The 56,951-nt window shown below is 67.2% G+C and carries 54 protein-coding genes (2 of these 54 cut by a window edge); 20 read left to right on the top strand and 34 right to left on the bottom strand.

All coding sequences use genetic code 11. The annotated features are described in order from the left end of the window. The 5 genes in view from NY1_RS25125 to glf are tightly spaced (at most 26 nt apart) and all read right to left on the bottom strand, a layout consistent with a single transcriptional unit that may run on beyond the window. Nucleotides 1-1,148, bottom strand: partial view of an arabinofuranosyltransferase AftB family protein gene (locus NY1_RS25125; protein ID WP_439956036.1) — the 5' portion only. The gene continues 817 nt to the left of window position 1, outside the view; only the first 1,148 of its 1,965 coding nucleotides appear in the window; its start codon is at nt 1,146-1,148; its stop codon lies beyond the left edge, outside the window. A 1-nt stretch (nt 1,149) separates the two neighbouring features. Beyond that, a complete protein-coding gene (locus tag NY1_RS25120) occupies nt 1,150-2,097 on the bottom strand; it encodes a decaprenyl-phosphate phosphoribosyltransferase (RefSeq protein WP_067718150.1) in 948 nt (315 codons plus the stop codon). Between the two features lie 26 nt (nt 2,098-2,123). Then, entirely contained in the window at nt 2,124-2,708 is a 585-nt protein-coding gene (locus NY1_RS25115) for a phosphatase PAP2 family protein (RefSeq protein WP_084535309.1), read from the bottom strand. Continuing rightward, a complete protein-coding gene (locus tag NY1_RS25110; protein ID WP_067718147.1) occupies nt 2,705-4,660 on the bottom strand; it encodes a glycosyltransferase in 1,956 nt (651 codons plus the stop codon). The genes NY1_RS25115 and NY1_RS25110 overlap by 4 nt, the downstream gene beginning before the upstream one ends. Continuing rightward, on the bottom strand, nt 4,657-5,853 hold the full coding sequence (gene glf, locus NY1_RS25105) for a UDP-galactopyranose mutase (RefSeq protein WP_233035266.1): 1,197 nt from the start codon (nt 5,851-5,853) through the stop codon (nt 4,657-4,659). The genes NY1_RS25110 and glf overlap by 4 nt, the downstream gene beginning before the upstream one ends. Nucleotides 5,854-6,116: 263 nt before the next feature. Between glf and NY1_RS25100 the strand changes: the two genes are divergently transcribed. After that, complete coding sequence (locus NY1_RS25100; RefSeq protein ID WP_067718141.1) at nt 6,117-7,337, top strand: hypothetical protein; 1,221 nt, start codon at nt 6,117-6,119, stop codon at nt 7,335-7,337. Nucleotides 7,338-7,343: 6 nt separating this feature from the next. Here NY1_RS25100 and NY1_RS25095 read toward each other — a convergent pair whose 3' ends face one another. Both NY1_RS25095 and NY1_RS25090 read right to left on the bottom strand, forming a co-directional pair. Continuing rightward, entirely contained in the window at nt 7,344-7,625 is a 282-nt protein-coding gene (locus NY1_RS25095; protein ID WP_067718138.1) for a hypothetical protein, read from the bottom strand. A 44-nt stretch (nt 7,626-7,669) separates the two neighbouring features. After that, nucleotides 7,670-8,425 carry a MerR family transcriptional regulator gene (locus NY1_RS25090; protein ID WP_067718135.1) on the bottom strand — a complete coding sequence of 252 codons (756 nt, stop codon included), beginning with the start codon at nt 8,423-8,425 and terminating at the stop codon, nt 7,670-7,672. A 296-nt stretch (nt 8,426-8,721) separates the two neighbouring features. Here NY1_RS25090 and NY1_RS25085 point away from each other — a divergent pair, with 296 nt between their 5' ends. After that, nucleotides 8,722-9,402 carry a S1 family peptidase gene (locus tag NY1_RS25085; protein WP_084535308.1) on the top strand — a complete coding sequence of 227 codons (681 nt, stop codon included), beginning with the start codon at nt 8,722-8,724 and terminating at the stop codon, nt 9,400-9,402. A gap of 57 nt (nt 9,403-9,459) precedes the next feature. Here NY1_RS25085 and NY1_RS25080 read toward each other — a convergent pair whose 3' ends face one another. Together NY1_RS25080 and NY1_RS25075 are read right to left on the bottom strand one after the other, a co-directional pair. Beyond that, a complete protein-coding gene (locus NY1_RS25080; RefSeq protein WP_067718131.1) occupies nt 9,460-10,113 on the bottom strand; it encodes an NAD(P)-dependent oxidoreductase in 654 nt (217 codons plus the stop codon). A gap of 47 nt (nt 10,114-10,160) precedes the next feature. Beyond that, nucleotides 10,161-11,102, bottom strand: coding sequence for an EamA family transporter (locus tag NY1_RS25075; RefSeq protein ID WP_067718128.1), 942 nt, complete (start codon nt 11,100-11,102; stop codon nt 10,161-10,163). Between the two features lie 103 nt (nt 11,103-11,205). Between NY1_RS25075 and NY1_RS25070 the strand changes: the two genes are divergently transcribed. Continuing rightward, nucleotides 11,206-11,706 carry a MarR family winged helix-turn-helix transcriptional regulator gene (locus NY1_RS25070; protein ID WP_067718125.1) on the top strand — a complete coding sequence of 167 codons (501 nt, stop codon included), beginning with the start codon at nt 11,206-11,208 and terminating at the stop codon, nt 11,704-11,706. Here NY1_RS25070 and NY1_RS25065 read toward each other — a convergent pair. Beyond that, nucleotides 11,614-12,216, bottom strand: coding sequence for a VanZ family protein (locus NY1_RS25065; RefSeq protein WP_067718122.1), 603 nt, complete (start codon nt 12,214-12,216; stop codon nt 11,614-11,616). The two genes, NY1_RS25070 and NY1_RS25065, sit on opposite strands and share 93 nt — an antisense overlap. A 22-nt stretch (nt 12,217-12,238) precedes the next feature. After that, entirely contained in the window at nt 12,239-12,616 is a 378-nt protein-coding gene (locus NY1_RS25060) for a winged helix-turn-helix transcriptional regulator (protein WP_067718120.1), read from the bottom strand. 99 nt (nt 12,617-12,715) lie between these two features. Here NY1_RS25060 and NY1_RS25055 point away from each other — a divergent pair, with 99 nt between their 5' ends. Together NY1_RS25055 and NY1_RS25050 are read left to right on the top strand one after the other, a co-directional pair. Next, entirely contained in the window at nt 12,716-13,555 is an 840-nt protein-coding gene (locus tag NY1_RS25055) for an MBL fold metallo-hydrolase (protein WP_067718117.1), read from the top strand. A 40-nt stretch (nt 13,556-13,595) separates the two neighbouring features. After that, complete coding sequence (locus NY1_RS25050; RefSeq protein ID WP_157762470.1) at nt 13,596-14,180, top strand: DUF7691 family protein; 585 nt, start codon at nt 13,596-13,598, stop codon at nt 14,178-14,180. Here the strand turns inward: NY1_RS25050 and NY1_RS25045 are convergent. Both NY1_RS25045 and NY1_RS25040 read right to left on the bottom strand, forming a co-directional pair. Next, a complete protein-coding gene (locus NY1_RS25045) occupies nt 14,177-15,076 on the bottom strand; it encodes a DUF6301 family protein (protein WP_067718112.1) in 900 nt (299 codons plus the stop codon). The two genes, NY1_RS25050 and NY1_RS25045, sit on opposite strands and share 4 nt — an antisense overlap. A gap of 244 nt (nt 15,077-15,320) precedes the next feature. Then, nucleotides 15,321-15,959 carry a DUF4097 family beta strand repeat-containing protein gene (locus NY1_RS25040; protein ID WP_067718109.1) on the bottom strand — a complete coding sequence of 213 codons (639 nt, stop codon included), beginning with the start codon at nt 15,957-15,959 and terminating at the stop codon, nt 15,321-15,323. Nucleotides 15,960-16,109: 150 nt separating this feature from the next. Between NY1_RS25040 and NY1_RS25035 the strand changes: the two genes are divergently transcribed. Then, nucleotides 16,110-16,319, top strand: coding sequence for a hypothetical protein (locus NY1_RS25035; protein ID WP_067718107.1), 210 nt, complete (start codon nt 16,110-16,112; stop codon nt 16,317-16,319). 82 nt (nt 16,320-16,401) lie between these two features. Here NY1_RS25035 and NY1_RS25030 read toward each other — a convergent pair whose 3' ends face one another. Together NY1_RS25030 and NY1_RS45160 are read right to left on the bottom strand one after the other, a co-directional pair. Next, a complete protein-coding gene (locus NY1_RS25030) occupies nt 16,402-17,931 on the bottom strand; it encodes a DUF4185 domain-containing protein (protein ID WP_067718104.1) in 1,530 nt (509 codons plus the stop codon). 180 nt (nt 17,932-18,111) lie between these two features. After that, complete coding sequence (locus NY1_RS45160) at nt 18,112-19,524, bottom strand: SpoIID/LytB domain-containing protein (protein ID WP_067718102.1); 1,413 nt, start codon at nt 19,522-19,524, stop codon at nt 18,112-18,114. A 166-nt stretch (nt 19,525-19,690) separates the two neighbouring features. Between NY1_RS45160 and NY1_RS25020 the strand changes: the two genes are divergently transcribed. Beyond that, on the top strand, nt 19,691-21,811 hold the full coding sequence (locus NY1_RS25020) for an N-acetylmuramoyl-L-alanine amidase (protein ID WP_084535307.1): 2,121 nt from the start codon (nt 19,691-19,693) through the stop codon (nt 21,809-21,811). Between the two features lie 3 nt (nt 21,812-21,814). Here the strand turns inward: NY1_RS25020 and NY1_RS25015 are convergent, their stop codons facing one another. After that, complete coding sequence (locus tag NY1_RS25015) at nt 21,815-22,615, bottom strand: Cof-type HAD-IIB family hydrolase (protein ID WP_067718371.1); 801 nt, start codon at nt 22,613-22,615, stop codon at nt 21,815-21,817. 170 nt (nt 22,616-22,785) lie between these two features. On the opposite strand from NY1_RS25015, the gene NY1_RS25010 reads away from it, so the two are divergent. The 6 genes from NY1_RS25010 (at nt 22,786) to NY1_RS24985 (ending at nt 29,696) form a co-directional block, all read left to right on the top strand. Beyond that, on the top strand, nt 22,786-23,448 hold the full coding sequence (locus tag NY1_RS25010; RefSeq protein WP_067718099.1) for a hypothetical protein: 663 nt from the start codon (nt 22,786-22,788) through the stop codon (nt 23,446-23,448). Nucleotides 23,449-23,481: 33 nt separating this feature from the next. Further along, on the top strand, nt 23,482-24,462 hold the full coding sequence (locus NY1_RS25005) for an ABC transporter permease (protein ID WP_067718369.1): 981 nt from the start codon (nt 23,482-23,484) through the stop codon (nt 24,460-24,462). Next, nucleotides 24,459-25,415 (top strand): ABC transporter permease, encoded by a 957-nt coding sequence (locus tag NY1_RS25000; protein ID WP_067718096.1) that lies wholly within the window; start codon nt 24,459-24,461, stop codon nt 25,413-25,415. The genes NY1_RS25005 and NY1_RS25000 overlap by 4 nt, the downstream gene beginning before the upstream one ends. Beyond that, entirely contained in the window at nt 25,412-27,286 is a 1,875-nt protein-coding gene (locus NY1_RS24995; protein ID WP_067718094.1) for an ABC transporter ATP-binding protein, read from the top strand. The genes NY1_RS25000 and NY1_RS24995 overlap by 4 nt, the downstream gene beginning before the upstream one ends. A 68-nt stretch (nt 27,287-27,354) precedes the next feature. Next, nucleotides 27,355-29,034, top strand: coding sequence for an ABC transporter family substrate-binding protein (locus NY1_RS24990; protein ID WP_067718091.1), 1,680 nt, complete (start codon nt 27,355-27,357; stop codon nt 29,032-29,034). 8 nt (nt 29,035-29,042) lie between these two features. Then, nucleotides 29,043-29,696 carry a hypothetical protein gene (locus NY1_RS24985; protein WP_157762469.1) on the top strand — a complete coding sequence of 218 codons (654 nt, stop codon included), beginning with the start codon at nt 29,043-29,045 and terminating at the stop codon, nt 29,694-29,696. A 28-nt stretch (nt 29,697-29,724) separates the two neighbouring features. On the opposite strand, the gene NY1_RS24980 is transcribed toward NY1_RS24985, so the two are convergent. Continuing rightward, on the bottom strand, nt 29,725-30,150 hold the full coding sequence (locus NY1_RS24980; protein ID WP_067718088.1) for a PIN domain-containing protein: 426 nt from the start codon (nt 30,148-30,150) through the stop codon (nt 29,725-29,727). Further along, the gene (locus tag NY1_RS24975) at nt 30,147-30,371 is read right to left on the bottom strand and encodes a type II toxin-antitoxin system VapB family antitoxin (protein WP_067718086.1); all 225 of its coding nucleotides are present in this window, start codon (nt 30,369-30,371) and stop codon (nt 30,147-30,149) included. The genes NY1_RS24980 and NY1_RS24975 overlap by 4 nt, the downstream gene beginning before the upstream one ends. Nucleotides 30,372-30,488: 117 nt before the next feature. On the opposite strand from NY1_RS24975, the gene NY1_RS24970 reads away from it, so the two are divergent. After that, nucleotides 30,489-31,118, top strand: coding sequence for a helix-turn-helix domain-containing protein (locus NY1_RS24970; protein ID WP_067718084.1), 630 nt, complete (start codon nt 30,489-30,491; stop codon nt 31,116-31,118). Here the strand turns inward: NY1_RS24970 and NY1_RS24965 are convergent. The 6 genes from NY1_RS24965 to NY1_RS24940 form a co-directional block, all read right to left on the bottom strand. Next, a complete protein-coding gene (locus NY1_RS24965) occupies nt 31,103-32,365 on the bottom strand; it encodes an allantoate amidohydrolase (RefSeq protein ID WP_067718081.1) in 1,263 nt (420 codons plus the stop codon). The genes NY1_RS24970 and NY1_RS24965 overlap by 16 nt on opposite strands. Then, nucleotides 32,362-33,681, bottom strand: a complete 1,320-nt coding sequence (locus NY1_RS24960) for an FMN-binding glutamate synthase family protein (protein WP_067718079.1) — start codon at nt 33,679-33,681, stop codon at nt 32,362-32,364. Before NY1_RS24960 ends, NY1_RS24965 begins: the two co-directional genes overlap by 4 nt. 2 nt (nt 33,682-33,683) lie before the next feature. Further along, nucleotides 33,684-34,373 carry a GltB/FmdC/FwdC-like GXGXG domain-containing protein gene (locus NY1_RS24955; RefSeq protein ID WP_067718076.1) on the bottom strand — a complete coding sequence of 230 codons (690 nt, stop codon included), beginning with the start codon at nt 34,371-34,373 and terminating at the stop codon, nt 33,684-33,686. Continuing rightward, nucleotides 34,358-35,281, bottom strand: coding sequence for a class II glutamine amidotransferase (locus tag NY1_RS24950; protein ID WP_067718073.1), 924 nt, complete (start codon nt 35,279-35,281; stop codon nt 34,358-34,360). Before NY1_RS24950 ends, NY1_RS24955 begins: the two co-directional genes overlap by 16 nt. 74 nt (nt 35,282-35,355) lie before the next feature. Continuing rightward, the gene (gene glnT, locus NY1_RS24945; protein WP_067718070.1) at nt 35,356-36,696 is read right to left on the bottom strand and encodes a type III glutamate--ammonia ligase; all 1,341 of its coding nucleotides are present in this window, start codon (nt 36,694-36,696) and stop codon (nt 35,356-35,358) included. 31 nt (nt 36,697-36,727) lie between these two features. Next, on the bottom strand, nt 36,728-37,915 hold the full coding sequence (locus NY1_RS24940; RefSeq protein ID WP_067718067.1) for an NAD(P)/FAD-dependent oxidoreductase: 1,188 nt from the start codon (nt 37,913-37,915) through the stop codon (nt 36,728-36,730). Between the two features lie 273 nt (nt 37,916-38,188). Here NY1_RS24940 and NY1_RS24935 point away from each other — a divergent pair, with 273 nt between their 5' ends. Further along, nucleotides 38,189-39,538, top strand: coding sequence for an ammonium transporter (locus tag NY1_RS24935; RefSeq protein ID WP_067718064.1), 1,350 nt, complete (start codon nt 38,189-38,191; stop codon nt 39,536-39,538). A 188-nt stretch (nt 39,539-39,726) separates the two neighbouring features. On the opposite strand, the gene NY1_RS24930 is transcribed toward NY1_RS24935, so the two are convergent. After that, nucleotides 39,727-40,476 (bottom strand): lysophospholipid acyltransferase family protein, encoded by a 750-nt coding sequence (locus NY1_RS24930; RefSeq protein WP_067718063.1) that lies wholly within the window; start codon nt 40,474-40,476, stop codon nt 39,727-39,729. Nucleotides 40,477-40,584: 108 nt separating this feature from the next. On the opposite strand from NY1_RS24930, the gene NY1_RS24925 reads away from it, so the two are divergent. Further along, nucleotides 40,585-41,427: a hypothetical protein gene (locus NY1_RS24925; RefSeq protein WP_157762468.1), complete on the top strand. Its 843-nt coding sequence runs from the start codon at nt 40,585-40,587 to the stop codon at nt 41,425-41,427. A 44-nt stretch (nt 41,428-41,471) separates the two neighbouring features. After that, entirely contained in the window at nt 41,472-43,013 is a 1,542-nt protein-coding gene (locus NY1_RS24920) for a Rieske 2Fe-2S domain-containing protein (protein WP_067718057.1), read from the top strand. Nucleotides 43,014-43,070: 57 nt separating this feature from the next. On the opposite strand, the gene NY1_RS24915 is transcribed toward NY1_RS24920, so the two are convergent. Genes NY1_RS24915 through NY1_RS24890 form a run of 6 tightly spaced genes read right to left on the bottom strand, consistent with a single transcriptional unit; the run spans nt 43,071 to nt 48,476 of the window. Then, nucleotides 43,071-44,093 (bottom strand): DMT family transporter, encoded by a 1,023-nt coding sequence (locus NY1_RS24915; RefSeq protein ID WP_067718054.1) that lies wholly within the window; start codon nt 44,091-44,093, stop codon nt 43,071-43,073. 29 nt (nt 44,094-44,122) lie between these two features. After that, nucleotides 44,123-45,373 (bottom strand): ABC transporter substrate-binding protein, encoded by a 1,251-nt coding sequence (locus NY1_RS24910; protein ID WP_067718052.1) that lies wholly within the window; start codon nt 45,371-45,373, stop codon nt 44,123-44,125. Further along, on the bottom strand, nt 45,363-46,091 hold the full coding sequence (locus NY1_RS24905) for a branched-chain amino acid ABC transporter permease (RefSeq protein ID WP_067718049.1): 729 nt from the start codon (nt 46,089-46,091) through the stop codon (nt 45,363-45,365). The genes NY1_RS24910 and NY1_RS24905 overlap by 11 nt, the downstream gene beginning before the upstream one ends. Nucleotides 46,092-46,111: 20 nt before the next feature. Then, entirely contained in the window at nt 46,112-46,993 is an 882-nt protein-coding gene (locus NY1_RS24900) for a branched-chain amino acid ABC transporter permease (RefSeq protein WP_067718046.1), read from the bottom strand. Nucleotides 46,994-46,995: 2 nt separating this feature from the next. Further along, a complete protein-coding gene (locus NY1_RS24895; protein ID WP_067718043.1) occupies nt 46,996-47,721 on the bottom strand; it encodes an ABC transporter ATP-binding protein in 726 nt (241 codons plus the stop codon). Next, nucleotides 47,718-48,476 carry an ABC transporter ATP-binding protein gene (locus NY1_RS24890; RefSeq protein WP_067718040.1) on the bottom strand — a complete coding sequence of 253 codons (759 nt, stop codon included), beginning with the start codon at nt 48,474-48,476 and terminating at the stop codon, nt 47,718-47,720. Before NY1_RS24890 ends, NY1_RS24895 begins: the two co-directional genes overlap by 4 nt. 129 nt (nt 48,477-48,605) lie before the next feature. Between NY1_RS24890 and NY1_RS24885 the strand changes: the two genes are divergently transcribed. Then, the gene (locus NY1_RS24885; protein ID WP_067718037.1) at nt 48,606-49,874 is read left to right on the top strand and encodes a PucR family transcriptional regulator; all 1,269 of its coding nucleotides are present in this window, start codon (nt 48,606-48,608) and stop codon (nt 49,872-49,874) included. Nucleotides 49,875-49,911: 37 nt separating this feature from the next. Then, nucleotides 49,912-50,619 carry a hypothetical protein gene (locus NY1_RS24880; RefSeq protein ID WP_157762467.1) on the top strand — a complete coding sequence of 236 codons (708 nt, stop codon included), beginning with the start codon at nt 49,912-49,914 and terminating at the stop codon, nt 50,617-50,619. On the opposite strand, the gene NY1_RS24875 is transcribed toward NY1_RS24880, so the two are convergent. The 3 genes from NY1_RS24875 to serS form a co-directional block, all read right to left on the bottom strand. Then, entirely contained in the window at nt 50,551-51,993 is a 1,443-nt protein-coding gene (locus NY1_RS24875) for an MFS transporter (protein WP_084535305.1), read from the bottom strand. The genes NY1_RS24880 and NY1_RS24875 overlap by 69 nt on opposite strands. Before the next feature lie 104 nt (nt 51,994-52,097). Next, nucleotides 52,098-53,948 (bottom strand): putative bifunctional diguanylate cyclase/phosphodiesterase, encoded by a 1,851-nt coding sequence (locus NY1_RS24870; RefSeq protein ID WP_233035297.1) that lies wholly within the window; start codon nt 53,946-53,948, stop codon nt 52,098-52,100. Nucleotides 53,949-54,013: 65 nt separating this feature from the next. Further along, on the bottom strand, nt 54,014-55,273 hold the full coding sequence (gene serS / locus NY1_RS24865; RefSeq protein ID WP_067718029.1) for a serine--tRNA ligase: 1,260 nt from the start codon (nt 55,271-55,273) through the stop codon (nt 54,014-54,016). Between the two features lie 243 nt (nt 55,274-55,516). Here serS and NY1_RS24860 point away from each other — a divergent pair, with 243 nt between their 5' ends. Continuing rightward, nucleotides 55,517-56,951, top strand: partial view of a GMC family oxidoreductase gene (locus NY1_RS24860; RefSeq protein WP_067718026.1) — the 5' portion only. 155 nt of this gene lie beyond the right edge of the window; 1,435 of the gene's 1,590 nt are visible here — the first part of the coding sequence; it begins with the start codon at nt 55,517-55,519; its stop codon lies off the right edge, out of view.

The raw sequence follows: 56,951 nt of genomic DNA, 5'->3' as shown, positions 1-56,951 counted from the left end.
ATGCGGCCGTGCATGAAGTCGCCGCCGACGCGGATCTCGTAGACGGTGAGCAGCAGACCGCTGCCGACCATCAGCGCCACCACGGCGGTGGGCGTGCGCAGCCAGAGGCTGAAACGGTGAATCCGGGTGCGCAGGTCCGGCTTTCCGCCGTCCGCGGTCCCGGCCGTGTCCAGTGCGTGCCGCCCGCCGCGCGGGGTCGAGCGCCGGGTCCAGGCCAGCGCGCCCGCGGTCACCGCGAGCAGCGCCAACGGCACCAGCAGCCAGTACGGGCCGACCAGGTTCCAGAAATAGACCAGGCCCTGCGACCATTTGGCCCCGCCCGCGTCCTTGGCGACCGCGGTGTTCGGGTAGGGCAGGCCGTAGTAGCCCATCCGCCAGATCTGGTACGCCACCGGCACGAGGCCCGCGACCGCCACGATCAGCGCGCGGAACACCCAGGGCCGCAACCGGGTCTCGGGCACCGGCGCCAGGAAGATCATCATCAGCGCCAGCGCGCCGACCAGCGTCATCTCCGGCCGGATCAGCGGCGACAGGCCGGCCCAGAAGACCAGCGCGAAAAAGCCTGGCAGGCGCACCTTCTCGGCCTGCGACCAGCGCACCAGCGCCCACCACAGCACCGCCAGCCAGAAGATGACCAGGCTCGATTCCAGCCCGGAGCTGGCGTAGTCGCGCGAAGGCGGCAGCGCGATGTAGACGAGCACGCCCGCTGGCAGCAGGAACTGCGAGGACGAACCGCCCCACAGCCGCGCCGCGCCCATCATGGCGAACACGACCGCCAGCACCGACAGCGTGAGCGCGATGCCGAGCACCACGTACTCGAGCCGGATCCGGGTGAGCCAGCTGAAGAACCAGACGATGTAGGTCCAGGCGGTGCTGGTGTTCGCCTCGACGCGCTCCCCGGCGTTGAAGACGGGACCGTTGCCCGCCAGCAGGTTTCGCACCGTGCGCAGCACGATGAGACCGTCGTCGGCGATCCAGCGGCGCTGCCAGCCACCGGCCGCGAAAAGGACCGCTGTCAGCACGATCCCACCGACGAAGGTAGCGCGGGATAGTCGAGACAGCCGTGCGTCGTTCGCACGGCGACGGGCGCGACCGACCGGCAACTGTGCCGTCGGCGCGCCCTCTACTCGCTCTTCTCCCTCTACCACGTCAGGTGAGATAGACAGCGACACCTACCGCTCCGATCCAGGCGATTGCGAGGAACTGGAGGATCCGGTCCCCCAGGGCGATCTCTTCCGGTTCACCGGCTTCGCCGCCATCGACATCGACGGCGTACCGGAGGATGGCGATGGTGAACGGGATCATCGACACCGCGAACCAGGTGTTGTTGGCGTGATCCGGTTCGAACGCCCACAGACCGTAGAACACCACCACGGCGGTGGCCGACAGGGTCCACACGAACCGCAGGTAGGTCGGCGTGTAGTACTCCAGCGACTTGCGGATCTTGGCGCCGGTGTCGAGCGCGATCTTCAACTCGGCGTAGCGCTTTCCGGCCGCCATGAACAGCGAGCCGAACGCCATGATCAGCAGGAACCACTTGGACAGCTTGATGTCGGCGGCCGCGCCACCGGCGACCGCGCGCAGCAGGAAGCCCGAGGACACGATGGCGATATCGAGCACGGCCTGATGCTTGAGGCCGAAGCAGTAGGCCAGCTGGATGGCGATGTACACGCCCATCACCACGGCCAGATGCCAGCTCGCGGTGAACGACAACAGGATCGAGCCCGCGAGCAGGACGAACGACAGCCCATAGGCCAGGTTCACCGGCACCACGCCGGCCGCGATGGGCCGGAAGCGCTTGGTCGGATGCGCCCGGTCGGCCTCCACGTCGAGGGCGTCGTTGACCAGGTAGATACCGGACGCGGCCAGGCAGAACACCAGGAACGCGATGGCCACGTGCCCGATGACGGTCCAGTTCGCGATGATGAAATCGCCGGTCGCGAGGTTCTTGCCGGCCACCATGGGCGCGGCCAGCACCAGCACGTTCTTGACCCACTGCCGCGGCCGCATGGCCTTGACGAGACCACCGGCGAGCGTCTTCGGCGGTCCCTTGATGACCGCCTCGTCTAGGTCGGTGCTGGTCGGCTCTTCGCTCATGTCAACAAGGGCTCTTTCCTGGGCGGTCAATTCGCGAGTCTCTTTTCGGCGGCAAGCACAGCGGCGGCTGATGCGGCACCCAGCGCCGAGCCGGCGAGCACGTCGGAGGGGTAGTGCACTCCGAGGACGAGCCGGGAGAGCAGCATCGGCGGGACGAGCACCGCAGGCAAGGGTAGCCCGGTGAGCCTGCCGAGCAACACAGCCGCCGCCGTGGTGGAGGTGGCGTGCGAGGACGGGAAGCTGAGCTTCGACGGCGTCGACACGTTGACCTGCACCGACGGGTGATGCGGGCGCTTGCGGCGGACGATCCGCTTGATCACCACGGACGCGGCGTGCGCGCCGAACGCGCCGACGGCGACGCCGGCCCACTCGCGGCGGCGCGGCTTGTCGACGAGCGCGCCGACCGCGGCGATGCCGATCCAGCCGAGCGAATGCTCACCGAAATGGGACATCCCGCGCGCGACCTTGGTCGCGCCGGGCTGCTGCCCGATGGTGCCCTGCACCAGATTGAGGATCTTGACCTCGCCGGTTGCGGGCGGCACGGTCTCGGGAGTCTCCGGGACGACGTGCAGCCCGCGGTCCGCGTTCGTCGCGGACTCTGCAGCGGTCATTTGCGCTCTTCTCCTGAAGTGGATTCGGTCGAGTCGATTCCGAAGACGTTCTCCCACGCCGACTTGCTCGTGAGATGCGCGTGCGCGCGACGATACTGCTCGCGCACTTCGGGGAAACGCTCGGCCAGCTCCCGGCGCAGGCGCATGGCCTCCTTGAACAGCTCGGCGGCCTTGCGCGGATCGCGCTTGCGGTAGACCACGCCCCGGCCGTCGGCGGTGGTGACGGTGACGCCGTCCACCTGCGACAGCAGGAACCAGCGGGCGTCCAGGGTGGGGACGTTCAGCTGCGGGGTCTCGTGGTGCGCGGGATCGGCCTTGCGGAAGTTGTGCAGCACGCCCTTACCCAGGCGCACCACCTTGGCGAGCGGATTGCCCGGTTCACCGACCGCGCCGACCGCGGCCCGGGAGGCCATGGGCAGTTCGGTGGAGGACGGGACGACCACGGCGTCCGGGTACTCCTTGCGCATGGCGTGGATCTTGCCGAGCGCGGTGGGGAGCAGGCCGAACAGCTGGTCCGGGCCGGCCAGGTAGTCGCGGATGGCCTCGTTCTGGATGGCCACCGTCGAATACTCCAGGCACAGCAGGTGTTTCAGCGTGGCCTTGACGGTGTTGACGACCATGGGGCGGCCGTCGTTGGGCAGGTGCAGGGAGGCGACGACCAGGCGGTTGCGCAGGTGGAAGTACGCCTGCCAGTCGATGGCGTCGTCCTTGTCGCTCCACGCCATGTGCCAGACCGCCGCGCCGGGGAGGGTGACGGTCGGATAGCCGGCGGCGCGGGCGCGCAGGCCGTATTCGACATCGTCCCACTTGAGGAACAGCGGCAGCGGCTGACCGATCTCCTCGGCCACCTGACGCGGGATGACGCAGGTCCACCAGCCGTTGAAGTCGACATCGATGCGGCGGTGCAGCAGCTTCGAATTGTCGCGGTCGCGCAGCGGATTCTTCGAGAAGTCGTGGTCGTATTCGACGTTCGGGGCCGCGGTCCACATGAAGATGGAGCGGTCCACGACCTCGCCCATGGTGTGCAGGTGCGAACGCTCCTGCAGGTTCAGCATCTGGCCGCCGGTCAGGATGGGCGACTTGGCGAAACGCGAGAACGCCAGCGCGCGCAGGATGCAGTCGGGCTCGATTTCGATGTCGTCGTCCATGTAGACGATGTACTCGGCATCGGTGGTCTTGAGCGCCTCGTACATGACGCGGCTGTACCCGCCCGAACCGCCCAGGTTGGGCTGGTTGTGGAAGGTGAGCCGATCACCCAGGGGCAGTGCGGCTTCCGCGAAACCGGGCTCGTCCACGACCTTGCGGGTGCCCTGGTCGGGGATGATGACGGCCTTGATCTTCTCCAGCACCAGCGGGTCGGAACCCAGTGCCGCAATGGTTTTCACGGCATCGGTGGGGCGGTTGAAGGTCGGCATGCCGACGGCGATGCTGCCTTCGCCCGGGGCCTCGATCGGCGCGTACCAACCGCCGCTGCGCATTTCGACGTGCGAGTCGGTGGTGATGTCGAACCAGATCCAGCCACCGTCCTCGAACGGCGCGAGCTCGACCTCGAATTCGATGAACGCCGCGGCCGCCGCGCCATCGCCCGGAGTGGTGAACTCGTTGCCCTGCACGTGGATTCGCGATCCATCGGCCTTGGACCGGTACACGTCCACCCGCCCGTGCCCGGACAGTTCCAGCCGCAGCACGACCGACTTCAGCACGCTCCAGCGCCGCCAGTAGCTGGCCGGGACCGCGTTGAAGTAGGTGCAGAACGACACCTCGGACTCGGCCCCGATGGCCAGCGCGGTGCGCGTGATGGCGTGCGCGCGCCGGGCATTGGTCTCGGATTCCTCCAGGTACAGCTTCCGTACGTCCAGCGGTTCGCCCGGCCGGGGCAGGATGATCCGCTGGAGCAGGGACTTGGCGCGGCTGTCGGTGCTCATGGCTTCCAGCTCGAGTTGGGCGGTCATTCGGCGGTGTCCACCAGCGCTGCTCCGGTTTCCAGGTGCGGGCGCAGCACATTGTCGAACATGCTCAGCGCCGCGCCGATCGCCATATGCATGTCGAGGTACTGGTAGGTGCCCAGGCGGCCACCGAAAAGCACCTTGGCGGAGGCGGTTTCGGCCTTGGCGCGCTCGCGGTAGGCGAGCACCTTGGCCCGGTCCTCCGGGGTGTTGATCGGGTAGTACGGCTCGTCGCCGGTCTGCGCGAAACGCGAGAATTCGCGCTGGATGACCGTCTTGTCCTTGGGGTAATCGCGTTCCGGGTGGAAATGCCGCGATTCGATGATGCGGGTGTAGGGCACGTCCGCGTCGTTGTAGTTCATCACCGAAGTGCCCTGGAAGTCACCGGTGTTCAAGACCTCGGTCTCGAAATCGATGGTGCGCCAGCCGAGTTCGCCTTCGGCGTAGTCGAAGTAGCGGTCCAGCGGGCCGGTGTAGACGATCGGCGCGTCCGGGTTCTGGGCGCGAATCTCCTCGCGCACCTCGAACCAATCGGTATTCAGCCGGACTTCGATGTTCTCGTGCTCGGCCATCTTGGTCAGCCACGCGGTGTAGCCGTTCTTGGGCAGGCCTTCGTAGCTGTCGTTGAAGTAGCGATTGTCGAAGTTGTAGCGGACCGGGAGCCGGGAAATGATGCTCGACGGCAGTTCCTTCGGATCGGTCTGCCACTGTTTGGCGGTGTAATCGCGGACGAACGCCTCGTAGAGCGGGCGGCCGATCAGCGAGACGGCCTTCTCCTCGAGGTTGGTGACGTCCTTGGAGTCGACCTCGGCGGACTGGTCGGCAATGAGTGCTTTGGCCTCGTCCGGGGTGAAATACCGGCCGAAGAATTGCGAGATGAGGCCCAGGCCCATGGGGAACTGGTACGCCTGGCCCTTGTGCATGGCGAAGACGCGATGCTGGTAGCCGGTGAATTCGGTGAACTGGTTCACGTAATCCCACACCCGCTTGTTCGAGGTGTGGAACAGGTGCGCCCCGTATTTGTGGACTTCGATACCCGTTTCGGGTTCCGCCTCCGAATACGCGTTGCCGCCGAGGTGGTAGCGGCGATCAATCACCAGCACGCGCTTACCGAGCTGGCTGGCAGTGCGTTCCGCGACGGTCAGTCCGAAGAAACCGGAGCCGACAACAATGAGATCGAAGGGGGATGCGACGGTCACGGCTGCCCAGACTACCGGCATCTCCGTTCGGCGCGCGTGGGCTCCGGGTGCTGCGGATTTCGGAGGATACGGCGGGACCGGGAGTTCGTCATCTCGCTCACCGGGACGGGCTCCAGAAATTTTGCTCAGAGTTCACCAAAGTGCTGACGGACACGTCATGAGAGCTGTATTACATAGCTGCGAACTGATCGTCCGACCAGTTTCTTACGCCGTGTTGCAGTTGCCCGCCCGCAGCCGACGCTCGACCCGGAAGACCTATCTACATGCGGTTTCATCGTCTCGCCCCGCTAGTCGGCGCGTTCACCCTGTCGGCCGTCCTCGGCTCGGCCGCCCTGATTCCCGCCGCCGCGCCCGCCCGCGCCGCCGAGGAATCTCTCGCCACCGTCGAGGTCGCCGACACCGTCGGCCTCTGTGGCGATGGTGCAGCAACCTTCGATGACATCGTCACCACGGCCGCCACCGCGATTCGCTCGGTGGTGCCGGCGGGTCAGCAGTCCGCCTACGACCGGCAGGTGAACGATTTCCGGCTGAGCATGGCGCAGGTCGGTGTGCACCGCCGCGGCCTGCCGGCCGATCCGGCCGATTCCGGCGGCCGCCTCCAGTTCCTGGACGACCCGATCGTCACCTACTTGGTCAACACCCTCGACGCGGTCCGCACCGGCAATATCGACAAGACCGTCTCGGTCTCGCAGCTGACCGTCAACGAGGTCGTCGAGATCTTCATCCTGGCCACCCGCATCGTGAAGATCCCCGCCCAGCTCGGCGCCAGCCTGGTCCCCACCGTCGGCTTCGTCCTCAAGCCCATCGTCGGCGCCCTCTTCAACGGCGTGAAGTCCCTGGCCCGCGCCGTCCAAGCCCAGGTGGCCCGCACCTGCAAGGCCCCCAACGCCTACGAAAAGCTCCAGCTGGACCTCCCCGACGAACACGTAGCGGTCCCCCAGCCCCTCCTCGACCTCGCCAACCAGCTGGTCAAGGCCGACGGCTCCTGCACTCCCCTGGCCGAACTCAGAACCTCCGACCTGGTCGAACGCACCCGCACCTTCCTCACCACCCACCCCGAACTCGGCATCGACACCCCCACCGTCCACACCAACGCCGAAGCCCTCCAAGCCTTCCTGCGCGACAACCGAGTAGCCGAAATCGTCACCCTCCGCCGCATCGAAGAACTGGGCCCCCTCGTCAACGCCATGGACTACGGCCCGCTGACCTTCCTGGCCAACCTCGGCTTCGACATCTACGAAGGCAAAGCCCTCAACACCGTCCCCCTCGGTGAAGTCAAGGTAGAGAACGCCTTCGACCTCATCACCCTCACCCTCGACACCACCAGCCTCCTCCTCACCCTAGGCACCACCATCGCCGGCTTCACCGGCGTAGCCTCCACCATCACCACCCCCTTGGGCATAGCCCAAACCCTCGCCTTCGCCCCCACCACCTACGGCATGCCGATCCTCCGCGGCATCATGCAATCCATGTGCGGGGCGTGACAGGGCTCAGCGGCGGCGCCGCAGCAGCAGGAACGCCGCGAGGAACAACGCGGCGGCCGGAATCGAAAGCATGAATCCGAGGATGAATCCGGCGAGCGGGCCGAGATCGTCGGCGTGTTGTTCCGCGTCCGATGGTTGTTCGGACATCGCGTCGATGTAGGCCAGCACTATGCAGACCACCGCTGGCGCTGCGAAAAGCGATCCGAACAGGCTAGCCAGGATGCCGCCTGCCAATTCGAACCCGCTGTGCTGACGCGGCGGGACCGGGTGCGGTGGATAGGGATTCATACCCTATTGATCATCGAACCCGGTCCCCGGCGTAAACACCGGCACTACAGGCGGACGGCGGCGTATGCGCGCATGGCGTCGCGGACGTAGGTGGTGGTGCCTTCGCCGTGCTTGTCGTAGTTGGCCGCGAAACGTGGGTCGGCTACGTACATTTCGCCGAGGCCGGTGAATTCTTCGGCGGTGGGGCGCTTGCCCTGCCAGCCGAGGGTCACCCAGTCGTAGTGGCGTTGGGCGATATTCAGGACTTCTTCGCTGTCGACGGGGAGGGCGGCGGTGTGGGCGCGGCCGTAGTCGGCGGCGATGTCGAGGTGGGTTTGGAGGTGGACCTTTTTGTCGGCCTCGGTCATGGAGCGCCACCAGCGGTCGCCGCGCTCGTAGGCATCCCTGCCCCACTTCTCGATTACTTCGTCCCTGTATTGCGTGTGGTCGAATCCGTCGAATACTTCATTGGCCATGAGTGGCTCACCTGCCTTCGTTTTGCGCAATGTGGTGCGTACCGAGGCGATCTGCCGCGCGAGGCGGGCCTGCTCCTGCTGGAGCAGTTCCAGGTGCGTGTGCAGGGCGGCGGCGGTATCCGTTTGGCCCGCGAGGATTTCGGCGATGGCCGGGAGGCCCAGGCCGAGTTCGCGGAGCAGCAGGATGCGCTGCAAGCGGACGAGCGAATCCTGGCCGTAGTAGCGGTAGCCGTTGTGGCCGATCCGGGTGGGCGGCAGCAAGCCGAGTTCACCGTAGTGCCGCAGGGTGCGGCTGGTGGTTCCGGCGGCTTTCGCCAGTTCCTGGATGGACCATTCGGTCGCCACTGTCGATCCTTTCTTCGCTCGTTCGCCTCGACGAATTCAGGATGCAAGTTGACGTAGCGTCAAGGTCAAGCCTGTTCAGTATGCGCCGGGCAAATCGGTCGACACATCGGTCACCGACCGGTCCGCTCTTGATTCTGGCTGGTTGCCGTGACAAGATCGCCCGGCACGTTGGGCTACAGCGGTTTTCGCTCGCCCGCGCGAATTCACCTTCTGTTCAACCTTTGGGGAAAAGGCAACACATGTTCACAGCGGGCCGTGCCCGAATTCTGTATCGGGCGGTCGCGCTGGTAGCGGCCATGACTGCGCCGATGCTGGTGCCCACCGGCGGTGCGCAGGCGGCCGGCCCGGCTGCCCTGGGCGGCGGCTCGGGCGTCTACGTCGAGGACCTCACCACCAAGGACCAGGTCTCCGAGTGCACGCTCACCGCCATCGGCTACGACCGGGAGAACCGGCTCGTCGCCATCACCGCCGGCCACTGCGGCGAGGTCGGGGCGCGCCTGCTCGCGGAGAAGTCCACCAAGTCGGGCGTGATCGGCGTGATCTCCGAGAAGAGCGACGACAACGACTGGGCCGTCGTCGAGCTCAATGCCGATCGCGTGGCCCCGGTCCGCAAGGTCGCCCAGTCGGTGATCAACGGGATCGGCTCGAACCCGCGGGTCGGCGACACGGTCTGCAAGAACGGCCGCACCACCGGCTACACCTGCGGTCTGGTCTGGGAGTCGAACCCGGAGTACTTCCGCTCCCAGGTGTGCGCCAACCACGGTGACTCGGGCGGGCCGGTGCTGATCGGCGATCGCCTGGTCGGCATGGTCGTGGCGGCCACCAACTTCACCGCCGGTCCGATCAATATCGAACTGCCGCTGTGCAAGGGCGCGGGCGACATCATCCACGAGCCGGAGCTGGCCACCAGCATCACCATGGTGCTCGCGGACATCGACGCGCACGGCAAGGTGGGCGCGGGCTTCCGGGTCTTCTGATCCGACAACGCAAAAGGGGCGCGGCCGGGATTCCCGGTCGCGCCCTTTCTTTTCTCTTCAGTATCCGACGGTGAACCGGGTCCGGTGATGCTTCGGCCGCTCCGCCTCGTCCAGCAGCGCGACCGCCATGTCCTCCATCGAAATCGCCGAATTGCCTTCGTCATCCACGATCAGCTCGTCGGCCCCGAGCCGGTAGGAACCGGTGCGCACCCCGGGCTCCAGCATGGCGGCCGGGCTCACATAGGCCCAATCCACGCTGCCCCCATCGGCCTGCCGCGCCGCGCCCTGGAACACCGCCAGCTGCCGGTTGCAAGCCTCCGCGATCGGCACCCAATCGGCCGGGAAGTCCGGCTGCTCGAGCACCGTCTTCCCGGTCCCCGGCACGGTGAGACTTCCCGCCCCACCGACCACCAGCAGCCGGATCTCGCTGTCCGCCAACCCTTCCAGCAGCGCTTCCGCCGCCCGCACCAGCTCGCTCTCCTGCCCGGCGACCGGGCGGGTGGCGCTGATGACCAGGTCACTGCCCGCGCTCAATTCCGCGACCTGCGCCGGATCGGACACGTCCCCGGTACGCCGTTCCGCGCTCGCGGGCAGGTCCACCAGCCCGGCGCGCTGCCGCGCCACCGCTACCACCTCGTGCCCCCGCTCGATCGCTTCCCGAACGGTCCGGCTGCCGACTCCACCCGATGCCCCGAAGATCGTGATACGCATGGCTTCTCGTGCTCCTTCGTGTTTCCGTATTGTGCGGTATCGCCAGCTCAGGCGGCGGTCTTGGCGTTCGAACGGTCCTGTGCGGCAGCATCATTCGTCACGGTGACGACCGCGGCCGGCTTGGGCGCGGCGGCCATCTGCCCGAGCAGCGTGCCGCCCAGCGCGATCACCATGCCCAGCATCTGCAGCGGGGTCAGCGACTGTCCCAGTGCGGCCCAGCCGATCACGGTGGCCGACAGCGGGCTCAGCAGGCCGAGGAAGGCGACCGAAGTGGCATCGGCCTTGGCCAGTCCGCGGAACCAGATGGCGTACGCGGCAGCGGTTCCGATCAGGCCGAGGTACAGGTAGCCGCCGATATTGGTGAGCGACAGCGCCGGCGGCATGCCCTCGACGGCCAGCGCCAGCGGCAGCAGCACGATGCCGCCCGCGGTGAGCTGCCAGCCGGTCATGGCCAGGGGGCCAACACCTTCCGGCCGTCCCCAGCGCTTGGTCATCACGGTGCCGGCGGCCATCGAAGCCGCGCCCAGCAGTCCCGCGATCACCCCGACCGTGTCCAGGGCCGCACTGGCCCGCAGCACCACCAACGCCACGCCCGTCATGCCGACGATGGCCGCCACGAGCTTCCGCGCGGTGATCTTCTCGTTCAGCGCGACCGTGGCCAGGCCCAGCGCGATCAGCGGAGCCGCGGCCCCGAGCACGCCCGCCACGCCGCCCGGCAGCCGGTAGGCCGCGAGGAACAGCAGCGGGAAGAAGGCGCCGATGTTCAGGACGCCGAGCACGCCGGCCTTCCAGATCCACTCGCCCTGCGGCAGTTTGCGGGTCACGGCCAGCAGCAGCAGGCCGGCGGGCAGGGCCCGCATGAGGGCGGTGAACAGCGGCCGGTCCGCGGGCAGGAACTCGGTGGTGACGGCGTAGGTGGATCCCCAGACCAGGGGCGCGAGGCCGGTCAGTGCCAGGGTTCCGGCGTATCCGGTGCGGCTGATGTTCATCGTTAGCTCCTCATTGATAATCTCAACGTTGAAATAAAAACATCCAAGTACTTCAGTGTCAAGTATCTTGATGTTGAGATTTTCAATCGTGAGAGGAGTCGCCGTGTCCGACGCCGTCGATCAGATCCGCGCCGCCTGGAGCCGCATCCACCCTGACGTGGACTGTTCCTATGTGGAGGTGACCGGGCGGGTCACCCGGATCGCCCGCATCATGGATCGCGAGTTCACCGAGTTCTTCAAGGGCCACGGCATGGAGTTCTGGGAGTTCGACCTGCTCTCCACGCTGCGCCGCAACGGCGGGAAGGATGGGCTGACCGCGGGCGCGCTGAACAAGGCGCTCATGGTGACCTCGGGGGCCGTCACCAATCGGATCGATCGGATGGCCGCGAAGGGGCTGGTGGTTCGTGTCGCCGATCCGTCGGATCGCCGTGCCGTGCGGGTGCAGCTCACCGATGCCGGGCGGGACCTGGTGGACAAGCTGCTGCCGCTGCATGCCGCCAATGCCGAACGGCTACTTGCCGATTTCGCCGGATCCGATCGCGAGGCCATCGTGCCCCTGCTGCGCGCGCTCGCCGAGGCGCTCGGGGACAAGTCGCTGTCCTGAGTACCTGCGCGTCAGCCACGCGCCGATGCCCGCGCCGGTCGCGTTCATCAGCACATCGTCGATGGAGGACCAGCGGCCGAGATCCAGCACGTATTGGGCGGTTTCGAGCCCGGCGGACAGCAGCGCGCCGACCGCGAGCATGCGCGGGACGGTGCCGAACCACGGAAATCGCAGGGGGAGAAGGAATCCCAGCGGAATGAACAGAATGGTGTTGGCCACCACCTGCACCACGGTGTTGGTCGACGCCTCGAGCAGGGTGTCGATCAGGTCGACCAGCGGGAACAGGATGACCTTGCGTTCGCCGGGACCGGGCGTGAGGATCATCCAGATCCAGGGCAGTGTGCCGAGCAGTATCCCCGCCTCGGCGATGGTCCAGCGCACGGCTTCGGTGCGTTCGCGCCCGCGCCGGATCCGCCACCGCGCCAGGCACCAGCCGCCCGCCGCGACCACGGGGACCGCCAGCGCCCACACCACGAGCACGGTCCCCCACGCATCCCACACCTGCCGCACCCCATCCAAGGTAGCGGCGGTTTCAGCCCGCGGCCGCCACGTCGAATCCGTCGTCGTCCGTATTCACCTCGAGCACACCGTGTTCCGTGGCCCACCCGCAGATGGCGGCCAGTGGCGCTTCGAGCGTGCGACCCAGCGCGGTCAGCTGGTATTCGACGTGCTGCGGCGCTGACTGCTTGTACACCTGCCGCTCCACCAGCCCGTCGGCTTCCATCCCGCGCAGGGTCTCGGTCAGCATCTTCTGCGTGATGTCCGGCAGTCGCCGGCGCAGCGCCGCATGCCGGTGCGGCCCGTCCATCAGCGCGTACACCAGCAGCACCCGCCATTTGGCCGCGAACCGTTCCAGCGCCTGCCGCGTCGCACAGGACTCCTCGAGAATGTCGGGAATGACGAGGCTCATCGAATCTCCACGGGAAGGGCACTTCGAAGTGCCTTCTATCGGCACCGAGCGCGGGCTCATACGGTCGTCCCTACCGTAACCACGAAAGGGAATCCGGACATGAGCAACGCCTTCCGCATCCACACCTACACCGCCGCCGAATCCGGCATCTTCGTCAACAGCTACCTGATCGAAACCCCCAACGGCGTGGTCCTCATCGACGCCAACCTCCTGGTCTCCGACGCCCACGCGCTGGCCGCCCGAGCCAAGGCCCTCGGCAAGCCCCTGCTGGCCGCCTTCGTCACCCATCCCCACCCCGACCACTTCAACGGCCTCCCCTACGTGGTCCCCGAGGACGCCCCCGTCTACTCCACGGCCGAGGTGGCCAAGGTGATCGCCGAATCCGCCGAACCCAAACGCGCCCAGTGGGGCCCGACCTACGGCGCCGAATGGCCCGACCGCTACCGCGTCCCCAACGTGCACCTGGCCGACGGCGAACCCATCGAAATCGACGGCGTCACCTACACCATCCACGAGGTAGGCCCCGCCGAAAGCCACGCCGACAGCTGGATTCTCGTCGAATCCGGCACCACCCGCGCCGCCTTCATCGGCGACCTCGCCTTCTTCGACGGCATGCACTCCTACCTCACCGACGGCCACTCCACCACCTGGCTCGAAGCCCTCGACACCCTCACCCCCACCCTCACCGGCCTCACCCTCTACCCCGGCCACGGCCCCGCCGGCACCATCGCCCTCCTCCACTCCCAGCGCCAATACCTCCTCATGTACCGCGAAACCGTAGCCCGCCTCCTCGGCGACGCCGACTCCCTCACGGACGCCCAAAAAGACGAACTCGCCACCCGCATGGCCGAATTCGCCCCCGAAGCCGCCCTCAACTGGCTCATCCCCCTCGGCGCCGACCCCGTCGCCGCCGAACTCACCACGGCTCACACCCACTGAGCCCGATTGCCGGTCACGACCGACCGTTATGGTGTCGGCCATGGGACGTATCGTCGGCGTGTACCTGGTCGACCTCGAAAAAGTCAGGGGCGCTGTCGGTTCCGGTGACGATTTGCTTCGGCGCCGCATCGAGGTCTGGTTCGGCGCCGACTTCGATCGCAGCGACAAGGAAGCAGGCAGCTCGGCGGACCCGACCGCGCGCGAATCCCTGCGAGCGGTCATCGATGGCGGGCCGTACCGGGACGGCCACGGGCATTGCTATGCGGCGGCCTATCAGAACATCTGTGGGTATTACGCGAGCTGGGAAAGCGCCCATGGCCCCTACCACCGGGATTGGCTGAGCGAAGTCGACGACGCCCTATACCGACTCGGTATCCATGACATCGGGTTGACGGCTTTCGAGGATGGACCGGCGACCCCGCTGCCCTGGATTTTCGATGGTGGATACGGGGAATGGTCGCATGACGACTGCGTCCGCGCCGCGATGGCGTCGGACGCGATGAGCGCAGGGGTGTATGCCGGACTCGATGGCGCCCTGCGGGAATGGGTCGATATCGCGCTCGAGTGGGCGCGGGTGGCGGCTGCTCGCCCGGGTTACGGTCTGGCCGGGTTCTTCACCATCTAGACGCGGCCAGGGTTCGAGAGTGCTCGCAGATCGCACCGGTGAGGTCCTTCGTCGGACCTCCCGGCCACGATCCGTAGCTCCGCGGGGCTCGCCACACCCATCACGTCGTGCAGGGCGTGCTTCACGTCCGCGACCACGGTGGCCAGCTCGTCCGCCGAGATCGGCACATCGATTTCGTAGCCCCAGTCCCGGATGTCGTCGGGCTCCTGCCAACCCCGTTCGATCAACCGACGTTCATCCTCTGCCGACAGCTCGAACTCCGGACTCAGCGAAAGATTCGATGCGACTTCGCAATTCAACGTCCCACTCCTGCTGAAGTGCGCGAATCGACCGCCGGTGGTCCTGAGTATCAGGAATTCGTCGTAGTTCAGGTCGAGCAGCACAGACGGCAGCGCCGAAGACAGCTGCGCCCAGTCCGGCACTGCGACATGGCAATCGGCGTGCACGACATGGCCCGGGTCTATCAGATCGAGCGCGATCGAACGGTCATCCATCGCCAGCCGGATGTCAACTAGCTTCCGGCTCCACACGCACTCTGTCACGCCCCAGATCGACAGCCCCTCCCGCTCGCCCAGTTCCCTCTCGATCCGTGCGACGATCCGCCCCCGCAACTCGTCCACTCGCACATCATCGTCGCAGGTGAGATCCACAAGCGGAAACGACAGGTACTCCAGCCGGATGTCCGAGTCCCGGCTCGGCACCCGCCCGAACGAAGCTATCCCACCGGCGCCGTCGGCCGAACCGCTCGCCGACAATCGTGCCCACCGTGGCCCCGCTTCGCGCACCTGCCACCCGATCGCCGTCAGGAATTCCGCCAGATCCGCTTCACCCCAGCGCCACTCGAACTCGGAGGCCACCGCGGCGATCCGCCCTGCCATCTCTACATCCACGTGCATACCCGAATGCTAGGAATACCGGTCCGCTACTTGCTCCGAATCAGCGCCGCGAACCCTCGCAGCGAACTTTGGATTCAAGCACTTGTGCTGCTGCGCGATGAACTCGCCGATCCACAAGGCCGGGAAGCCGCGGCCGCCGGTCGAGCCCTCGCCGAAAGGTTCGAAGTGCCTTTCTATTTCCCGAGCCCCGACAGCCCCGACTACAGCAGGCCGCGCTGGTGAGACGGACCGCGAGAACTCTGAGCTAGACGGCAACCACATGCCCGATGACGATGTTGCCGAAGGCGTTGTGGGCGTTGACCTGCACGATGTCGCCGGATTGCGGGTCGGTGGGGGCCATCTGGTTGTGCACGGTGCCGTTGGCGGCGTTGGTTTCGACGCGGGCCAGGCTGCCCGGGCGGATGCCGACTTCGATTTCGCCGGTGGAGGTTTCCAGGGTCAGGATGCCGCGGGATGCCTCGGCGATGCGGATGTCGCCCTTGGCGGTTTTGGCTTTGACGGAGCCGAGGGGGCGTTCTACGTGGATGTCGCCGGCGGAGATCTGGAGGTCGGATTCACCGATGGGGCCCAGGGCGATCAGGCGGCCGACGGCGGCGGTGGCGTTCAGGGTGGAGGCGGTCGGGATCTCGAGGGTTACCTGGATCGAGGGGGTGCCACCGAAGGCGGTCTTGGTGCGCCAGGTCTTCGGGGTCTGCACGGTCAGGACGCCGGCGGTGAAATCGACCTGGGTTTGTTCGGCGGCGCGGACGTCGGCCTTCTTGGCGGGGTCGGCGGGGCGGATGTGGACGATGGCGTCGGTGCGGTCGGTGGCGATGACGGTGACCTCGGCGGCGGCGACCTCGACGGTGGCGGTGATCGGGGACTGGGTGTCGAACTTCAGCATTTCGGTACTCCTTGACGCGGTGTGTTCCGGTTGGTGAGGAGTACTTTCACGGGTTCGGCTGATGCCGACCTGATATCGGCCTGACGTGGCTACTGATGCATAGTGTTTCGCCGAGGGCCTCCGGCCCGAGATCAATCAGGAGTACACCCAGTGACTTTCCGCAACACCGTCCGCACCGTGCTGACCAGCGCCGTCCTCATGTCCGCTGTCGCCGTGGGCGCGGCCACCCCCGCCGGCGCGGGCGTATCCCCCGCCCCCGTGGCAACCACTGCCGACTCCGGCTCGGCGTCCGGCAGCGCATCCGCCATGCAATCCCTGTTGGACGCGATCACCTGCCCCTTCGTGAAGTTGCACTGCTGAAAGAGGCGCGCCTGGCACCTTCACGGCTCCGTCGATGCCACGCCGCACCACAGATCGGTTGTCGTGAAGGTGTTGGAGAGTCTCACTTCAACGTTGCGTGCATCAGGTAGACGTTGTAGCTGTTCCAGGCGGACATGGTGAAGTACAGGTCTTTGCTGGTGGACCAGGGGTGGAGGAAGCCACCGTAGGCCGTCGGGTAGTCGTCGGTGTTCAGGAGCGGGGTGGGATCCGACCAGGCGCCTTGGGGTTCGGTGGCAGTGCGGAGGAGGAATTGGCCTCGGGTGGTGTCGAGATAGACCATTTGCCACCGGGAGGAGTCGGCGTCGTAGCGGATGGAGAGTTCGCTGGCGGTGCCGGAAACCAGTGGGGTGGCGTGGAATTCATTGGTGGCGTCGGCGGCGACCCAGGTGCCATCTATCCAGTATTGGTAGGCGGATTTGTTGAGGACCTGGGTGGAAGGGACTCGGGCCAGGCCGATTACGCCGATGCGGCCGTTGGGGGTGCCGAACATGTAGACGTAGTCGCCTTGCGGGACCATGGTGGCTACCTGGAAGCGGCCGAGACCGAAGAGGTTGTCCCATTGGGCCCATTGGGATTTGGTCCAGGTGCGACCGGCGTCGTCGGAGTAGGCGATGCCGCCATGGTTGGTCCACCACATGCCGGGAATGCGGCTCCAGTGGTTGATGGACATGTAGGTGAGGTATTGGCGGGAGCCAACGGCGAAGCCGGAAGTGGGGATGGTGGTCTGCTCGAAGTTCTTGATTTTGCGGCTGTTCAGGATTTCGGCGGCGTGGCAGCGGCGGTCCTGGGCGAAATCATCGAGGGTGAGGCCGTCGGTGAGGTCGCGGTCGGTGCTGTAGGCGATGACGTTGCTGCGCCAGTCCTGTTGATCGGTGCCGGCGCCGCCGGGTTTCCAGCCTTTGCCGAAGGTGTCGCCGAAGACGACGGCTATCTGACCGGGTGCGGATTCCCACATGAGCCCGAGGTCGGTGCCGTCCACCGACCAGCGCATATCGGTGCGGTTGGTGGAGCCGGGGCCGGTTATCTGGTTGACCAGGCGCAGCGAATCCAGTTGGGACGGTGCGGGGGCCGGGGCAAGCGGTGCGGGCGCGGCGGGCTGTGGATCCGCGATGGGGGCGGGCTGCGGTTCAGGTGTTTCACCGCCGGGCACCACGATCGGGATGGGCTCGGATTCGAGTTTCAGTTCGGGCAGCGTCAGGCTGCCGCCGCCGGGAACTACCGGCGATGCGGTGGCGGAATCGCGGACTTCGGGGCAGGGATTGGCACACGGGTTCTCCGGCAGGGCAGCCGATTCGATGCGGGTGTTGTCCTGCTTCGGCCCCGGAGTCTGAACGGTTACCACCTGTGGCACCGGAATCGGGATGGTCGGCGCCGATTGCGGTTGCGGCGACGCCGGATTGGATTGCCGGGCCAGCGGGTCGAGCCCCGTTTCGCCGCAACTGTTCACCGGCGCGGGCGCCCAGGGGTGCGTGGGGGCCGCCGTGGCGGGCGACGCGGGCAGCAGAGTCGCTCCGAGCAGCAGAACGCCGGAAATGCCGAGGGCGGCCGAGGTTTCGGCAGCGTATTGCGGGCGGCGGGGCCGAAATCCCATGGATGCGCGTCTCCTCCACGATCGAACCGCATCACCGTACCGTCCAGCAGGCGAATTCGAGCGCAGCCGACGCGTTTATCCGACCGTTTGTGAAGGTTTCGACACCGAAGGGGGGGCCGTGCGGCACGGGTGGGCTGCCGCTGCACGCCGGGGCTTGAAACCTCTACTTCAGCAGTTGAATCAGGGAAATGAGGTGGCCGGTGCGGAGGTGGTGAATGCTGGGTGCTGGGGTGCGGATGGTGGGGTGGGGGTGGAGGCGGTGCTGGGGGCGATGGTGTTGGGGAAGGGTGGTTTGGCGGTGGTTTCGGGGGTGGGGTCGGTGAATCGGTGTGAGTTCGCCAGGAGGCGCAGGGTGGTGGGGCCGGCGGGGAGGCCGGTGGAACCGGAGGGCGGGAGGGGATTGCGGACTCGGGTTCCTGGATTTTGGTGGGGGCGAATTTCGGTGGGGGTGTTGGATTCGATAGGGGGCGTGGGGGTTACGCCGTAAGAGTCTGTCTGGTCCGGATAGGTTTGATCGGAATAGGTGGGGTCGGTGTAGGTGGGGTCGGAGTAAGTGGGATCCGAGTAAGTGGGGGCGGTCGGATCCGATTCCGATGGTTCGGAGGGGTTCGGATTCAGCAGGTCCGGGAAGAGAGGGAAGGACGGGAGGGCGGGTTGGGCGGCGGGGAAATCGGATAGGGCGGGGCCTATTTCGAGGTTTTCCGCGGGGGTGCCGCCGTCGGGGGAGGCTGAATACTCGGCGCGCAGGACGTGGTTGTCGCGGGAGAGGACGCGACCGGAGGTGGCGAGGACGGCGTCGGTGGTGCGGGTGTCCTCTTTGTCGGTGCCGGGGTACATCTGGCAGTCGGTGGTGTCGCAGGTTTCGGCGTAGGCGTAGCGGTGTTCGGCGAGGGCGTAGGAGCGGGCCGCGATGGCTTGGGCGCGTAGGGCTTCCGAGCCGCCCTGGTCGGCCCAGTTGGGGACCATTTCGGCGGGGACCACGCCCATGAGGTAGTCGTCCACGTCGACGTCGTTGACGGTGCGGTACTTGCCGTTTTCGAGAGCTACGCCGAGGACGCCGCGGTAGGCGCTGCCGCCGCACAGCTGAAGGTGTTCGGCGGCGGGGCGATTCGTGCCTTCCATCGATGGGTAGGCCCACGGGTCGTCGGTGCTGCCCTCCCACAGGGTTTCGCCGTCGCAGCCCTGCGTGATGCGCACGTCGGCGCCGGTAGGGGTGGGGGTCAGCACCGCCGCCTGGCCGGGGATGACGCGGCGGCCGGCGACGAAGAAGACGGATTCGGAGATCACGTCCAGAGTGCTGTCGTCCTGGGCTTGCAGGCGGACGCGGACCGTGGTGGGGCCGATGTCGGCCAGCTCGGCGCCGGGGTAGTAGTGGGCCAGGATGGTGTCGGCGGTGTCGCCGCCGACCGAGCGGTCGAAGGCGCCGGTCTGGCTCATGCCGCGGCCGTGACCGGGACCCGCGGTGAAGGTGAAGGAGCCGTCGGGCCAAGCCCAGAGCAGGGCGGCGGTACCGCCGGCCGCGGTGGCGACGGTGACGGACAGGGCGATCAGGCTACGGCGTCTGCGGCGTGCGTGTAGGTACCCGTTCGGCATGTCATACCCGTTCTGTTTGGAGCTGAGGCTACATTCGAGTTACCCAAGGCTAAGCCTCAACCATACGTTCAGGGACTGTGACAGTTGGGACTAGTGTGATCGCTGAGACGCTCGGAAGCAACCTTGCAGGCCGGGTGCCGTTAGACAGATTTACCTGGAATGGGAGATGCACGTGCCGTACAGCAGAGCCAAACACTCGTATGTACTCCCCGTAGTCACCATACTGGCCATTACCGCACCGTTCGGGGTCCTGGCGCTGAGCGACTCCCCCGAAGTTCAACCCGCTGATCAGAGCAATCTGGCAGCTATACCTGCCAAGCTGGCCGAGGTGGCGCTGGCCTCCGCACCGGACGTGGTACTGCCGCTGCGACAGCTGACCGGATTGAACCTGCCCGACCTCCGCCTGTCGGACCTGCGAAAACTACCGCTGCCCAGGTCGATTCCGGTTCCGGCCGGACTACCCGTGCCGTCCGGGGTCCGACTACCCAGCGAGATACCGCTACCGAATCTCGGCGGTGTCTCGAAACCCAGCGGATCCCCCGGATTCATCGCCGAACCCGGACCCGAAGCGCCGGCGGAAACCCCGGCCGCAGCCCAGCTCGAAGGCGATCCGAACACTCCCGCACTGGCGCCCGGCGCCGTGCCCGGCGACCTGATCGACCAGGTCGGCGCCCAGGTCAAGGAACTCACCCGCGACACGCCGTTCAGCATGGTCGCACTCACCGCCGACAATCTGGCGGGCACCAGCTCCAAGATTCGCGCACAACGCGCCGACGGTACTTGGAGCCCTTGGTATTCCACCGACGAAGCGGACGGACGGCAGCGCGTCGCCGCGAAACGCACCGGCACCGAGCCGATCTACGTCGGCAGCACCAAGGCCGTGCAGGTGCTCACCACCCGCAAGCCGGTGTCCGAACCCGCGCCGCTCACCGACCATTCCGGCGATCCCGCGCAGATCAATTGGGAGAAACTGGCCGCGGTACTGATCGATCCGGGCCGGGGGGCCATCGACGAGAACCTCACCCAGGTCGCGGCGGCGCTGCCGGGCGGCGGGCCGAAGGTGATCACGCGCGCGCAATGGGGCGCCGACGAATCGCTGCGGTGCGAGGAACCCACCTACGACGATGCGGTGAATGCGATCACCGTGCACCACACCGCCGGGCGCAATGACTACTCCAAGGCGGAATCGGCGGGCATCGTGCGCGCCATCTACTCGTATCACGCGAAGACTTTGGGCTGGTGCGATATCGGATACAACGCACTGGTCGACAAATACGGGCAGATCTTCGAAGGCCGATACGGCGGGCTGGACCGCGCGGTCGAAGGCGCGCACGCGGGCGGATTCAATATCAATACCGCGGGCGTGGCATTCATGGGCAATCACGAGGAAGAACCGCCGACCGATATCGCCGTGCAAGCCATGGGTGATTTCATCGGCTGGCGCGCCAAGGTCGCGGGAATCCAGCCCGAAGGTTCGACCACCATGTATTCCGAAGGCAGCGATTACACGAAATACGCACTGGGACAAGCGGTCAAACTGCCGAATATCTTCGCGCACCGCGACGTCGGAAATACCTCCTGCCCCGGTGACGCCGCCTACGAATTGATGGACAAGATCCGCGCCATCGCCGAGAAGACCGCCGGCACGGTGCAGGGCGGTTCACGGGCGCCGTCCCGGCCGAAACCGGAACAGCAGGCCGGGAATCAGCACACCGCGCCGCAGACCCAGAACGACACCGAAGCCGATCTGGCCACGCTCGCCGATCTCACCGGCAAGCTGCTGGACATGGTCGGGCGGAATCCGGTGGCCGGGTATTGGAATCAGCAGGGCGCGGCGAACGGCCCACTGGGACAGGCGAAGTCGGAGCCGATCGCGACCGAGGACGGCGGGCAGTACGCCGAATTCGTGAACGGGTACGTGTATTCGACGCCGGACGGGCGGGTGTTCGCGGTGGTCGGGAAGATCCTGGAACGCTTCCGGCAGCTGGGGGCGGGGACCGGGATGCTGGGGTTGCCGGCCAGCAACGAATATCAGGTGCAGGACGGTGTGCGCGCCGACTTCCAGCGTGGGTCACTGATTTTCAACCGGCTCACCGGGATCGTCACCACCGTGCTGAAGAACTTCGGCAGCAATCCGGTCACGGTGCCGGGCGGGTCGCCCATCCCGGGCACGCTGCAGAACGCGCCCGCGGCCGGGTCCGAGATTCCCGCGCCGCTGCCCGAGGCCGCACCGCCGGCCCCAGCCGATCCCGCACCCGTCGAACCGGAACCGCTACCGGCCCAGTAGGACTCACGCCCACCAACGCTCGAGGACTTGCGCCACGCCGTCCTCGTGGTTGGGGGCGGCCACCTCGTCGGCGGCGTCCTTGGCCTCCTGATGCGCATTGCCCATGGCCACCCCGTGCCCGGCCAGGCGCAGCATCGGAACATCATTGGGCATATCGCCGAACGCGATCAGCGCCGAATGCTGCACGCCGAGCCGCTGCGCCACCGTCGCCAGCCCGGTGGCCTTGGTGACGCCCGGCGCGGACAGTTCGATCAGCCCGTGATCGGTCGAATAGGTGAGATCGGCGCGGCCGCCCAGGGCGGGCTCCAGCACGGCCCGCATATCGCCGCTCAGCGCCCCCGGCAGCCGGATCAGCATCTTGATGGCGGGCGAGGCGATCACTTCGGCCCGCGACACCCGGGTGTCGTCCGGGTTCAGCCAGGCGTGCTCGTACTCCGGCGAACTCACGAACTGCGTGGTAGCGGCATCGTGGGCGCTCTGCCCGATCCGCTCCGCCGCCAGCCCGCACCCGGGTAGTAGCCGTTCCGCCAGGTCCGCGGCCCAGGCCAGCGTCTCCACATCCAGGGTTCGCGCCGACAGAATCCGATCGGAGGCGCTGTCGTAGATGACGGCCCCGTTCGCGCACACGCACAACGGCGCGTAACCGAGACCGTCCACCACCGGATCGATCCAGCGGGGCGGTCGGCCGGTGGCGAGCACGAACGGCACACCGTCCGCGATAAGGGCGTCTACCGCGGCTTTCGTGCGCGTGCTCACCTGCTCACCATTGTCGATGAGCGTGCCATCGACATCCGTGGCGACCATCTTGGGTTTGGGCAGGTGAAAGAGAGTCACCGCTATGACTGTAGCGCGAATGAACGGTCCGTTACCGGGACTGCGATCGCCTCGTCACCACATCGGAAGCATTGCCGGACAATCGCGGGCTCGATGGCGCGGACCGGCGCGGAAAGCGGAGGAGAGCTAGCATCCGGCTGGTGGATGTACAGGTGATTCCCGGCCGGATGGTCGAAGTGCCGACGGCGGACGCGACCGGCATGGACCGGCGGGCGTTCGGCGAGTTCATCGGACCGCAAGGCGAGCTGGCGTCCTACGCGCTCGGATGGATCACCGGCGGCGACGAACAGGCCGGGCGGATGACCGTCGGCATCGGAGCCGGGAACGAAGGCGGCGGGACCTTTCACATCGTGGTGTTCCCGCACGACGGCACCCACGCGTACGGGCTCGTCGACACGCCGTTCGAATCGGTGCCGCAGGGCGGCCGGGACTTCACCCGCGCGGAAGGCCTCGCACACCAGGACCTGCCGTTCATCTGGTGGGTGGTGGATCGGGTGATGGAACGCGATCCGCGCGCCTGGTGGATGAAGCATTGGATCTGGCGCACCAATTGCATTCAGACCAAAGAGGTCTTCGAACAAGAGGAGCCGGTGCTGCTCGTCACCCACGACGCGGACGACGGCATGTGGCAGCTGATCGGCAGCTCCGATGCCGGGCCCGGCGCGAAGCTCGGGCACCTGTGGCATGCCATCGACGAGGACCCGACATTGATGGAGGTGCTCGACCTCGAAGCGGGGCAACGCGCCACGCGCGACGGTGCGGGGGAGCGATGGACACGCGGTACGGGGCAGTGGTCCCTATGATCTGGGGCTAAGACTCGACCCCGGAAGGGAATGATGGCCGGTTTTCTGCTGCGACGTGCGCTGAACTATGTCGTGCTGCTGGTGCTGGCGTCGTTCCTTACGTTCTCTCTCGCCTGTTGGACGTTCCACCCGCTGGAAAGCCTGGAGGCGCGGAATCCGCGGCCTCCGCAGTCGGTGATCGATGCCAAGCGGGAACAGCTGCACCTGGACGATCCCGTCCCGCAGCGGTACTTGAACTGGGTCAAGGGCGTGGTGACCGAGGGCGACTTCGGCACCACCCTGGCCGGACAGCCGGTGAGCGAGGAACTGCCGCGCCGGGTCGGAGTGAGCTTGCGGCTGTTGATCATCGGATCGGTACTGGGCACGCTGCTCGGCGTCCTGGTCGGTGCGGCGGGCGCGATACGCCAATACAAGTTCAGCGACTACTTCACCACCGTGTTGTCGCTGCTGATCTTGAGCACGCCGATCTTCCTGCTCGCCACGCTCTTGAAATACGGTGCGCTGGAGATCAATACGGCGACCGGCAAGCAGATCTTCCTCTACACCGGGGAGACCTCGGCGAACGCCGTGCACGGACTGTGGAACCAGATCGTCGATCGCGCCCAGCACATGGTGGTGCCGACCCTCGGCCTGGTCCTCGGCGCGATGGCGGGATACAGCCGCTACCAACGCAATGCGATGCTCGACGTGCTGCAGAGCGATTTCATCCGAACCGCCCGCGCCAAGGGCTTGACGAGACGGCAAGCGCTGTACAAACACGGCCTGCGTACCGCTCTCATCCCGATGGCCACCCTGTTCGCCTACAGCCTGGCGGGGCTCATCACCGGAGCCGCCTTCACGGAGAAGATCTTCGGCTGGCACGGCGTGGGTGAATGGCTGATCGATTCGATCAACCGCCAAGACCTGTACCCGGTCGTCACCATCGCGACCTTCAGCGGACTGATGGTGCTGATCGGCGGACTGCTGTCCGATATCGTCCTGGCCATCCTCGATCCCCGGGTGCGTACCGCATGACCGACACCGAGATCATCGTTCAGGGCGCCCCGGAACCCGCCGCGTCCGGCCGCGGCAAGCTGGTGCTGCGCCGCTTCCTGCGCAACAAGGTGGCCGTGACCTCGGCGCTGATCCTGCTGATCCTGCTGATCAGCAGTTTCGCGCTACCGCCGCTGCTGCCCTACGACTACCAGCAGCTCGACTACACCGCCCTGCTGAAGCCGCCCAGCTCCAAACATCCCTTCGGCACCAATCAGATCGGTCAGGACGTGCTCGCGCAGACGCTGCGCGGACTGCAGCGCTCGCTGATCATCGGATTCAGCGTGGCGTTCATCTCGGCCCTGATCGCGACCGTCGTGGGATCGCTGGCCGGGCTGCTCGGCGGCTGGACCGACCGGGCCCTGATGTGGGTGGTCGATCTGCTGCTGGTGGTGCCGAGCTTCATCGTGGTGGCCATCTTCGCGCCGCGCACCAAGGGCAACGGCTCGATCCTGCTGCTGATCGTCCTGCTCGCGGTCTTCGGCTGGATGATCAGCGCGCGTATCGTGCGCGGTCTCACCCTGAGCCTGCGGGAGCGCGAATTCGTCCGCGCGGCAAGGTACATGGGCGCACCGACGTGGAAGGTGATCGTCACGCACATCGTGCCGAACATCGCGTCCATCCTCATCATCGACACCACGCTGGCGATCGGCGCGGCCATCCTCGGCGAAACCGGACTCAGCTACCTGGGTTTCGGTGTGCAGGCCCCGGACGTGTCCCTGGGTTCGCTGATCGCCGCGGGCACCGCCTCCGCGCTCACCTACCCGTGGCTGTTCATGTTCGCCGGTGGCCTGCTGATCACGACCGTGCTCTGCGCGAATCTGATCGGTGACGGCCTGCGGGATGCCTTCGACCCCACGGCGCAGCGGGCGCGTTCCCGCCGCAAGGAACGCAAGGCAGCGGGCGCCGCTCCCGCCGGAAAGGCTCAGGCATGACTGACAATTCGGCCCCGAGCCTCCGTAAGACCACCACCGCGCCGCTGCTGGAAGTCTCGGATCTGCATGTTTCCTTCCCGAGCGAGGAAGGCCGGGTGGACGCCGTCCGGGGCGTCGGCTACACCGTGAACGACGGCGAAGTGCTGGCCATCGTCGGCGAATCCGGGTCGGGCAAATCGGTGTCGTCGCTGGCTGTGATGGGTTTGCTCCCGGAGCAGGCGCGCATTCGCGGCTCCATCCGGCTGCGTGGGCGAGAACTGCTGGGCTTGGGCGACAAGCAGATGTCCACGCTGCGCGGCAGCAGTGTGTCGATGGTCTTCCAGGACCCGCTTTCCGCACTGACCCCGGTCTACCGGGTAGGCGATCAGATCGCGGAAGCCCTGCTCGCCCACGGCAAGATGAGCAAGGCCGAGGCCGATGCGAAGGCCGTGGACCTGCTCGACCTGGTGGGTATCCCGGAACCCCGGCTACGGGCGCGCGCCTTCCCGCACGAGTTCTCGGGAGGTATGCGGCAGCGAGTCGTGATCGCCATCGCGATCGCCAACGATCCGGAACTCATCATCTGCGACGAGCCGACCACAGCGCTCGATGTGACCGTGCAGAAGCAGATCCTCGACCTGCTGCGGAAAGCGCGTGACATCACCGGCGCGGGCGTCGTCATGATCACCCACGATATGGGGATCGCGGCCACGCTGGCCGATCGGGTGGCGGTCATGTACGCCGGCCGCATTGTCGAAACCGCGCCGGCCGCAAAGCTTTTCGACGCACCCAGAATGCCCTACACGGTGGGTCTGCTTGGTTCCATTCCCCGGCTGGACGGTCCGCCGCGCACCCCGCTCATCCCCATCATCGGATCGCCGCCGGCCATGCACGCGTTGCCGGGCGGTTGCACCTTCGAACCGCGCTGCCCGATCTCGATCGACGACTGCCGGGCCGCCGAGCCGCCCCTGCAGGACACCGCACCCGGGCATCGCGCCGCCTGCATCCGGACCGCCGAAGTCGGTACGTCCGAGCTGTTCACGGCCTACCGCAAGGAGATCGAACAGCCGGACGAGGTCGCGGAGGTCGATACCCGCGAGGTCGTGATGAAGGTCAGCGACCTGCGCAAGACCTTCCCGCTCACCCGCGGTGTGGTGTTCAAGCGGCGCGTCGGCGAGGTGAAGGCCGTCGACGGCATCGGGTTCGAACTGCACGCCGGCCGGACGCTGGCCATCGTGGGCGAATCCGGTTCGGGGAAGTCGACCACGCTCACCCAGATCATGGAGCTGCTGCCGCCCGAGGCCGGCAGCATCGAGATCCTGGGCAAGAACGTCGCCACCCTCACCAAGTCGGACCGCCGGGACATCCGCCGCCGGATGCAGATCGTCTTCCAGGATCCGGCCTCCGCGCTGGATCCCCGGCTGCCGGTCTTCGACGCGATCGCCGAACCATTGCAGATCGATGGCCGGTCCCGCGACGAAATCCAGCGCCGGGTCCCGGAATTGCTGCGGCAGGTGGGCTTGCGGCCCGAACACGCGGACCGCTATCCGACCGACTTCTCCGGTGGCCAGAAGCAGCGCATCAGCATCGCGCGGGCGCTGGCGCTGGAGCCGGAGATCCTGGTGCTGGACGAGCCGGTCTCGTCACTGGACGTGTCCATTCAGGCCGGCGTGCTGAATCTGCTGCGCGACTTGCAGATCGAACGCGGCCTGTCGTATCTGTTCGTCTCCCACGATCTTTCGGTGGTGCGGAACCTCGCTCACGACGTCGCCGTCATGAAGGACGGCCGGATCGTCGAGCACGGCCGAGCGGAAGAGATCTTCGCCAACCCCAGCCATGTGTACACCCGCGCTCTCATCGACGCGGTGCCCGTCCCGGTCGTCGCCGGATAGCGGCCGACCATGCGGACAGCGCGAAACCCGAAGCGATCCGGTACAACTCCGACGGAAAGGGCGACCGAATGAGGACACGCTCGATAGGTATGCGGCTGACTATTCCTCTGGTCGCGGTGGCATTGGCGGCGGCGGGCTGCGGCGGCAGCGACTCCGAGGCGCCGGCCGGCTCCGCGGCCGCGCTGGGCACGACCAATGACATCAATCCGCACGATGTCGCCGATCTGAAGGACGGCGGCAATCTGCGGGTCGCGCTCACCGCACTGCCGGAGAACTGGAACGGCCTGCACAACGACGGCAACGACGGGGATACCGGGGCGGTCCTGAAACCGACCATGCCCCGGGCCTTCCGGGTGGACGCCGCCGGCAAGATGACGGTCAATACCGACTACTTCACCTCGGTCGAGCTGACCAAGACCAGCCCGCAGGAGGTCACCTACACCATCAACCCGAAGGCGGTCTGGTCCGACGGCACCCCCATCACCTGGGAGGACATCCAGTCCGAGGCCGCGGCGCTGAGCGGGAAGAACAAGGAATTCCTGATCGCGGCGAACAATGGCTTCGACCGGGTGGAGAAGGTCGAGCGCGGAGTGGACGACCGCCAGGCCATCATCACCTTCAACAAGCCCTACGCCTCGTGGCAGGGCCAATTCGCGGGTAACTCGTTCCTGTTCCCGAAGTCGGTGACCTCGACTCCGGAGGCTTTCAACAAGAGCCTCGTCAACGGACCGGGACCGAGCGCGGGGCCGTTCATCGTGCAGTCGGTAAACCGTGGCGAACCCCGGATCATTCTGGGGCACAACCCGACCTGGTGGGGTGACAAGCCGAAACTCGACACCATCACGATGAGCGTCTACGACAGCAAGGCGTTCATTCCCGCCCTGCAGAACAACGAGATCGATGCCGTGGGTGTCACCACCCGCGACGACCTCAAATCGGTGAAGAGCACACCCGGCGTGGTCATCCGGCGCGCGCCCGGGCCCCAGTGGGCGCACTTCACCTTCAACGGCGCGCCCGGCTCGATCCTGTCCGATGCCAAGCTCCGCGTGGCGATCGGCAAGGCGATCGATCGGCAGGGCATCGTGACCGCCGTGCAGAACGGCCTGGTCGAGGACCCCAAGCCGCTGAACAACCACATCTACCTGCAGGGCCAGGAGGGCTACCAGGACAACGCCCCGAAGTTCGACTCCGCCGCTGCGGCAAAGGAACTCGACGATCTGGGCTGGAAGCTCAATGGTGATGTGCGCGAGAAGGACGGCCGCAAGCTGGTCATCCGCGACGTGATGTACAACGACGACACCTGGGTGCAGGTCGCGCAGATCATCCAGCAGAATCTCTCCGCGATCGGCGTCAAGCTCGAGATCGTCACCAAGCCGGGCAAGGCTTACTTCACCGACGTGATCCAGCCGGGCGATTTCGATGTGGCGCAATGGGTGTGGCTCGGCGACCCGCAGCCGCTGGCCAGCATCAACCAGATCTGGGCCTACAACCCCGACGACCTGCAGGGCAACTACGGCCGCATCGGTTCGCCGGAGCTCAACGCGCTGATCGAGAAGACCCAGTCCGAGCTGGACCCGGCCGAAGCCATCAAGCTGGCCAACCAGGTAGACCAGGCGATCTTCGCCGAAGGCCACTCGCTGCCGCTGTGGCAGTCGCCCGGCAATGTCGCGGTGCGCGACAACCTGGCCAACTACGGTGCGGCGGGCATGGCTTCGCTCGACTACACCAAAATCGGCTTCCTGAAGTGATTCCCCGGATGGGTCACCCCCTGGCCTATCCGCTGCTCGTGACGATCGGCACCCTGGTGAGCATCCTCGCCTGGGTGCCGTTCGCCGATCCGGAGCAGTTCGGGATGCTGCTGGCGCTGATCGTTGTGGTGCTGGGGTACAGCGGAATTCGGTTCGCAACGGCGCTGGGCCGGCTGCCGTTCGGCATGCCGGCGGCGGAGCATCGGCATGTGGCGGTGCGGCGGGTGCGGCAGCGGTACCGGTTGACCAGCCGGAGCTGGCTGGAGTTCACCTTGGGTGGGAAGACCCGATGGCTGCCGGTGTATTTCGATCCGGCATTGACCACGCTGACCCAGGAGGATGCCGAATTGTCCTCGCGCAGTGTGCATATCGGCGGTGGACGGATCTATCCATCGGGGCGCGTGCGGGACCGGGAGCCGGTAGGCCGGTTGATCGACAATCCGACACGGCCGGATCCGCACGCGGTGGCGGTGGCAGGGCAAGCCGCTCGGGTGGGGCGCCGTCTACTGCTGGATGCGCAGTCCGCAGTGGTGGCGCCCATCGCGGCGTTGTTGTGGGTTTATGTGGCAGGTGGCGGGACCGGTGCTTTCGTCGCGGCGACGGTGGTGGCGGCGGCCACCGCGACTTGGCTGGCGGCCATTCGTGGGTCGGATCCCAGCTGAGCCCTGTCCTGAGCGAGGAGGCGACGACTCAGCTCGACAGTTCCGGACCATCGAACACATTGCGTTCACGCAGTTCGGTGGCCAGTCCCGCCGCGGTCACGAAGTCCTTGTCGTCGTGAACCACGACGAGTCCGTGATAGGCGGCCGTGGCGCAGATCTGCAGATCGACGGCTGAGAATGCCTGATGGCTGCCATTTTCGGCGGCACGCCATTGAAATCCGGCAATCCAGGTGCCGGCGGACTTCGGTACGGCGACCTCGTTGTAGAGGTCCTCGTACATCCGGCAGTACTCGGAGTACTCCTTCAGATTTCTTGCCGAGCGCAGGAATTCGATGCGCTGTGGATAGCAGTGATGCAGTTCGCCGTCGAGTGCCGGAGCACGCCACTGTTCGAATGCGGTGCGGTCTCGGAGAATCCGCCACAGAGCTGAGGAATCGAGCAGGTAGCCGATCACGGTTGCGGGGGCTCCTTTTCGGCTCGGTGTGCGGCTTCCGCGCCTTCCAGATCCCATGCCTGAGCGAGCTCGAAGTAGCGATCGTAGGCAGTTGCGCGGGACAGGCGCTGGTTGTATTCCCGCAGGGCGGCGGCGACGGCCGCGGTCTTGGTGCGGTGCCCGCCGAGCCGCTTGGCGGTTTCGAGTTCCTCGTCGTCGATCTCGATGTGCGTTAGGGACATGCCGCCTCCTTGTACATAAATCTGCTCGGTCTCTCGAAAAAATTGTACATGGATCCGAGTTCAGGATCACGGGTTGCCGATGTCCACTGTGAGGAAACGCGCCGATAGGATCGGGGGATGAGTGCTGGGGCCGAGGATCGGGAAGTGCCGGCGGATACGCCTACCGGGGTGGATCTGGAGCGGGTGATCGGGCGGCAGGTGCGGGCGCTGCGGGTGGCCAGTGGGTTGTCGGTGGGGGATATGGCGGCCAAGGTGGGGATTTCGAAGGCGATGCTTTCGAAGATCGAGAATGCGCAGACTTCTTGCAGTCTTTCCACTTTGGCGCGGCTGGCCGCGGGGTTGGATGTGCCGGTGACCTCGTTGTTCCGGGGGGCGGATACGAAGGGGGAGGCGGTTTTCACGCGGGCGGGGCACGGGTCGGCGATCGTGGGGCGGGGGTCTCGGGTCGGGCATCATTACGAGTTGCTGGGGGCTTTGCGGGGGCAGCACAAGCGGCTGGAGCCGGTGCTGGTGACGTTGACGGAGGCCAGTGAGACGTTTCCGCTGTTCCAGCATGCGGGGACGGAATTGCTGTACATGCTGGAGGGGGTGATGGTCTATGGGCACGGGGACGCGGAATACACGCTGCGGACGGGGGATTCGCTGTTGCTGGACGGGGAGAAGCCGCACGGGCCGCACGAATTGGTGCGGTTGCCGATCAGGTTCCTGGCCATCACGGCATATCCGGACAACTATGTGGAGGATTGAGTCACCCAGGCGGTCATGACATCGGCCAGGGCGGCCGCGCCGCGGTGACAGTCGATGGATTCGGCGTGTTCGGCGGGGGAATGCGAGACGCCGGTGGGGTTGCGGACGAAAAGCATGGCGGTGGGGACGATTTCGGAGAGGATGCCCGCGTCGTGACCGGCGGCGGTGGGGATGACGGGGAGCTCGCCCAGGTGGGATAGGGCTCGGGCCAATCGATTTCGGGGACCGTCGGGGAATTCGACTATGGGGGTGATGGATTCGGGGGTGACCGTCAAGGCCGTGCCCTCGGCGCGGGTGTGGTCGTGTGCGAGGGCGGTGATGCGGGCTACCAGTGCTTCCAGGGTGGGCTGATCGGCGGCGCGGGCGTCGAGCCAGGCCCGGACCCGGGAGGGGATGGCATTGGTGCCGTTGGGGGAGACCAGGACCTTGCCGAAGGTCGCGACCGCTTGCAAGGCGGCGGCTTCGGTACGGGCGGTGTGGACGGCGGCGGCGAAGGCCAGCATGGGGTCGCGGCGGTCGACGAGCCGGGTGGCGCCGGCGTGGTTCGCCTCGCCGGTGAAATCGAATTCCCAGCGGCCGTGCGGCCAGATGGACGAGGCCAGCGCCAGCGGATGATCGACCAGGTCGAGCGCTCGGCCCTGCTCGATGTGCAGTTCCACGAAGACGCCGACGCGATCGGCCAGGGCGGGGTCCGGGCCGAGCTGTGCGGGGTTGCGGCCCGCCCGGGTCAGCGCCTCCGCGAGGGTGATGCCGTCGATATCGCGCAGCCCCAGGGCGCGACCGGGATCGAGCACACCGGTACTCAGCTGCGAGCCGATGCAGGCTACGCCGAAGCGCGCGCCCTCCTCGTCCGAAAAGGCCACTACGGCAATGGGTACCGCCGGTTCGACACCCCGGACACGCAGCAGGTCCACGGCCGTGAACGCGGACACGATCCCCAGCGGGCCGTCGAACGCGCCGCCGTCCGGAACCGAATCCAGGTGCGATCCGGTGACGAACGCGCCTTTCGGATCACCCACCCAGCCGCGCGGGAGCCACCACGCCCACAGGTTCCCGTTCCGGTCCTCCTCCACCTCCATGGAGCGGGCCGCCGCACAGCCCCGGAACCATTCGCGCAGTGTGAGATCCGGGTCGGACCAGGCATAGCGGCGATAACCACCGGTGCCCGCCCGGCCGACATCCAGGATCTCCGTCCACAGCGGATCGAATGCCTTTGCCGCACCGCCGATATCGAGCACGTCGCTCATGCGACCGCTCCCGGAATCCAGCTGGTCCCGGCCAACGGCACCCGTGCCATGGCGGCCGCCTCCACGGTCAGCGCCACCAGATCCTCCGGTTCGAGATTGCGCAGATGCGATTTCCCGCAGGCCCGGGCCAGCGTCTGCGCTTCCATGGTGAGCACCCGCAGGTAGTTGGCCAGCCGCCGCCCGCCCTCGACCGGGTCCAAAGTGGCCGCCAGCTCCGGATTCTGGGTGGTGATGCCCGCCGGATCGCGTCCGTCCTGGAAGTCGTCGTAGAACCCGGCCGCCGAACCCAGGGCTTCGTACTGTGCGGCGAAACGCGGACTGTTGTCGCCCAGGGCGATGAGCGCCGCCGTGCCGATGGCCACCGCGTCCGCGCCCAGCGCCATCGCCTTGGCCACGTCCGCGCCGGTCCGGATACCGCCGGACACGATGAGCTGCACTTTGCGATGCATCCCCAGCTCCTGCAGCGCCCGCACCGCCTGTGGAATAGCGGCCAGCGTCGGAATACCCACGTGTTCGATGAAAACGTCCTGGGTGGCGGCGGTTCCGCCCTGCATGCCGTCCACCACCACGACATCGGCTCCGGCCTTCACCGCGAGTTTGACGTCGTAATAGGTCCGGGTAGCACCGATCTTGATGTAGATCGGCTTCTCCCACTGCGTGATCTCCCGCAATTCCAGGATCTTGATGGCCAGATCGTCCGGCCCGGTCCAGTCCGGATGCCGGCAGGCGCTGCGCTGATCGATGCCCTGCGGCAGGGTGCGCATGGCCGCCACCCGATCACTGATCTTCTGCCCCAGCAACATGCCGCCGCCGCCCGGCTTGGCCCCCTGCCCGAGCACGATCTCGATGGCATCCGCCTTGCGCAGATCGTCCGGATTCATGCCGTAACGTGACGGAAGATACTGGTACACAAGATACTTCGACTGCCCGCGCTCCTCGGGCGTCATGCCGCCGTCGCCGGTGGTGGTCGAGGTGCCGACGGCGCTCGCGCCCCGGCCCAGCGCCTCCTTGGCCTGCCCGGACAGCGCACCGAAGCTCATGCCGGCGATGGTCACCGGAATATCCAGGTGCAGTGGGTGTTTCGCGAACCGGTCGCCCAGCACCACATCGGTGTCGCAACGTTCCCGATAGCCCTCCAGGGGATAGCGGGACATGCTCGCGCCGAGGAACAGCAGGTCGTCGAAGTGCGGGAGGGGACGTTTCGCGCCCCAGCCGCGAATATCGTAGATGCCGGTGTCGGCGGCGCGCTGGATCTCGGCGATGGCCCGGCGGTCGAAGGTGGCCGATTCGCGTAGGGCGGGGTCGATCTGGGTCATGGTCAGTACGCTCCGGCATGGTCGACGTGGAAGTGATACAGCTTGCGCGCCGATCCGTACCGGGTGAAATCGGCGGGATCGGCGTCGAATCCGGCTGCTGACAACAGTTCTCGCAATTCCGCGAGATGCTCGGCGCGCATCGGTTTGCGCACGCAGTCCGCGCCCAGCGAGGCCACCGTGCCGCGCACGTAGATGCGCGCCTCGTACAGCGAATCCCCCAGCGCCTCACCGGCATTGCCGAGCACCACCAGGCGGCCGGCCTGCCCCATGAAGGCGCTCATATGCCCGATATCGCCGCCCACCACGATATCGACGCCCTTCATCGAAATCCCGCACCGCGCACCGGCATTGCCGTCGATGACCAGCAGGCCGCCGTGCGCGGTCGCGCCCGCGGACTGGGAGGCGTCCCCGTGCACCCGGACGGTGCCGGACATCATGTTCTCGGCCACGCCGACGCCCGCGCTGCCGTTGACGGTGACGTTCGCGTGCTGGTTCATGCCCGCGCAGTAGTAGCCGACATGCCCGTCGATGGTCACCTCGAGCTCGCGGTCCAGCCCGCAGGCCAGGGCGTGCGCACCGCGCGGATTCGTCAGGGTGACGGGGCCGGGCGCGGTCAGGAGCGCGGAATTGACCGCGCGCGTGCCGGATTCGGCCACATCCAGGATGGTGCGTTCGCTCACGATCGCCGCCATACGTACACCTCTTCCGGTTCGGGTTCGAAGATCCGGGCCTGTTCGATACCCGGCAGATCCGCCAGCGCGCGGTATTCGGAGGCCATGGCCACCCAGCGTTCGGTCTCGGCGATGATCGCGGGTTTGCAGGCGATGGCATCGCGGACAACGGCGAAGGAATCGCTGGTGGAGACGAGCAGGGTGTAGAAGCCGTCGAACACGTCGTTGAGCAGCAGCAGGGATTTCTCCAGGTCCGCGCCCTGCGCCAGCTGGCGGGCGACGAAGCGGGCGCCCACCTCGGTGTCGTTGGCGCTGTCGAATTCGACTCCGGCGCGCTCCAATTCGTGCTTGATGCTCATGTGATTGCTGAACGAGCCGTTGTGCACCAGGCATTGGCCCGGGCCGACGGAGAACGGGTGCGAGCCCTCGGCGGTCACGGCGGATTCGGTGGCCATCCGGGTGTGCGCCACACCCTGCCAGCCTTGGGCCTGGGGAAGGCCGAAGCCGTGAGCCAGGTCCGTCGGATTGCCGATGCCCTTGAGCACGGTGAGGGTTTCGCCGAAGCCGATCACCCGCACGCCCGGGACCAGGGCACGGATCGATTCCGCGAGCGCGTACGCCTGACCGTCGGCGCAGCTGCCGGCCTCGGCGGGGCCGTTGACCAGCATGGTGGGCGCGAATTCACGTGCGGTGATGGGCACGCCCAGCCCGGCCGTCAGCTTCTCCGCGAGTTCGCCCGCCGGCAACGGACTGTCCAGGAGCGTGACCGTGACGGTTCCCGGCGGCGACCACACCGGATCGCCGTATACCGCCATTCCGGCGGAATCCGGTCCCCGGTCACACATTTGATCCAGCATCCCGGTGAGCAGTTCACCCAGCCGGGGATACAGCGCGGGATCGCGCAGGTGCAGGCCGACTATGCCGCACATATTGTCCTCCGATACCTGTGGGTTTCAGGGGTTTCAGGGGCGAAGCCCCGGAGAGCCCCGAGAGTTGGAAACGATCAGAAAGCCGTCAGATAGTGCTCGATCTCCCAGGCGGAGACCGTGTTGTGCCAGGCGAAGAACTCCTCGCGCTTGCGGGCGGCGAAGTACTCGGCCACGCCCGGACCGGCGATATCGAGCGCACCGGTGAGGATCGGATCGGATTCCAGCGCGTCCATGGCGTGCACCAGCGTCATCGGCAGCATGTCGCCGCGCTGCTCGCCGGGCGCACCCGGATCGAGCGCACGATCGATGCCGTCCAGCCCCGCCGCGACCGACGCCGCAATCGCCAGATAGGGATTCGCCGAACCGTCCGCGCCGCGCAATTCCACCCGGTGCTGATCCGGCACCCGCAGGTAGTGCGTGCGGTCGTTCCCGCCGTAGGTGGCATAGCGCGGCGACCAGGTGGCACCGCTGGCAGTGCTGGTCGCGCCGATTCGCTTGTACGAGTTGACCGTCGGCGCGATCACCCCTTGGAGCGCGCAGGCATGCTCGAGCAGCCCGGCGAGGAATCCGTACGCCGTCGGCGACAATCCCAGCCCGCGCGGATCGGCCGCATCCGGGAACAATGCCCGGTCCCCGTCCCACAGCGACAGGTGCATGTGCATGCCCGACCCGGTCCGGTCGGTGAACGGCTTGGGCATGAAAGTGGCCTTCATCCCGCGCTTCTCGGCGATCACCGACAGCAGATAGCGCGCCGTGATCACCCGATCCGCGGTCACCATGGCGTCGGCGTAGTCGAAGTTCTGCTCGAACTGCCCGTTGCCGTCCTCGTGGTCGCTGGCGTAATTTCCCCAGCCCAGCGAGTTCATCGCCGTCGACACCTCGGCCAGATGGTCGTACATGCGGGTCACGTCGCGGGCGTCGTAACACGGTTGCAGGCTGACGTCGGCGGTATCGGCGGGCGTCAGGCCCCCGGCCGCCTTGTCCACCAGGAAGTATTCGATCTCCGCCCCGACGTTCACGGTGTAGCCGCGTTCGGCGGCGCGGGCCAGGGTGCGCTGCAGGATCACCCGCGGCGCGAACGGCCACGGCTCGCCTTCCACGTGCGGCGTGCAATGCACCATGGCCAGACCGGGTTTCACGAACGGGATCGGGGTGAAGGTCTCGGGATCGGGGATCGCGATCAGGTCCGGATCGCGCGGCTGCTGCCCGATCATCCCGGCCGCGTATCCGGCGAAACCGACGCCGTCGGCGGCCAGCTGCTCGACCGCCTGCACCGGAACCAGCTTGGCGCAGGGTTTTCCGGACAGGGTGGTGAAGACCGCCAGGATGAAGGTGGTGTCGGTGAGCCGGGCCTGTTCGGCCAGGCTGCGATGGGTTGCGATGGGGGTGACGGTGGCGGCGGTGTCTATGGCCATGTCGGCTCCTGGAGCAGGGATCGGATAGCGGTCAGCGCATTTCGCCCGCGCCCCGATAGGGGTGGGGGCTGAGCAGGGGTTTTCCTTCGGCGAAGCGTTCGTAGCGGAAGTCGGCGGGATCCACGTCCGGCAGTTCGGTGCGGCCGTGCAGCAGCAGGTCGGCGACCAGGCGGCCGACCGCGGGCGAGATCTTGAAGCCGTGGCCGGAGAAGCCGGTGGCCAGGAACAGGCCGGGCACGGGGGCGGGGCCGATGATCGGGTTGTAGTCGGGGGTGACGTCGTAGGCGCCGACATAGCTGCCGGTGACGCGCGGATCGGGCATATGCGGCAGGCGGTGCCCGAGTTTGGCGATGACCTTGTCGACGGCGTGTGCGTCGGCGCGGTTCACGAAATCGTCGGGGTCGAGGTATTCGGGGGCGGCGTGATCGCTGTTGCCCGCCAGCACTTCGCCGTTCGGTTCGCGGCACAGGTATTGCAGGCTCGCCAGATCCGACAGCACCGGGACCGGGCCGAGCGGTTCGCCCTGATCGATCAGGATCAGCTGCGCGCGTTGGGCTTTCACCTCCACCTCGACGCCGGCGGTGGCGGCCAGCTCCGGGGTCCACGGTCCGGCGGCCAGCACCACCGTGCCCGCGTGCACTTCCGTCCCGTCGGCCAGCTGTGCGCCGATGACCCGACCGGCATCGGTCAGCAGCTTCACCACCTTCGCCTGCTGCCGGATGCGCACGCCGCGCTGCCGGGCGGCGGCCGCGAAACCCATTCCGGTCAAATAGGCTTCGCCGCGCCCGCCGCGCGGTTCGTAGGCCATTCCGGCGAAGTCGTCGGTGCGCAGTCCGGGCCAGAGTTCGGCCATCTCGCCGGGGCCGATGAAATCCACCTCGATGCCCAGCGCGCGCTGCATGACCACGTTCGCGCGCAGCGGTTCCAGATTGTCCGCGCCCACGCCGACCACATAGCCGCACTGGCTGAATCCCAGGTCGTCGCCGAGGATTTCGCGGGCGTTCTCGAAGAACGGCACCGACCACCACGACATGGCGGCCAGCGACGGCGCGCCGTAGTGGCAGCGGACCACGCCGCTGGAATTGCCGGTCATGCCCGAGCACAGGGTGGCGCGTTCCAGCACCAGGATGTCGGTGGCGCCGCGCTCGGCCAGGGACCAGGCGATGGCCAGTCCCTCCAGGCCGCCCCCGATGATCAGGAACTCGGCGGTATCGGTCATGCGTGTCCTCGGTTTCCGATCTGTCTGCTGTGGTGAATCGCTGTTGATTGATAGGAAACCAAGGATTCGTGTCGGCGGCATTACGCGGGCATCACGCGACCGTGTCCAAGTCCGCACCGCGATGGCCTCGCCACGCCCGAGTCCAGGCGTTCGGGTTTACCCACCTTTCACAGCGGCGTACCCCGGCGCAATACGCGGGGTGGTTCACTGCGACGCAACGGTGATTCCTACGAAGGAACGCCGTTTGAATGGAATCTCTAAGTCAGGTGAACTATGGAGCAAGCAGTAGCCGCGGCCGATACCGCATGGATGCTCGCCGCCTTCGCCGCCGTGTCGATCATGGTGGCGGGGCTGGCGCTGTTCTACGGCGGCATGGTCAGCGTCAAGAACACACTCAATATGGCCATGATGGTCTTCGGAGCACTGGCCGTGGTGGGCGTGCTGTGGATCGTCGTCGGCTACTCGGCGTCCTTCGGCGATTCCCTCGGGGGCGCCGGATTATTGGGTGATCCGACCGAATACTTCGGATCGTCCAAATTGCTCGACGCACCGACCACGCCGGGCTTGCCGCCGGCCATCTTCTCGGCCTTCCAGCTGCTCTTCGCCGCCATCACGGTCGCGCTCATCGCGGGCGCGGTCGCCGATCGCATGAAGTTCGGCTCCTGGATGATCTTCGCCGGGGTGTGGGCGCTGCTGGTGTACTTCCCGGTCGCGCACTGGGTCTTCGCGTTCGACAGCAAGGACGGTTCGGTCCACGGCGGGTGGATCGCCAACAAGCTCAAGGCCATCGACTTCGCGGGCGGCACCGCCGTGCACATCAATGCCGGCGTCGCGGGCCTGGCGCTGGCGCTCATTCTCGGCAAGCGCAAGTCCTTCCCGAATCCGCCGCGGCCGCACAACCTTCCGCTCACCATGCTGGGCGCGGGCATCCTGTTCTTCGGCTGGTTCGGGTTCAACGGCGGTTCCGCGCTGTCGGCCGGCAATTCGGCGTCGGTGGTCGTGCTGAACACCATCGCGGCCTCCTGCGCCGGTATGTGCGGGTGGCTCGCGGTGGAGAAAGCCAAAGCGGGACACGCGACTTCGCTGGGCGCGGCGTCCGGTCTGATCGCGGCGCTGGTCGGCATCACCCCGGCCTGTGGGGCGGTCACCCCGATCGGCGCGCTGATCGTGGGCGGGCTCTGCGGTGCGGTGTGCTGCCTGGCGGTCTCGCTGAAATACCGCTTCGGGTTCGACGATTCGCTCGACGTGGTGGGCATTCACCTGGTGGGCGGCATCCTCGGTACCGTGCTGATCGGCTTCCTGGCCTCGGGCGCCGCGCCGAACGCGGTGTCGGGCCTGTTCTACGGCGGCGGCGTGGATCAGCTGTGGCGGCAGAGCGTGGCCGCGCTGGCGGTGCTGGTCTACACCTTCGTGATGACCATGATCATCGCCAAGGTGATGCAGCTGTTCGGCGGCATCCGCGCCGACGAGGATCACGAGGACACCGGGCTCGACCTGGCCGTGCACGGCGAGACCGCGTACGTGCTGGACCACAGCGAAATGCCCGCCGCCAAGCCGGAACCGGAAGACGCGGTGGCGGCGGCCGAAGCCATCACCACCCAGGCGGCGGTCGGCGTCGAATAACAGTGGCCCGCACCATCGTTCGGGTTGGTCCTCCTCATCGGCCCGAACGATCGGTGTGCAGGTCTGGGAGGGGTGTGATCAGCACGGGAATGCCGGACCGTGCCGGTCCGCCCCTTCCAGGTCACCGTTGTGACGAACCGGGGCTCGGGGGTCATACCCCCGGGCCCCCTTTTACTTGCGCGAAGCGGTCATTCGGGACGCTGGGCGCGGCGCGCGGCCTTCTCGGCCGCTTCCGCCTGATCGAGCGCGTTCGCCTCTTCGAGAGTCGGTGCACTGCCGCCCAATCGCGCGGGGACCCAGTACGCGCCCTGCTCGTGCTCGTAGTCCTTTTGCAGGTCGAGCAGCATTTCCTGCATGGTGCGGTGCAGCTCTTCGGTCAGCGCCGAGGACGGTTCGTACGGCTGGATCGGCTTGCCGACGGCGATCGAGATGGGAGTGTTGGTGCGGCCCAGTCGCTTCGGGAAGCCCTTGGTCCAGACCCGCTGCGCGCCCCAGATGGTCATCGGAATGATCGGCACCCCGGCCTCGATCGCCATCCGCGCCGCGCCCGACTTGAATTCCTTCAATTCGAAACTGCGGCTGATGGTGGCCTCCGGGTAGACGCCCACCAATTCGCCGGCGCGGAGCCGGTTCACGGCCTCGTGGTAGGAGTCGGCGCCCGCGGCGCGATCGACCGGAATATGCTTGAGCGCCCGCATGATCGGGCCGCCCACCGGATTGTCGAAGACCTCCTTCTTCGCCATGAACCGGATATAGCGCTTCGTCGTACGCGCGGGCAGGCCCGCGTACGTGAAGTCCATATAGCCGGTGTGATTGATGGCGATGACCGCGCCACCGGTCGCCGGAATGTTTTCGTCGCCCTTGACGGTGAACTTCAGGCCCTGCAGCGCGAAGACGGTGCGAGCCAGCCCGATGACGGGGAAGTAGACGGGTTCCACAAGTCCGCTAGCCTAGTCGCTGCTTCACCGCAGGCCAGTGACCCAGGCAACACCCGCACCCGGCTGTGAGTCCGACCGGCCATCAGGACACGAAAGAGGTTCGTACGAGTGGAGAATGCCCGGACTGCACGGCTCGGCCGCAGGCGCGGCGGATGGTTGGGCGGGGTGGCGGCGGTGGCCTGCCTGCTGGCGGGATGTGATGCGGCGGTCGGGGTGCCGGGCGAGGGATATGACAGCGCGCGGGCCGAGGCCGGCGCGAGCGCTACCGGCGGTCCGGCCCAGCCGCGGTACGGGGTGGCCATGTCGGAGGTGCGGGACAGCCCGGGGGCGGTGCGGGCCATCGCCGGGTTCGCCGTGCTGGTGCGGACGCAGAGCATCGCCGAATTGACCGAGCGCTGCTGGAACATGGCGCCCAAGAACGTGCGCGATATGTACGGCGATGCGCAGGCCATCATCGATGCGCTGGGCGTGCAGGGTGTAGCCGAGGATTCGACGGTGCGCTGGTACGGGGAGAAGGTCACCGTGGTCCTGCCGGATCGGGCCATCGCCACCGGGCAGACCGTGTGCCCCTATGTGTACAAGGCGGGCGCGCCGATCGCGGTGAACGATGCCGACGCGCGGCACACGGTGCGGCGCTTCCTGGCCCGGTCGATCGGGAAACCGCTGTCGCCGGAGGATCAGGAGAGCGCGTATCCGCTGGTGTGCGCCGCGGCACCCGGCTGGAATCCGAATCGGACCGGCGCGTCGGGCCTGCCGCCGCTGGCGGGCAATCCGGGGCGCACGACGGGGGTGGCGGCGTTCGTGGACGGCGCCATCGAATCCGAATGGCCGCGTGGGAAATACATCACCGTGACCGTTCCGGTCACCATCACCGCGGGAATTACGAAAAAACAGACATACACCCTCGAGTCGGGCGCCGAGGGTTACTGCATCGGCGACCTGTCGGGGTAGCCAGTAGTCTTGGTGGCTGGTAACGGTCAGGGAGGAAGAAGCTCGTGCAGATCACCAGCGTCGGACACGCCGGTTTCCACATCCGAACCGCGGCCGGGACGATCCTCTGCGATCCATGGGTCAACCCCGCGTATTTCGCCTCGTGGGTTCCCTTTCCGGACAATACCCAGCTCGACTGGGACGACTTGGGCAACTGCGATTTCCTCTACGTATCGCATCTGCACCGCGACCACTTCGATGCCGAGCATCTGAAGCGGCACGTCAACAAGGACGCGACGGTGCTGCTGCCGGACTATCCGGTGCCGGACCTCAAGCGCGAGCTGGAAGCGCTCGGGTTCCACAAGTTCTTCGAGACCGAGGACTCGGTCAAGCACACCGTGACCGGGCCGGGCGGCGACCTGGACGTCATGATCATCGCCCTGCGCGCGCCCGCGGACGGGCCGATCGGCGACTCCGGGCTGGTGGTCTCCGACGGGGAGACCGTGTGCTTCAACATGAACGACGCGCGGCCGGTCGACATGGATGTGCTGCACGACGCATTCGGGCACGTCGACATTCACCTGCTGCAGTACTCCGGGGCCATCTGGTACCCGATGGTGTACGACATCCCGGCCAAGACCAAGGCCAATTTCGGCAAGCAGAAGCGCCAGCGCGGCATGGACCGCTGTCGCTCCTATATCGAGCAGGTCGGGGCCACCTGGGTGGTGCCGTCCGCCGGGCCGCCGGTCTTCCTCGACGACGAGCTGCGCTACCTGAACGACGATCACGGGGACGAGGGCAATATCTTCCCCGACCAGATCGTGTTCCTGGAGCAGATGAGCATCCACGGCAATGACGGCGGACTGCTCATGATTCCGGGCTCGACGGTGGATCTGACCGGCAAGACGCTGAATTCGCTGTCGCATCCGGTGGTGCCGGACACCATCTACGGCGACAAGGCCGCTTATATCGAGGCCATGGCGCAGCGGTTCGCGCCGATCATCGCCGCCGAGAAGGCGACCTGGGCGAACGAGGACGACGGGCCGCTGCTGGGCCGGCTCAAGGACCTCTTCGAGCCGATCATGGCGCAGAGCGATCTCATCTGCGACGGCATCGGGTATCCGGTCGGGCTCGTCATGGGCGCGGAGACCGTGGTGCTGGACTTCCCCAAGCGGGTGGTGCGCGAGCCCATCGAGGGAGAAGGCAAGTACCGCTACGGGTTCCGGATCGATCCGGTGCTGGTGCGGACGGTGCTGCGCGACAACGAACCCGACTGGGTGAACACCATTTTCCTGTCCACCCGATTCACCACCTGGCGGATCGGCGGCTACAACGAATTCCTCTACACCTTCTTCAAATGCCTGACCGATGAGCGCATCGCGTACGCCGACGGCTGGTTCTCCGAAGCGCACGACGATTCCGCGTCCACCGAACTGGCGGGCTGGGAAGTACAGCGCCGCTGCCCGCACCTGAAGGCGGATCTGTCGAAATTCGGCGTGGTGGAAGGCAATACCCTCACCTGCAATCTGCACGGCTGGCAGTGGGATCTGGAATCGGGGCGTTGCAAGACGTCCAAGGGCCACGAACTGCGCTCGCGCAAGCTCTGATCACGCGACTCCGGCCGGCACAGGGCGTCGGCCGGAGGAATTCGTCGCCGCCGGGGGCTATTTCGCGGGTCGGACCGCCGCTACGGCTACCGCGATGAAGGTCAGTGTGCATCCGAGGACGGCGGTTACCGACAGGCCCGGGCCGGTCGGCACGATCAGGTCGAGCAGCAGCGACATGAACAGCTGACCGGCCACCGAGGTGAGGCCCAGCAGCAGTACGCCGATCCAGCGCACGGCCAGTACGGCGGCGGCAATGAAGACGACGCCGATCGAACCGCCCAGGTAGAGCCATGGTTCGGACGGGAATCGCATCGACCAGCCGGAGCGCGATCGCAACAGCGCTTCGGCCAGTAGTAGCGCCACCGTGCCCACGGCGAAATTCGTGAAGGTCGCCGAGAGCGGGCCGCCGACCGCGCCCACCCGGCCGTTCACCGCCTGCTGCCAGGCCAGACCGATACCGGCCAGGGCGGGCAGGATGATCAGGATCGCCGTGGGTGTGCCGCGCAGCAGGTCCGAAGCGGGCCCCGCCACGGCGTGACCCGCGCGGCCTGCCGCCGTCAGCGTGACCGCCGCCAGGGCCAGGATCGCGGCCACCAGTCGCCAGACCGTCACCGGGGTGCGCCCGGCCGGGCCCAAGCCCAGCCGATCCACCACCAGACTGCTCACCAACTGCCCGGAGACGGCCGCCACGGTGAAGACGGTGACGCCGAGCATGACCACCGTAAGTCCCTGGGACGCAACGAAGAACGCGCCGCACAGGCCGCCGAGCAGGTGCCACCAGTGCAGGCGCGGTTCAGCTCTGCCCGAATCGACCGAAGCCCGATCGGCGCTCAGGGCTGCGCGGACTTTACCCAGGCCGGCTCGCAGGTTCGGGCTGACGGACAGCAGCAGAAGCAGTACGGCCAGGCCGGAACCGAAGCTGATCGCCGCGGCCGCCACGCCGTCGCCCAGGCGCTCCCCCAATTCGCCGTTGACCCGGGCCTGCACCGCCACCCCCGCGCCGATCGACAGGCCCAGACCGAGCCCGGCCCAATAACGGCGGGGATCGGTCTGGGAACCGGGCAGTCTGGTCGAACCCATTGGTCGATTCTGCCCGGTTCGGTTCCGGGCTACTTGCTGGTGTCGATGATGTCGCCGGTGGACGCCCAGTGATCGCCCTCGAAACGCTGGATGCGGACGGCTTCCATCGGGAAGGCATCGCCGGGGCCGGTTTTCAGGGTGATGCCGGGGAGCAGGAGATCCACCGGGATGTCGGAGAGGGCGCGGACGGAATCGCGAAGTCCCTCGCGGGTCGGGCATTCGGCGGCGGCCATGGCCTTGTGGAAGCTTTCGGCGGCGGTCCAGCCGACCAGGGTGTACTGGTTCGTCGGGTCGGCGTCGGGGGCGTACTTGGCCAGCTTCTCGCGGTAGGCCTTCATGGCGGCGTCGTTCGCCCACTGGGGATCGGAGGGGTCCTTGGTGTAGGCGGCGCTGACCACGCCCTGCACGTTCTCGAAGCCGACCGGCTTCAGGACGGTGACCGCGTTGGCGACCATCGACACGATGTGCAGCGGGTTCCAGTCGGGGTTGCGCGAGTCGGCGGCCAGGGCCTGGGAGGCGAACTTCGGGGTGGAGAAGTTCAGCAGCACATCGGCTTTGGAGTTCGCGAGATTGCGGAGCTGGGGTTCGACGGTGGGGTCGGTGACCTCGTAGCTCTGCTTGGCGACCACCTGCACGCCGCTGCCCGCGATGGCCTGCTCGAAGTTCTCCAGCAGATCCTTGCCGAAATCGTCGTTCTGATAGAGCACGGCGACGGTGCCGGTGGGGCGCTGCTGTTTCACGTATTGCGCGAAGGCGCGGGCTTCGGCGCGGTAGCTGGGCTGCCAGCCGATGGTCCACGGATGGCCGGTGTCCGAACCCCATTTGGTCGCGCCGCCGGCCACGAAGACCTGCGGGACCTTGCGCTGGTTGAGGTAATCCCAGACGGCCGAAGAGGTTGGCGTGCCGAGGGTTTGGAAGAGGGCGAAGACCTGATCCTGTTCGACCAGGCGGCGGGCCTCCTCGACGGTCTTGGGCGGCTGGTAGCCGTCGTCGCGGACCAGGTATTCGACCTTGCGGCCGGAGATGCCGCCCTGTTCGGCGTTCAGGTAGTCGAAGTAGGCGCGGACGCCCTTGGGCAGTTCGCCGTACGCCGAGGCCGGACCCGACAGCGGGTAGACGCCGCCGAGTTTGATGCCGGTGGCGGTGATGCCGGTGGTCTGCTGACCGCCGCAGTCGCCCGAGCCGACGGTGCCGCCGGTATCGCCGCGGCCGCCGCACGCGGTGAGCCCGAGGACCACCGCCGCCGCCACGCCCACGGCGCGAATCGTCCTAGTGCGCATTGTTCTTCCCTTTCCGGAACAGGTGCGCCGACCGGCCGGGCAGCCCGGCCAATCCGGTCGGCGCGAGGTACATGACCGCGATGATGAACAGGCCGAACACCACGCCCGGCGCGGCCTGATTGACGTCCTGGGCCAGGCTCGGCACGTACATGACGAACAGGCCGCCCAGCAGCGGGCCCCACAGCGAGCCCAGGCCGCCGACCACCAGACCGGCCAGCAGCGCGGTGGCCAGGGCCAGGAAGTACAGCCACTGGTCCTCGGCCAGCCCGGACCAGGACGGCGGGGCGGGCTTGCTCAGGGTCAGGCCCATCGAGCCGCCGGTGACGGATTCGAAGCGCTTGAGCAGCGGGACCGTGAAGATGGCGATGGCCAGGGTCACCAAGGCCAGGTAGAGGCCGCGCAGCCGCAGCGCCGGGATGCCGAGGGCGAACCCGAGCACGAAGGCGACCAGGGCGGCGATCGGGAGGGTCGCGTAATGCGGTACGTCCCAGCGGTCCACGAGTACGGCGGCGGTGTACGCGCCGGCGGCGAAGAACGCGCCGTGCCCCAGCGAGATCTGACCCGCCTGTCCGACAAGCAGATTCAGGCCGAGCAGGGCGACCGCGTAGACCAGCGCCATGGCCAGCTGGAAGGTGCGGAAGGGCAGCAGTTGGAACGGGGCGTAGCAGGCCAGCGCGATCAGGACCGCGATGACGAGCGGCCGCCGGAACTCGCTCATTCTGGTGAATGTCATTGTGCTCATACGCGTTCCACCGCCGCCGTGCCGAAGAGGCCCTGCGGGCGCAGCAGCAGCACGCCCAGAATGATCGCCAGCGGCACCCCGATCTTGAGCTCGGTGCCGATGGCGTCGACGTACGCGCCGGCGAGGGTTTCGGCCACGCCGACGATCAGGCCGCCGGCGACCGCGCCGCCGGGACTGTCGAAGCCGCCCAGGGTGGCCGCCGCGAAGGCGTAGATCAGGACACCGCCCATCATGTTGGGTTCGAGGAAGAGCACCGGCGCGGAGAGCACGCCGGAGACCGCGCCGACCAGAGCGGCCAGGCCCCAGCCGAGCGCGAGCACCAGGCCGACCCGGATACCGACCAGTCGCGCCGATTGCGGATTCGCGGCCACGGCGCGCATGGCCAGGCCGACCGAGGTGTGCCGGAACAGCAGGTAGAGCGCGGCCATGACCAGGCCGACCACCACGATCACGCCCAGGCTGCGATAGCTCACCGTCACACCGGCGGTATGGAACGCACTGTCCGGGAAGGGGTTCGGGAACGCCTTCACCTGATACGACCAGATCCAGCCGGCCGCGGCATTGACGAAGAAGAACAGGCCGACGGTGACGATCACCAGGGTCAGTTCGGGCGCGCCCTCGACCGGGCGGATGATCACCCGTTCGATCAGCATGCCGCCCAGGAACGACACCGTCAGGGTCGCGAGCAGCGCCGCCCAGAACGGGAATCCGGCGGCGATGAACTGCCAGGCCAGGAAGGCCGCGAACATGGCCAGCTCGCCCTGCGCGAAATTCACTATGCCGGTGAAGCGGTAGATGAGCACCAGGGCCAGTGCGAGACCGCCGTAGATGGCGCCCGAGCTGACGCCTTCGATGAGCTGTTGCAGGAATTCGGTCATGGTCAGCCCCGGTATCCCAGATAGGAACGGGCGACCTGATCGTCCCGTTTGATCTCCTCCGCCGGACCCGACAGCACGATCCGGCCGGTCTCCAGCACATGCGCGTGGCCGGCGATGTCCAGCGCCAGCTGCGCGTTCTGTTCCACCACGAGCACGGTGAGCTGTTCCTCCCTGCTGACGGCGCGCACGATGCCGAACAGCTCCTGGGTCACCAAGGGCGACAAGCCCAATGACGGTTCGTCGAGCAGCAGCAGGCGCGGGCGCAGCATGAGCGCGCGGGCGATGGCCAGCATCTGCTGCTGACCGCCGGACAGCCCGGCGGCGGGTTCGTGCAGTTTCTCGCCGAGCACCGGGAAGAAATCGAGCATGCTCTCCAGATCGGCGGCGACGCCGCGGCGATCGCGGCGGGCGTACGCGCCCAGGCGCAGGTTCTCCTCGACGGTGAGCGGGCCGAAGGTGCCGCGACCCTCCGGGACGTGCGCGACGCCCAGGCGCGCAATGGCTTCCGGAGCGCGGCCGGCGATGTCGGCGTCACCCAACCGGACGCCGCCACGCACCCGCACCATGCCGCACAGGGCGCGCAGCAGGGTGGTCTTGCCCGCGCCATTGGGGCCGAGAATGGCGCACACCTCGCCGCGCGCGACCGAGAAGTCCAGGCCGTGCAGGACTTTCGCGCCGCCGTAGCCGGCGTGCAGGTCCCGCACCACGAGGAACGGTTCGGCCGTCATGCGGCCGCGCCCAGGTAGGCGGCGATCACGCGCGGATCGCGCTGCACCGCTTCGGGTTCGCCGTCGGCGATGACGCGGCCGAAGTCCAGGCAGATCACGCGATCGCAGGTGCCCATCACGAAGCCCATGTGATGTTCGACCACGAGCACCGTCAGATCCAGCTCGGCGCGGACCCGGCGCAGCCGCTCGGCGAATTCGCCGACCTCGCCGTGGCTGAGACCGTTGACCGGTTCGTCGAGCAGCAGCAGGCGGGGGCGCACGGCCAGCGCGCGGGCCAGTTCGACGCGTTTGAGGGTGCCGAAGGGCAGGCCGGTGGCCGGATGATCGGCGACGTCGGCGAGTTCCAGAAGTTCCAGCAGCGCATCGATTTCCGTGCGCAGGCGGCGTTCCTCGCCGCGCACCGCGGGCAGGCGCAAGGCCGATCCGAGGAAGCCCGCACGGGCCCGATGATGCGCGCCGACCAGGACGTTCTCGCGCACCGTCAGGCGCGGGAAGAGCGCCAGGTTCTGGAAGGTGCGGGCGATGCCGCGCGCCGCCAGGCCGTAGGGCGGGACGTCCAGCAGGGACGCGCCGTCGTAGACCAGTGCGCCCGAGGTCGGGGTGTAGCGGCGAGTGAGGCAATTGAACAGCGTCGTCTTGCCCGCGCCGTTCGGGCCGATCAGCCCGACCACACCGCCGGCCGCGACGGCGAACCCGACATCGTCCAGAGCGGTGATACCACCGAACCGGACCGTCAGATGGGATATCTCCAGCATGGGGGAAGCGTAAGAACGCAGGTCAGGGTGCACATCGGACGCGGAGGACCAACTTCGGCGGGCCGGTTTGTCCCCGGCGGACAGTCGCCGCGTTGACACATACCGCCAGTCATGGATTAATCCCGGGCTATGTCAGGTGGATCACAGTCACCGGTATCGGCAACGGTGCTGGCCGAGCGCGCCCGGATCGTCAGCAGGGTCTTCGACCACGCCGGCGAGATGGCGGACACCGGCATGCACGCGATCATGGCGCAGATCCCCGCGTACGCCGCGCGCGACGAAGCGCTGCGCGCCGACGTGCACGATCAGCTGACCCGGCTGTGCCGGACCGGGCTGGGGGCGCTGCTGGACAAGCGGCGGGTGACCGTCGCGGACGTCGCCTACACCCGGCGCGCCGCAGCCCGGCGCGCCCAGGCGGGGCTCACGTTGGTGGACTACATCAATGCCTTCCGGCTCGGGCAGCAGGCGCTGTGGAAGACGCTCATGGTCCACGCCGGGGACACCGAGGCGGGGCGCGAGGCGGCGCTGTCCATGGTCACGCCGCTCACCCGGTACTGCGATCTGATCAGCACGCAGGCCGCCAACGCGTATCTCGAATTCCAGCAGTATCTTTCGGCCGAGGCCAGCCGGGAGCATCTGGAGTTGATGGACAGCCTGCTCGCCGGGGAACTGCCGGGGCGCGGGCCATTGCTGGCCATGGCGCACGCGCACGGCATCGGAATGGAAGCCGATACTCCGGTCGTGGTGGTGGCCGGATCGATTCTGGATTCCGCCGGCGCCCTCGAAACCGACACCTGGCATACAGTCGCGGCGGCCCTGTCCCGCAGCGGAATACACGGGCACCGGCCGCTCACCGTGGTGCGCGGCGCGGAAGTCGTCGCCATTGCCGCGCTCGGGCGGTTCGGGACCGCGGAAGAATTCTGCGAAAGGCTCCGGCATACGCGGGAAAGTCTCGCCGCCCAGAGTATTTCGACGGCGCTCGGGGTGAGCACGGTGGCGACCGACGCGGGACAGCTGCCCAAGGCGTACCAGCAGGCGCGCGCTGCTCTCGAGCTACTGCCCGATACCGGCGGGGTCATGGCATTGCCGCAGCTCACGCCGTTTCGCTACCTGGTGCTGCGGGCCGACGACACCGCCCGGGCACTGGTGGACGCGCGGATCAGCACGGCGCTGGCCGACGATCGGGCGCGCGGCGGCGCGCTCGCGGAAACCATCCGGGCCTTCGCGGCCGCCGATATGAATCTGCGGGCCGCGGCGGAACAGCTTCGGGTGCACCACAACACGGCCAAATACCGGTTGCGGCGCATTCAGGAATTGACCGGGCGCAATGTGCGGGCCGTCGGAGACCTGGTGGAACTGCTGGTCGCCATCGAATTGCAGGAGACGCGGCGGGGCTAGCGCGAATGAAACGCATTGCCTCAGTACGGTTATGCCCGTGAGCGAAACGAGAACTTACGCACTCCACGGGGTCGCGACCTGGGACGCGCTCGATAACGCCTGGAATTCGTGGGGGCGCAAGGACCGCCGGGTCATCGCGCAGCAGAACAGCCCGGGTTTCATCGACGGACCGGAATGGCCCGCATTGCGCCAGGCGCATCTGATCGTGCGGCGCGAGGATGCGGTGATGGTGGCCAGCAGCGGGCTCTCCGATCCGGCTGAATGGGATAATTCACCTAATACCAACGGTTTCGAGCTCGAGGTCTACGCCATCTCCCCCGATGTGCCGGTCGACGCCACCACCGCCGAAGTGGCGGCGTCGTGGCTCGGGCAGACGGTCATGACGGTGTCGAACGTGGTGGCGCGGTATGGGTTTCAGGTGATTCAGATGCTCGAGCACTACGGGCTCATCACCATTCCGGTCGACAATGCCGTATTGCCGCGCGAGGCCGCCGATATCTATCTGGATGCGGACGGGCAGATGGTGGTCATGCTCGGGGTCACCGACCGGTCGGTCCCGACATTTGTCGAAGGACCGCTTTCCCGGATCCGGCTGGTCAATATCAAGGTTCTGACCGCCGCCGAGGGACAGTTCTGCGTCGACTCCGAACTGGGTGAGATCGAAGCGCAGCAGGAGTTAGCGCGGCGCTTCGCCGCCCAGGGCGATCCGCTCTGGTCCAGCCTGCACCGGCCCTCCGTCGCCTGAACCCCGCTCCCCCGCCGTCTCCTCGTGCTCCGGACGCGGCGGCAACCAGGCGGGGATCAGCAGGGCGATGAGCAGCAACGGGATACCGAGCACGGCCACCACGACCGGGATCGACAACCACGTGGACGCGACGCCCACGAACGCGAACACGATCAAGGCGATCACCTCGGTGACCACACCGGACACCGAGGTGACGGTGGCGCGCGCCGGGCCAGCGATGGCGTCCTGCAGGCGCGCCGCGGCGATCACCTCCGCGTTGTAGTCGATGCCGTAGGCGATGCCGATCGCCGAAAAGCCGGTCAGCGTCAGCACATACGTGAACTCCGGGGACGTGGTCGCGGCGCCGGCCACCAGCGCGCCGGTGATGAACAGCGCACCGGCCACCGCGACGGCGAGGGACACGGTGCGGGTACGCAATCCTTCGGTCCGGCCCGCCAGGGCGGCGCCGGCCAATGCGCCCGCAACCGTCAGACCGACCAGTAGTGCGGTGATCGATGGTGCGACGCCGGTGGAATCGGCCAGCAGCGCGAAATATTCGTCGTAAGCGGTAATACCGTTCAGCAGCGCGGCCAAGATGACGCCGCGGCGCACCATGCGAACCCGGAAGGCTTCGCGGACCCCGGTGCGCAACATGGTGAGGTACCGCGAACCGGCACTCCGCGGATCCGCCGTATTCGTGAAATCCCGCTCGGATTCCCCGATGCCGGAATCGAACTCGACGTCGGGGTCACTCGGCACGACATCCGCGCCCGGGCCGGCCGGCGCGGACTCGGCGCCTTCCAGTTCTTCTTCCAGGTCCTCGATATCGCCGGCGGACACCGCCTTCGGCGCGCTCGGCAGCGCGATCGCTGACAGCGTGTGCACAACCGCGATCAGCACGCTCACCCAGCCGACCAATGCGTAACCGCCCCAGGCATAGAGCGGTGCGGCGGCGAGAATGCCGACCAGCGCGGCGAATTCGCTCGCGGCGCGAATGTAGCCCGCGATACGGGGATATTCCGCCGTCGCGTGGCGCGCCGCGAGATCGTCGTAGAGCAAGGCTTCGAAGGTGCCGGAACGCAATGCGCCGGAGGTTCCCCACAGCACGAAGCCGGCGGCGAAACCCAGGTAGGACGGCAGCACGGTCCAGACCGCGAAGCCTGCCGCGAGCAGTACGCCGGACAGGATGAGCAGGCCGCGACGGGAGACGGTGTCGGCCCAGGCTCCGGACGGGATCTCGAGGATGAACGCGGTCGCCGACCAGATGGCCAGCAGCGAGGAGATCTGGGCGGTGCTCAGGCCGTGTTCGGCGAAGAGCAGCGCGTACAGCGCGTAGAGCGGGATGAGGTCGGCGGTGAGGGCGAACAGCACCGCGCTGACCGTGAGTGCGCGCACCGAATGCGCGCCACCGTTTTCAGGACGGCGGGCGGCGGTGCGAAGGGCGGTGAGGAATCAACAGCCGTAGACGAGCAAACGCATGCGGTCAGCGTCGCGCGCGCTCACTCGTCCGTCAAGGGGTTATCGATCGGGATCCAGCCGTTGGTGTTCGGCTCGTGGTCGGCCAGCGCCGCGCCGACCAGGCCGTGCCGGTCGTTGAGGTCGTTGATCAGCTCGGACACCGGGTGCGAATCGCTGTAGTGGTAGCCCTGGGCGAGCGCGAAACCGAGTTCGGTGAGCACCGCCGCCTGGTGTTCGGTCTCCACGCCCTCGGCGATGACCTGCAGGTCCAGGGACTTGCTCAGGGCGGCGATGACGCCCAGCAGCGGCGGGGCGGGGGAATCGGAGCGGATGGCGGCCACGAAGGACTGATCCACCTTGAGGATGTCCGACGGCAGCGTGGCCAGACGGCTCAGCGACGAGTAGCCGGTGCCGAAATCGTCGATGGCGATCCGGACGCCGCGCTCACGCAGCTTGTGCAGGTTGGCGATGGCGGTATCGGATTCGGCGGCCAGTTCGGACTCGGTCACCTCCAGCACCAACTGGTCGGCGGGCCAGCCGGTTTCGGTGAGGATGCCGGAAACCCGGTCCGCGTAATCGGTTTCGGCGAGCTCGAGACCGGACACATTGACGTTCAGGGTCAGGTCCAGCTGCGCGAAGGTCTCCTGCAGCCGGGCCGCGTCGGCGCAGGCGCGGCGCAGCACCAGCTCGTCCAGATCGGAGATGAGGTCGTATTCCTCGGCGACCCGGATCAGGCCCTCGGTGGTCACCTCCGGCTGCGCCTGCGAGGACCAGCGCAGCAGCGCCTCCACGCCGACCGCGCGGGTGGCGCCGTCGGTGAGCGAGACGATGGGCTGGTACTGCACGTCGAGGGTGCCGCGATCGATGGCCTCGCGCAGCTCGACCGCCAGCGGCAGCTGCCGCGAGGACTCCAGCACGGTGCGATTGCGGCCCGCCTGCTTGGCGCGGTACAGGCCGACATCGGCGCGCGAGACCAGCAGCGAACCGGATTCGCCCGGCTGCCAGGACGTCACGCCCGCCGAACAGCCGGTGGTGACGGCGGCCCGCAATTGCTCGGTGAGCAGGATCGCGGCCTGCTCGGTGGTGTTGGGCAGCAGCACCGCGAAAGCGTCACCGCCGTAGCGGGCCAGGCGCTGATCCGGGGAGAGCAGTCCGGCCCAGGTGTCGGCCACCCGCTGCAGCACCGCGTCGCCGGCGCGGTGGCCGAGGTGATCGTTGATCTTCTGGAAGCGATCGAGGTCGACCAGCACCAGCGCCATGCCCTGCCCGGTGCGGGTGGCATGGGCGATGGCATTGCTCAGCACCCGGTCGAAACCGCGCCGATTCAGCAATCCGGTGAGCACATCGATATCCGCATTCGACGCCATACGCGTCAAAATGCCGACCACAATGCCGATTCCGACGGTGATGCCCGCCGGAATCAGACCCGACCACCACGGCAGTCCGCGCGAAGGCACCACCCACAGGCAGCACACGATCGCGAATGCCAGATGGGCGCCGAGCCAACGCCAGGAGAAGAAAATGGCGGCATCACAGGCGACGAACACATAGAACGCCGCCAAACTGATGGCGCCCACGGTATTCGGAAACCAATGCACCGCAATGGTCACCAGCACGGTGGCGGTTCCCACATACAGGTGATGCGCCCAATGCGGCAGGCGTGGACCCCAGATGAGCAGACTGAGACCCAACAGCAGCGCCACGAACGCAGCCGAACCCACCAGCGGTCGATTGCCCTCATCACCTGGCGCGACAGCGGTGAGGATCAGCCCCAGCGCACCGCCCATGACGTAGAACGCCCCGGTGGTCCGAGCCATGACCATTGCCGTCGCCAGCGCCGATGCCGCCCGCACCCGCGTCCGGGTATCGCCGCGAGACCCGATTCCTCGCACGCTGCCTAGCCTAAACGGTCTGCTGATTTTTGCCTCCGCTTCGCTGCGGCCGGTGTCACCGGAACTCAGCGCGGTTCGAGAACTTCCGTACCCACGAAAGGCACCAGGGCGGCAGGGACTTTGACCGAACCGTCGGCCTGCTGGTGGTTTTCGAGAATGGAAACGATCCACCGCGTGGTAGCCAGGGTGCCGTTCAAAGTCGCGGCGGTCTGCGGTTTGTTGTTCTCGTCGCGGTAGCGCACATTCAGGCGGCGGCCCTGGAAAGTGGTGCAATTCGAGGTCGAGGTGAGCTCGCGGTAGGTCCGCTGGGTGGGGACCCAGCCCTCGCAGTCGAACTTGCGGGCGGCCGAGCTGCCCAGGTCGCCCGCGGCCACGTCGATGACGCGGTAGGGCACCTCGACGGCGGCCAGCATTTCCTTCTCCCAGGCCAGCAGGCGCTGGTGTTCGGCGGTGGCGTCCTCCGGCTTGGTGTAGACGAACATCTCCACCTTGTCGAACTGGTGCACGCGGATGATGCCGCGGGTGTCCTTGCCGTAGCTGCCCGCTTCCCGGCGGAAGCACGACGACCAGCCGGCGTAGCGCTTGGCGCCGCCGCTCAGGTCCAGGATCTCGTTCGAGTGGTAGCCGGCCAGGGGCACCTCCGAGGTGCCGACCAGGTACAGGTCGTCCTCTTCCAGGTGGTAGACCTCGGCGGCGTGCTGGCCCAGGAAGCCGGTGCCGGCCATGATCTCCGGGCGCACCAGCACCGGCGGGATCATCATGGTGAAACCGTTGGCGACCGCCTTCTGCGCGGCCAGCTGCAGCAGGCCGAGCTGCAGCAGGGCACCGTAGCCGGTGAGGAAGTAGAAGCGCGCGCCCGAGACCTTCGCGCCGCGTTCCATGTCGATGACGCCCAGCGATTCACCCAGTTCCAGGTGGTCCTTGGGCTCGAAATCGAATTCGCGCGGGGCGCCGACCGTTTCGAGCACGATGTAGTCGTCCTCGCCGCCGGCGGGCGCGCCCTCCTGCACCACGTTCGAGATGGCGCGCTGGGCGGTGTCCATGACGGCGTCGGCGGCGTTCTCCGCGGCCTCGGCTTCCTTGACCTTCGCCGACAGCTCCTGGCCGGTGGCCAGCAGGGCGGGGCGCTCCTCGGCGGACGCCTTGCCGACCTTCTTGCCGAGCGCCTTCTGCTCGGCGCGCAGACCGTCGGCCGTGGCGACCGCCGCGCGGCGGGCCACATCCGCCTCGAGCAGGGAGTCCACCAGGGCCGGGTCCTCGCCACGAGCGCGCTGCGAGGCGCGGACCACGTCTGGATTCTCCCGCAGGAATCGAAGGTCGATCATAGGTAAACAGCCTAATGGGCCGGGTCCACCGCATTTCCCATAGGTCGAACCTCGCGCACGACACGCCGGTCACGGACCGTGCGGGGCACCGCCGGTCACACCCATCCCATTTTCTCTCCGGATCCCGTCATTCCGAGGCGCGCGGACGCGAACACCGCCATAGTCTGTGGTCATGGGGACCGACGCGGGCGCTAGGACGACGGCCGCTGTCCCCGTTCAGCACCTCTCCGAGGAGTCATCATCATGCCGCAATACACCCCGAGCACAACGGATTTCGTCGTCGTCGGTGCCGGATCGGCGGGAGCCGCCGTCGCCGCACGGCTGAGCGATCGACCGGGCGTCAGTGTCGTCGTCCTGGAGGCGGGCGGTGAGGACAGCGACAAGATGGCGCATATCCCCGCCGCGTTCCACACCCTGTTCCAAGGGCCCAACGACTGGAACTACCGGACCGAGCCGCAGCCGGAACTGAGTGGGCGGCAAGTCTATTGGCCGCGCGGGAAGATGCTCGGCGGCTCGTCGTCCATGAACGCCATGATGTGGGTGCGCGGGTTCGCCGCCGACTACGACGAATGGGGTCGCTACGCCGGGCCCGAATGGTCGTTCGAGCAGGTGCTGCCGTATTTCCGGCGGATGGAGAGCGTCGAGCGGGCCAGCGGGCCGAGCGAGGGCACCGACGGGCCGCTGCACATCTCGGCGCAGCGCAGCCCGCGGCCCATCACCCACGAATACCTGCAGGCGGCCAGCCAGGCCGGTTATCCGCTGGAGCGCGCCAATCTCGATGAGCCGCAAGGGTTCACGCAGACCATGGTGAACCAGAAACGGGGGGCGCGCTGGAGTACGGCGGACGCCTACCTGCGACCGGCGCTGCAGCAGCACCGCGATCTCACCGTGGTCACCGACGCGCACGTGACGCGGGTGCTCTTCGAGGGCAAGCGGGCGGTCGGGGTGGAATTCCGGATCGGCGACGAGATCAAGACCATCAAGGCCAAGCGCGAGGTGGTGCTCTCCGGCGGGGCGATCAATACCCCGCAGCTGCTCATGCTGTCCGGCATCGGCGACGGGGACAAGCTGCGCGAACTGGGAATCGAGGTGCTGCAACATCTTCCGGAGGTCGGGCAGAACCTGCGCGATCACCTGGCGGCGCCGATCGTGTACCGCACCCGGGGCGGCAGCCTGTTCGGGGCCGACAAGAATCTGCTGGAACTCGGCAACTATCTGCTGCGGCGGCGCGGACAGCTCACCTCCAATGTCGGCGAGGCGTACGGATTCGTGCGCAGCCGTGAGGATCTGGACCTGCCGGATCTGGAGCTCATCTTCGGGCCCGCGCCCTATATCGGCGAGGGGCTGGGCGATCCGGACGGGCACGCGCTGACCTTCGCGGCGGTGCTGCTCAAGCCCAAGTCGATCGGCACCATCGCGCTGAACTCGCCGGATCCGTTCGAGGCGCCCCGGATCAATCCGTATTACTGCAGTGAGGCCGAGGATCGCGCGGCGCTGCTGGCGGGACTGCGGATCTGCGTGAACCTGGCCTCGCAGCCGGCGCTGAAGGAGCACATCGGCGAGCTCATGCAACCGGCGGTGCCGTCCAGCACGCCGATGGACGAGGTGCTGCGGCGCTGTCTGGAAGACCATTCGCACACGCTGTACCACCCGGTCGGAACCTGCCGGATGGCCACCG

It is taken from the genome of Nocardia yamanashiensis NBRC 100130 (genome assembly GCF_001613325.1).
GTDB lineage: Bacteria > Actinomycetota > Actinomycetes > Mycobacteriales > Mycobacteriaceae > Nocardia > Nocardia yamanashiensis.
The sequence above is the reverse complement of the archived record's forward strand: the minus strand, read 5'-3'. Positions and strand labels throughout refer to the sequence as shown.

Bases quoted from the DNA above. Each gene is read 5' to 3' on its own strand.
- NY1_RS25110 (WP_067718147.1), bottom strand. From the start codon at position 4,660: ATGACCGCCCAACTCGAGCTGGAAGCCATGAGCACCGACAGCCGCGCC.
- NY1_RS25000 (WP_067718096.1), top strand. From the start codon at position 24,459: ATGACCGACACCGAGATCATCGTTCAGGGCGCCCCGGAACCCGCCGCG.
- NY1_RS25040 (WP_067718109.1), bottom strand. From the start codon at position 15,959: ATGCTGAAGTTCGACACCCAGTCCCCGATCACCGCCACCGTCGAGGTC.
- NY1_RS25115 (WP_084535309.1), bottom strand. From the start codon at position 2,708: ATGACCGCTGCAGAGTCCGCGACGAACGCGGACCGCGGGCTGCACGTC.
- NY1_RS25075 (WP_067718128.1), bottom strand. From the start codon at position 11,102: ATGAACATCAGCCGCACCGGATACGCCGGAACCCTGGCACTGACCGGC.
- NY1_RS24910 (WP_067718052.1), bottom strand. From the start codon at position 45,373: ATGCGCACTAGGACGATTCGCGCCGTGGGCGTGGCGGCGGCGGTGGTC.
- NY1_RS25095 (WP_067718138.1), bottom strand. From the start codon at position 7,625: ATGAATCCCTATCCACCGCACCCGGTCCCGCCGCGTCAGCACAGCGGG.
- NY1_RS24885 (WP_067718037.1), top strand. From the start codon at position 48,606: ATGTCAGGTGGATCACAGTCACCGGTATCGGCAACGGTGCTGGCCGAG.
- NY1_RS24940 (WP_067718067.1), bottom strand. From the start codon at position 37,915: ATGACCGATACCGCCGAGTTCCTGATCATCGGGGGCGGCCTGGAGGGA.
- NY1_RS24890 (WP_067718040.1), bottom strand. From the start codon at position 48,476: ATGCTGGAGATATCCCATCTGACGGTCCGGTTCGGTGGTATCACCGCT.
- NY1_RS24995 (WP_067718094.1), top strand. From the start codon at position 25,412: ATGACTGACAATTCGGCCCCGAGCCTCCGTAAGACCACCACCGCGCCG.
- NY1_RS25085 (WP_084535308.1), top strand. From the start codon at position 8,722: ATGACTGCGCCGATGCTGGTGCCCACCGGCGGTGCGCAGGCGGCCGGC.
- NY1_RS25100 (WP_067718141.1), top strand. From the start codon at position 6,117: ATGCGGTTTCATCGTCTCGCCCCGCTAGTCGGCGCGTTCACCCTGTCG.
- NY1_RS25020 (WP_084535307.1), top strand. From the start codon at position 19,691: ATGCACGTGCCGTACAGCAGAGCCAAACACTCGTATGTACTCCCCGTA.
- NY1_RS24950 (WP_067718073.1), bottom strand. From the start codon at position 35,281: ATGTGCGGCATAGTCGGCCTGCACCTGCGCGATCCCGCGCTGTATCCC.
- NY1_RS25050 (WP_157762470.1), top strand. From the start codon at position 13,596: ATGGGACGTATCGTCGGCGTGTACCTGGTCGACCTCGAAAAAGTCAGG.
- NY1_RS24970 (WP_067718084.1), top strand. From the start codon at position 30,489: ATGAGTGCTGGGGCCGAGGATCGGGAAGTGCCGGCGGATACGCCTACC.
- NY1_RS24990 (WP_067718091.1), top strand. From the start codon at position 27,355: ATGAGGACACGCTCGATAGGTATGCGGCTGACTATTCCTCTGGTCGCG.
- NY1_RS25005 (WP_067718369.1), top strand. From the start codon at position 23,482: ATGGCCGGTTTTCTGCTGCGACGTGCGCTGAACTATGTCGTGCTGCTG.
- NY1_RS24955 (WP_067718076.1), bottom strand. From the start codon at position 34,373: ATGGCGGCGATCGTGAGCGAACGCACCATCCTGGATGTGGCCGAATCC.
- NY1_RS24935 (WP_067718064.1), top strand. From the start codon at position 38,189: ATGGAGCAAGCAGTAGCCGCGGCCGATACCGCATGGATGCTCGCCGCC.
- NY1_RS24985 (WP_157762469.1), top strand. From the start codon at position 29,043: ATGGGTCACCCCCTGGCCTATCCGCTGCTCGTGACGATCGGCACCCTG.
- NY1_RS24965 (WP_067718081.1), bottom strand. From the start codon at position 32,365: ATGAGCGACGTGCTCGATATCGGCGGTGCGGCAAAGGCATTCGATCCG.
- NY1_RS25030 (WP_067718104.1), bottom strand. From the start codon at position 17,931: ATGGGATTTCGGCCCCGCCGCCCGCAATACGCTGCCGAAACCTCGGCC.
- NY1_RS25080 (WP_067718131.1), bottom strand. From the start codon at position 10,113: ATGCGTATCACGATCTTCGGGGCATCGGGTGGAGTCGGCAGCCGGACC.
- NY1_RS24960 (WP_067718079.1), bottom strand. From the start codon at position 33,681: ATGACCCAGATCGACCCCGCCCTACGCGAATCGGCCACCTTCGACCGC.
- NY1_RS25120 (WP_067718150.1), bottom strand. From the start codon at position 2,097: ATGAGCGAAGAGCCGACCAGCACCGACCTAGACGAGGCGGTCATCAAG.
- NY1_RS24905 (WP_067718049.1), bottom strand. From the start codon at position 46,091: ATGAGCGAGTTCCGGCGGCCGCTCGTCATCGCGGTCCTGATCGCGCTG.
- NY1_RS45160 (WP_067718102.1), bottom strand. From the start codon at position 19,524: ATGCCGAACGGGTACCTACACGCACGCCGCAGACGCCGTAGCCTGATC.
- serS (WP_067718029.1), bottom strand. From the start codon at position 55,273: ATGATCGACCTTCGATTCCTGCGGGAGAATCCAGACGTGGTCCGCGCC.
- NY1_RS24915 (WP_067718054.1), bottom strand. From the start codon at position 44,093: ATGGGTTCGACCAGACTGCCCGGTTCCCAGACCGATCCCCGCCGTTAT.
- NY1_RS24895 (WP_067718043.1), bottom strand. From the start codon at position 47,721: ATGACGGCCGAACCGTTCCTCGTGGTGCGGGACCTGCACGCCGGCTAC.
- NY1_RS25015 (WP_067718371.1), bottom strand. From the start codon at position 22,615: ATGGTCGCCACGGATGTCGATGGCACGCTCATCGACAATGGTGAGCAG.
- NY1_RS24900 (WP_067718046.1), bottom strand. From the start codon at position 46,993: ATGACCGAATTCCTGCAACAGCTCATCGAAGGCGTCAGCTCGGGCGCC.
- glnT (WP_067718070.1), bottom strand. From the start codon at position 36,696: ATGGCCATAGACACCGCCGCCACCGTCACCCCCATCGCAACCCATCGC.
- NY1_RS24975 (WP_067718086.1), bottom strand. From the start codon at position 30,371: ATGTCCCTAACGCACATCGAGATCGACGACGAGGAACTCGAAACCGCC.
- NY1_RS25055 (WP_067718117.1), top strand. From the start codon at position 12,716: ATGAGCAACGCCTTCCGCATCCACACCTACACCGCCGCCGAATCCGGC.
- NY1_RS25060 (WP_067718120.1), bottom strand. From the start codon at position 12,616: ATGAGCCTCGTCATTCCCGACATTCTCGAGGAGTCCTGTGCGACGCGG.
- NY1_RS25045 (WP_067718112.1), bottom strand. From the start codon at position 15,076: ATGCACGTGGATGTAGAGATGGCAGGGCGGATCGCCGCGGTGGCCTCC.